This is a genomic window from Mycobacterium bulgaricum (genome assembly GCF_041287165.2).
GTDB lineage: Bacteria > Actinomycetota > Actinomycetes > Mycobacteriales > Mycobacteriaceae > Mycobacterium > Mycobacterium bulgaricum.
This window is the reverse complement of sequence record NZ_JBGGKV020000020.1, coordinates 1-47,773: the sequence shown is the minus strand read 5'-3', so window position 1 is coordinate 47,773 and position 47,773 is coordinate 1. Positions and strand designations below refer to the sequence as shown.

The 47,773-nt window shown below is 67.7% G+C and carries 51 protein-coding genes and 1 pseudogene; 19 read left to right on the top strand and 33 right to left on the bottom strand.

Going from position 1 to position 47,773, the window contains the following annotated elements:
- Positions 1–193: 193 nt before the first annotated feature.
- Entirely contained in the window at positions 194–886 is a 693-nt protein-coding gene (gene lexA / locus ACAG24_RS28290; protein ID WP_370476035.1) for a transcriptional repressor LexA, read from the top strand.
- A 22-nt stretch (positions 887–908) separates the two neighbouring features.
- Here the strand turns inward: lexA and ACAG24_RS28285 are convergent, their stop codons facing one another.
- Complete coding sequence (locus tag ACAG24_RS28285; protein ID WP_370476036.1) at positions 909–3,026, bottom strand: sunset domain-containing protein; 2,118 nt, start codon at positions 3,024–3,026, stop codon at positions 909–911.
- Positions 3,027–3,221: 195 nt separating this feature from the next.
- Complete coding sequence (locus ACAG24_RS28280) at positions 3,222–4,391, bottom strand: acyl-CoA dehydrogenase family protein (RefSeq protein ID WP_370476037.1); 1,170 nt, start codon at positions 4,389–4,391, stop codon at positions 3,222–3,224.
- A gap of 95 nt (positions 4,392–4,486) precedes the next feature.
- On the opposite strand from ACAG24_RS28280, the gene ACAG24_RS28275 reads away from it, so the two are divergent.
- Entirely contained in the window at positions 4,487–6,775 is a 2,289-nt protein-coding gene (locus ACAG24_RS28275; protein ID WP_370476038.1) for a molybdopterin-dependent oxidoreductase, read from the top strand.
- Here the strand turns inward: ACAG24_RS28275 and ACAG24_RS28270 are convergent.
- The 6 genes from ACAG24_RS28270 to ACAG24_RS28245 form a co-directional block, all read right to left on the bottom strand.
- Positions 6,748–8,082 carry a DEAD/DEAH box helicase gene (locus tag ACAG24_RS28270; RefSeq protein WP_370476039.1) on the bottom strand — a complete coding sequence of 445 codons (1,335 nt, stop codon included), beginning with the start codon at positions 8,080–8,082 and terminating at the stop codon, positions 6,748–6,750. The two genes, ACAG24_RS28275 and ACAG24_RS28270, sit on opposite strands and share 28 nt — an antisense overlap.
- A 220-nt stretch (positions 8,083–8,302) precedes the next feature.
- The gene (gene hflX / locus ACAG24_RS28265) at positions 8,303–9,715 is read right to left on the bottom strand and encodes a GTPase HflX (protein WP_370476040.1); all 1,413 of its coding nucleotides are present in this window, start codon (positions 9,713–9,715) and stop codon (positions 8,303–8,305) included.
- Positions 9,716–9,760: 45 nt separating this feature from the next.
- Entirely contained in the window at positions 9,761–10,633 is an 873-nt protein-coding gene (gene dapF / locus ACAG24_RS28260) for a diaminopimelate epimerase (RefSeq protein WP_370476041.1), read from the bottom strand.
- 4 nt (positions 10,634–10,637) lie between these two features.
- Complete coding sequence (gene miaA, locus ACAG24_RS28255) at positions 10,638–11,552, bottom strand: tRNA (adenosine(37)-N6)-dimethylallyltransferase MiaA (protein ID WP_370476079.1); 915 nt, start codon at positions 11,550–11,552, stop codon at positions 10,638–10,640.
- Positions 11,553–11,557: 5 nt separating this feature from the next.
- On the bottom strand, positions 11,558–12,244 hold the full coding sequence (locus ACAG24_RS28250; protein ID WP_370476042.1) for a class III extradiol ring-cleavage dioxygenase family protein: 687 nt from the start codon (positions 12,242–12,244) through the stop codon (positions 11,558–11,560).
- Positions 12,245–12,257: 13 nt separating this feature from the next.
- Complete coding sequence (locus tag ACAG24_RS28245; protein ID WP_370476043.1) at positions 12,258–13,139, bottom strand: DMT family transporter; 882 nt, start codon at positions 13,137–13,139, stop codon at positions 12,258–12,260.
- 199 nt (positions 13,140–13,338) lie between these two features.
- On the opposite strand from ACAG24_RS28245, the gene ACAG24_RS28240 reads away from it, so the two are divergent.
- Positions 13,339–14,724, top strand: a complete 1,386-nt coding sequence (locus tag ACAG24_RS28240) for a DUF349 domain-containing protein (protein ID WP_370476044.1) — start codon at positions 13,339–13,341, stop codon at positions 14,722–14,724.
- A gap of 4 nt (positions 14,725–14,728) precedes the next feature.
- On the opposite strand, the gene ACAG24_RS28235 is transcribed toward ACAG24_RS28240, so the two are convergent.
- Together ACAG24_RS28235 and miaB are read right to left on the bottom strand one after the other, a co-directional pair.
- Positions 14,729–15,328 (bottom strand): Rv2732c family membrane protein, encoded by a 600-nt coding sequence (locus ACAG24_RS28235; RefSeq protein WP_370476045.1) that lies wholly within the window; start codon positions 15,326–15,328, stop codon positions 14,729–14,731.
- Positions 15,316–16,911, bottom strand: a complete 1,596-nt coding sequence (miaB, locus tag ACAG24_RS28230) for a tRNA (N6-isopentenyl adenosine(37)-C2)-methylthiotransferase MiaB (protein ID WP_370476046.1) — start codon at positions 16,909–16,911, stop codon at positions 15,316–15,318. The genes ACAG24_RS28235 and miaB overlap by 13 nt, the downstream gene beginning before the upstream one ends.
- Before the next feature lie 145 nt (positions 16,912–17,056).
- Between miaB and ACAG24_RS28225 the strand changes: the two genes are divergently transcribed.
- The 6 genes from ACAG24_RS28225 to ACAG24_RS28200 are packed head-to-tail and all read left to right on the top strand — an operon-like array spanning position 17,057 to position 20,946.
- A complete protein-coding gene (locus ACAG24_RS28225; RefSeq protein ID WP_370476080.1) occupies positions 17,057–17,785 on the top strand; it encodes an amino acid ABC transporter ATP-binding protein in 729 nt (242 codons plus the stop codon).
- Positions 17,786–17,819: 34 nt separating this feature from the next.
- A complete protein-coding gene (locus tag ACAG24_RS28220) occupies positions 17,820–18,656 on the top strand; it encodes a glutamate ABC transporter substrate-binding protein (protein ID WP_370476047.1) in 837 nt (278 codons plus the stop codon).
- Between the two features lie 26 nt (positions 18,657–18,682).
- The gene (locus ACAG24_RS28215) at positions 18,683–19,363 is read left to right on the top strand and encodes an amino acid ABC transporter permease (protein ID WP_370476048.1); all 681 of its coding nucleotides are present in this window, start codon (positions 18,683–18,685) and stop codon (positions 19,361–19,363) included.
- A 2-nt stretch (positions 19,364–19,365) separates the two neighbouring features.
- Positions 19,366–20,244, top strand: coding sequence for an amino acid ABC transporter permease (locus tag ACAG24_RS28210; protein WP_370476049.1), 879 nt, complete (start codon positions 19,366–19,368; stop codon positions 20,242–20,244).
- Positions 20,245–20,254: 10 nt separating this feature from the next.
- Positions 20,255–20,680, top strand: a complete 426-nt coding sequence (locus ACAG24_RS28205; RefSeq protein WP_370476050.1) for a DUF1622 domain-containing protein — start codon at positions 20,255–20,257, stop codon at positions 20,678–20,680.
- A complete protein-coding gene (locus tag ACAG24_RS28200) occupies positions 20,677–20,946 on the top strand; it encodes a hypothetical protein (RefSeq protein WP_370476051.1) in 270 nt (89 codons plus the stop codon). Before ACAG24_RS28205 ends, ACAG24_RS28200 begins: the two co-directional genes overlap by 4 nt.
- On the opposite strand, the gene recX is transcribed toward ACAG24_RS28200, so the two are convergent.
- The 5 genes from recX to ACAG24_RS28175 all read right to left on the bottom strand — a co-directional run bounded on the left by recX (position 20,943) and on the right by ACAG24_RS28175 (position 24,542).
- Entirely contained in the window at positions 20,943–21,509 is a 567-nt protein-coding gene (recX, locus tag ACAG24_RS28195) for a recombination regulator RecX (protein ID WP_370476081.1), read from the bottom strand. The genes ACAG24_RS28200 and recX overlap by 4 nt on opposite strands.
- Complete coding sequence (gene recA, locus ACAG24_RS28190) at positions 21,478–22,530, bottom strand: recombinase RecA (RefSeq protein WP_024445946.1); 1,053 nt, start codon at positions 22,528–22,530, stop codon at positions 21,478–21,480. The genes recX and recA overlap by 32 nt, the downstream gene beginning before the upstream one ends.
- Before the next feature lie 148 nt (positions 22,531–22,678).
- Complete coding sequence (locus ACAG24_RS28185) at positions 22,679–23,158, bottom strand: OsmC family protein (protein WP_370476052.1); 480 nt, start codon at positions 23,156–23,158, stop codon at positions 22,679–22,681.
- A gap of 7 nt (positions 23,159–23,165) precedes the next feature.
- Entirely contained in the window at positions 23,166–23,360 is a 195-nt protein-coding gene (locus ACAG24_RS28180; protein WP_085176992.1) for a DUF3046 domain-containing protein, read from the bottom strand.
- Between the two features lie 9 nt (positions 23,361–23,369).
- Positions 23,370–24,542, bottom strand: a complete 1,173-nt coding sequence (locus tag ACAG24_RS28175; RefSeq protein ID WP_370476053.1) for a glycosyltransferase — start codon at positions 24,540–24,542, stop codon at positions 23,370–23,372.
- Positions 24,543–24,585: 43 nt separating this feature from the next.
- Here ACAG24_RS28175 and ACAG24_RS28170 point away from each other — a divergent pair, with 43 nt between their 5' ends.
- Positions 24,586–25,038 carry a limonene-1,2-epoxide hydrolase family protein gene (locus tag ACAG24_RS28170; RefSeq protein WP_370476054.1) on the top strand — a complete coding sequence of 151 codons (453 nt, stop codon included), beginning with the start codon at positions 24,586–24,588 and terminating at the stop codon, positions 25,036–25,038.
- Here ACAG24_RS28170 and pspM read toward each other — a convergent pair.
- From pspM to pgsA, 4 genes are all read right to left on the bottom strand, one after another.
- Positions 25,035–25,853, bottom strand: coding sequence for a phage shock envelope stress response protein PspM (gene pspM, locus ACAG24_RS28165; protein ID WP_370476055.1), 819 nt, complete (start codon positions 25,851–25,853; stop codon positions 25,035–25,037). The two genes, ACAG24_RS28170 and pspM, sit on opposite strands and share 4 nt — an antisense overlap.
- Before the next feature lie 16 nt (positions 25,854–25,869).
- Positions 25,870–26,691, bottom strand: coding sequence for a phage shock protein PspA (gene pspA / locus ACAG24_RS28160; RefSeq protein WP_370476056.1), 822 nt, complete (start codon positions 26,689–26,691; stop codon positions 25,870–25,872).
- A 125-nt stretch (positions 26,692–26,816) separates the two neighbouring features.
- Complete coding sequence (clgR, locus tag ACAG24_RS28155) at positions 26,817–27,137, bottom strand: transcriptional regulator ClgR (protein ID WP_370476057.1); 321 nt, start codon at positions 27,135–27,137, stop codon at positions 26,817–26,819.
- A 136-nt stretch (positions 27,138–27,273) separates the two neighbouring features.
- Entirely contained in the window at positions 27,274–27,870 is a 597-nt protein-coding gene (pgsA, locus tag ACAG24_RS28150) for a CDP-diacylglycerol--glycerol-3-phosphate 3-phosphatidyltransferase (RefSeq protein ID WP_370476058.1), read from the bottom strand.
- A 42-nt stretch (positions 27,871–27,912) separates the two neighbouring features.
- Here pgsA and ACAG24_RS28145 point away from each other — a divergent pair, with 42 nt between their 5' ends.
- Positions 27,913–28,434, top strand: coding sequence for an amino-acid N-acetyltransferase (locus ACAG24_RS28145; protein WP_370476059.1), 522 nt, complete (start codon positions 27,913–27,915; stop codon positions 28,432–28,434).
- Between the two features lie 12 nt (positions 28,435–28,446).
- Here ACAG24_RS28145 and ACAG24_RS28140 read toward each other — a convergent pair whose 3' ends face one another.
- Positions 28,447–30,981 carry a DNA translocase FtsK 4TM domain-containing protein gene (locus ACAG24_RS28140; protein ID WP_445206238.1) on the bottom strand — a complete coding sequence of 845 codons (2,535 nt, stop codon included), beginning with the start codon at positions 30,979–30,981 and terminating at the stop codon, positions 28,447–28,449.
- Positions 30,982–31,174: 193 nt separating this feature from the next.
- Between ACAG24_RS28140 and ACAG24_RS28135 the strand changes: the two genes are divergently transcribed.
- The 6 genes from ACAG24_RS28135 to ACAG24_RS28110 all read left to right on the top strand — a co-directional run bounded on the left by ACAG24_RS28135 (position 31,175) and on the right by ACAG24_RS28110 (position 34,566).
- A complete protein-coding gene (locus ACAG24_RS28135) occupies positions 31,175–31,489 on the top strand; it encodes a putative quinol monooxygenase (RefSeq protein ID WP_370476060.1) in 315 nt (104 codons plus the stop codon).
- A gap of 2 nt (positions 31,490–31,491) precedes the next feature.
- On the top strand, positions 31,492–32,310 hold the full coding sequence (locus ACAG24_RS28130; RefSeq protein ID WP_370476061.1) for a mycofactocin-coupled SDR family oxidoreductase: 819 nt from the start codon (positions 31,492–31,494) through the stop codon (positions 32,308–32,310).
- Entirely contained in the window at positions 32,307–33,179 is an 873-nt protein-coding gene (locus ACAG24_RS28125; protein WP_370476062.1) for an SAM-dependent methyltransferase, read from the top strand. Before ACAG24_RS28130 ends, ACAG24_RS28125 begins: the two co-directional genes overlap by 4 nt.
- Positions 33,180–33,319: 140 nt before the next feature.
- On the top strand, positions 33,320–33,622 hold the full coding sequence (locus tag ACAG24_RS28120; protein ID WP_370476063.1) for a sensor histidine kinase family protein: 303 nt from the start codon (positions 33,320–33,322) through the stop codon (positions 33,620–33,622).
- Positions 33,623–33,916 (top strand): sensor histidine kinase, encoded by a 294-nt coding sequence (locus ACAG24_RS28115; RefSeq protein WP_374150810.1) that lies wholly within the window; start codon positions 33,623–33,625, stop codon positions 33,914–33,916.
- The gene (locus ACAG24_RS28110) at positions 33,901–34,566 is read left to right on the top strand and encodes a response regulator transcription factor (protein WP_370476064.1); all 666 of its coding nucleotides are present in this window, start codon (positions 33,901–33,903) and stop codon (positions 34,564–34,566) included. Before ACAG24_RS28115 ends, ACAG24_RS28110 begins: the two co-directional genes overlap by 16 nt.
- Positions 34,567–34,962: 396 nt before the next feature.
- Here the strand turns inward: ACAG24_RS28110 and ACAG24_RS28105 are convergent, their stop codons facing one another.
- The 8 genes from ACAG24_RS28105 to ACAG24_RS28070 all read right to left on the bottom strand — a co-directional run bounded on the left by ACAG24_RS28105 (position 34,963) and on the right by ACAG24_RS28070 (position 43,088).
- Entirely contained in the window at positions 34,963–36,639 is a 1,677-nt protein-coding gene (locus ACAG24_RS28105; RefSeq protein ID WP_370476065.1) for a ribonuclease J, read from the bottom strand.
- A gap of 10 nt (positions 36,640–36,649) precedes the next feature.
- On the bottom strand, positions 36,650–37,558 hold the full coding sequence (gene dapA / locus ACAG24_RS28100) for a 4-hydroxy-tetrahydrodipicolinate synthase (protein ID WP_445206237.1): 909 nt from the start codon (positions 37,556–37,558) through the stop codon (positions 36,650–36,652).
- Between the two features lie 45 nt (positions 37,559–37,603).
- A complete protein-coding gene (gene thyX, locus ACAG24_RS28095) occupies positions 37,604–38,356 on the bottom strand; it encodes an FAD-dependent thymidylate synthase (protein WP_370476067.1) in 753 nt (250 codons plus the stop codon).
- A 65-nt stretch (positions 38,357–38,421) separates the two neighbouring features.
- Positions 38,422–39,540, bottom strand: a complete 1,119-nt coding sequence (locus ACAG24_RS28090) for a GGDEF domain-containing protein (RefSeq protein ID WP_370476068.1) — start codon at positions 39,538–39,540, stop codon at positions 38,422–38,424.
- Positions 39,541–39,637: 97 nt separating this feature from the next.
- A complete protein-coding gene (locus tag ACAG24_RS28085) occupies positions 39,638–40,534 on the bottom strand; it encodes a haloalkane dehalogenase (RefSeq protein WP_370476069.1) in 897 nt (298 codons plus the stop codon).
- 4 nt (positions 40,535–40,538) lie between these two features.
- Entirely contained in the window at positions 40,539–41,753 is a 1,215-nt protein-coding gene (locus tag ACAG24_RS28080; RefSeq protein ID WP_370476070.1) for a winged helix-turn-helix domain-containing protein, read from the bottom strand.
- A complete protein-coding gene (locus tag ACAG24_RS28075; RefSeq protein WP_370476071.1) occupies positions 41,750–42,232 on the bottom strand; it encodes a dihydrofolate reductase in 483 nt (160 codons plus the stop codon). Before ACAG24_RS28075 ends, ACAG24_RS28080 begins: the two co-directional genes overlap by 4 nt.
- A gap of 55 nt (positions 42,233–42,287) precedes the next feature.
- A complete protein-coding gene (locus tag ACAG24_RS28070; protein ID WP_370476072.1) occupies positions 42,288–43,088 on the bottom strand; it encodes a thymidylate synthase in 801 nt (266 codons plus the stop codon).
- Positions 43,089–43,130: 42 nt separating this feature from the next.
- Between ACAG24_RS28070 and ACAG24_RS28065 the strand changes: the two genes are divergently transcribed.
- Positions 43,131–43,868, top strand: a complete 738-nt coding sequence (locus ACAG24_RS28065; protein WP_370476073.1) for a dienelactone hydrolase family protein — start codon at positions 43,131–43,133, stop codon at positions 43,866–43,868.
- A 21-nt stretch (positions 43,869–43,889) separates the two neighbouring features.
- Here the strand turns inward: ACAG24_RS28065 and ACAG24_RS28060 are convergent.
- Positions 43,890–44,347 (bottom strand): annotated as a pseudogene (locus ACAG24_RS28060) (hypothetical protein).
- Positions 44,348–44,489: 142 nt separating this feature from the next.
- Here ACAG24_RS28060 and ACAG24_RS28055 point away from each other — a divergent pair.
- The gene (locus ACAG24_RS28055; RefSeq protein ID WP_370476074.1) at positions 44,490–45,035 is read left to right on the top strand and encodes an ester cyclase; all 546 of its coding nucleotides are present in this window, start codon (positions 44,490–44,492) and stop codon (positions 45,033–45,035) included.
- A 19-nt stretch (positions 45,036–45,054) separates the two neighbouring features.
- On the opposite strand, the gene ACAG24_RS28050 is transcribed toward ACAG24_RS28055, so the two are convergent.
- From ACAG24_RS28050 to dapB, 4 genes are all read right to left on the bottom strand, one after another.
- The gene (locus ACAG24_RS28050) at positions 45,055–45,819 is read right to left on the bottom strand and encodes an SDR family NAD(P)-dependent oxidoreductase (protein ID WP_370476075.1); all 765 of its coding nucleotides are present in this window, start codon (positions 45,817–45,819) and stop codon (positions 45,055–45,057) included.
- A gap of 82 nt (positions 45,820–45,901) precedes the next feature.
- A complete protein-coding gene (locus ACAG24_RS28045) occupies positions 45,902–46,357 on the bottom strand; it encodes a flavodoxin family protein (RefSeq protein ID WP_370476076.1) in 456 nt (151 codons plus the stop codon).
- Positions 46,354–46,821, bottom strand: coding sequence for a hypothetical protein (locus ACAG24_RS28040; RefSeq protein WP_370476077.1), 468 nt, complete (start codon positions 46,819–46,821; stop codon positions 46,354–46,356). The genes ACAG24_RS28045 and ACAG24_RS28040 overlap by 4 nt, the downstream gene beginning before the upstream one ends.
- On the bottom strand, positions 46,818–47,555 hold the full coding sequence (dapB, locus tag ACAG24_RS28035) for a 4-hydroxy-tetrahydrodipicolinate reductase (protein ID WP_370476078.1): 738 nt from the start codon (positions 47,553–47,555) through the stop codon (positions 46,818–46,820). The genes ACAG24_RS28040 and dapB overlap by 4 nt, the downstream gene beginning before the upstream one ends.
- Between the last annotated feature and the right edge of the window lie 218 nt (positions 47,556–47,773).

The following is a 47,773-nucleotide window of genomic DNA, read 5'->3' as shown; positions in this document are numbered from 1 at the left end:
TGGCCGCCAACTACCGCCACTGGCTCAACATCCAACACATCGGCGCTGCTTAACCCCTTGACAGAGATAGGAGCATCAAGTCCGACAGACCGCGTGATGTCGCACCGGCGGCTCACCTCAGCCCCGAGCGCCACCGCGACACGCGTCGAACACATGTTTGATTATTGGCTCGGGCACGGCTACATTCGGGCACATGAGCGACGACAGCAGTGACAGCAGCGCCGGCGCAGCCCGCGGCCGGGATTCCGGGCTGACCGAACGTCAGCGCACCATCCTTGAGGTCATCCGGGCGTCCGTGACCACGCGCGGATACCCCCCGAGCATCAGAGAGATCGGTGACGCGGTGGGGTTGACGTCCACCTCATCGGTCGCCCATCAGCTCCGCACCCTCGAACGCAAGGGCTACCTACGTCGCGATCCCAACCGCCCTCGGGCCGTGGATGTTCGCGGCGCCGAGGACAACGTGACGTCAATCGTGACGACCGAGGTCGCCGGGTCGGATTCACTGCCCGAGCCCACCTTCGTGCCCGTTCTGGGCCGGATCGCCGCCGGTGGCCCCATTCTCGCCGAGGAGGCGGTCGAGGACGTGTTCCCGCTGCCTCGCGAGCTCGTCGGCGAGGGCTCGCTGTTCCTCCTCAAGGTCGTCGGCGAGTCCATGGTCGACGCGGCGATCTGCGACGGCGACTGGGTGGTGGTCCGGCAGCAGAGCGTCGCGGACAACGGCGACATCGTCGCTGCGATGATCGACGGCGAAGCCACCGTGAAGACGTTCAAGCGCACCAAAGGTCAGGTCTGGCTGATGCCCCACAACCCGGCGTTCGATCCGATCCCGGGCAACGACGCCGCGGTCCTCGGCAAGGTCGTGACCGTCATCCGCAAGATCTGAGCGAATTCGGGCCGCGCGGGCCTCACTCCCCGCGCACGAAGCCGTTCGTCCGCGCGATTTCCTCACTGGCGAACCAGATTTCGACTGGCGCCTCGTGGTAATCGGCGCTGTCGGGCGCCCAATACAGACCGGACTTGGTGTCGGCCTTGATGGGGTAACCCGAAGGGATCTCGTGCGGATCGTCGAACGGCATGTGCAGGGCGGTCCCCAGCGGCATGGGCTCGTCGATGTCGATGCGGGCGTGACGCCCCGTGTCTGTCAGCGGATCCCGGACGGGCGCCGCCATAGGAGCAACGATCGGCTCCCGGTCGGCAGCGAAGTCCTCCGCGTCAAATTCCTCGGCGGCCGCTTCCAAGTCCGGGTCGTCGCCGTCGGTGGCGCCGTCGGTGGGGTCGTCGGTGAGAGCGTCTGGGTCGTCCGCGACCGCGTGGGACTCGTCGGCCTGCGAGGCCTCGGTGACGATGGGAAGTCGCGTCGGCGCGGTGTCGACGGCATCCGGATCGTCCTGTTCCGCATCGACCGGACCACTCTCGTCGGACTCGGTGCTCTGGGGCACCGGCGCACCCCAGAAGCTGAGCGGCTCCGGCCGGAATTCCTCCGTGGCGGGGGGCGGTGTCGGTGTGGCAGAAGCCAACGACCCCAGCCCCTCCCGCGCGTAGCGGTCGCCGAACAGAGCGTCCTCCCTGCCGTCGTCGGCGGGCTGATGCTCACCCCCGCCCACCATGGCGGGTTCGTAGTCGTGGCCACCGACCGGGCCCTGCAGCCCGAACGGATCGTCGTCGCCGTCCCTGCCACGGCTACGCATCACCGCGAACGCCACGAGCCCGAGGACGAGCAGAATCGGGACGAGTGCCAGCAGCCACCACCAGTTCCACTTCAGCCCGGAGTCCTCCGAGTTCTCCGACGCCTGGGTCGACGTCGGCGGCGCCTGCGGTGCATCGGCACCGGGCACGTCGAGGCCGACAAGGCGCGGGGCCAGACCGGCCGGCTCCGTCGTGAATTTCTGTGTCGCCGAATCCCAGGAGACGGAGCCGCCATTGAAGCGTTGGGTGATGACGTTGCCGTCCTGGCTCTGATCCGCCACCGGCGCGCCGAGATCGCCGGTCGCGCCGCCCAGTTTCTCCCATGCCGCATTCATCGCGCCGCGGACGATGAACGCGCCGTGATCGGGGGTCCAGAAGATGACCGGCTTGTCCTCGGCCGCGAATGCGCTCATCCGGCTCGACGGGGCCAGGCCGCCGTCCTGTTCGCCCGAGATCGGAAATCCGAGGTCGCCCTCCGGTCCTCCGACGCTCTCGTACTTGGCCAGCACCTGCCCGGTCACCACGTTGGCGCCCGTGTCGGGGCTGTAGAAGATGGTGCCGTTGACGAAGTCTTGGGCCATCCCGGCATCGCCGATCTCGTACGGCTCGCCTTCGGGGGCCCCGAGCGGTCCCAGCGCACCACCGGCGGCCCGCCGGGCGGCGTTGATCGACGCGATCGGGTCGTCCGGGATCGTCAGATCGCCGAGTTCGCCGGCAAGTTCGGGCGGCACCGTGGTGAACGTCTTGGCGCGCGAATCGTAGGACAGCTCACCGCCGGTGAACTTCTGCGTCACCACCGAGCCGCTGTAGGTCTCGTCGTCGGACGGAACTCCGAGGCGCCCCGAGGAACCGCCCAGCCGGTCCCATGCCGCGTTGATCGGACCGCGGACGATGCGGGCTCCGGTCGCCGGGGTCCAGAAGATGACCGGGTTGTCCGGCGCGCTGAACGTGGTGTTGCGGCTTTCCGGTGCACGGCCGGGGCCTTCGTCGATGGTGGGGAAACCCAGATCCCCTTCGGCAGGACCGCCCGCCGACTCGTATTTCTCCAGGATCGCGCCCTGCATGAAGTGGGCGCCGGTCTGCGGGGTGAAGAACATCTTCCCCGCGGCGAAGTTCTGCGCGAACCCCGCCCCGACCGGATACACGTCTCCCGTGCGGGGACCGAGCGGACCCGCGTCCCCACCGCTGGCGTCGAAGGCAGCGGTGATGGCGTTGTTGGCGTCGACCTCGGGCTGCGCCGCGGCGTGCGGGGCCACCAGGAGAGCCGTGGCGACTCCCAACAGCCCGATCGTGAGACGACCGACCACACGTAGGCGCAGCATCGGCTGCCGGCTCATTCTTCCTCCCCGCGGTCGGTGACAGGGTCCTCGTGGCCGTCGCAAGGGGGCTTGCAGCAGCCTGAGAAAGTTACCGCGTCCGTTCACTGTGCTTCAGTGGCCGTCGATAACCAAGTCACCTCGCCGAATTCGACGCAAGAATGTGCCTGCCGCAGACCTGCTCAGCCGCCCTGATGACGCCCTGGTGACGCCCGGTCAGACCCCGAGGCTGCGTCCGATGATCTCTTTCATGATCTCGGTGGTGCCGCCGTAGATGGTCTGCACGCGGGCGTCGAGGTAGGCCCTCGCGACGTCGTATTCCCTCATGTAGCCGTATCCGCCGTGCAGCTGCAGGCACCGGTCGATCAGGTGTACCTGCTTCTCGGTGGAGTACCACTTGGCCATCGCGGCCTGCTCGACGGTCAGCTTCTCCTCGAGGTGCAGCTTGATGAACTCGTCGACCATCATCCGCACCACGGTGGCCTCGGTCGACAGTTCGGCCAGCAGGAACCGGCTGTTCTGCTGGCTGCCGATCGGCTTGCCGAAAGCCTTGCGCTCCTTGGTGTACTGCAGTGTCACGTCCAGCACGGATTCCATCGCCGCGGCGGCCATGATCGCGATGCTGATGCGTTCCTGCGGCAGGTTCTGCATCAGATAGATGAAGCCCTGGCCCTCTTCGCCGAGCAGGTTCTCGGCGGGCACCTTCACATCCGTGAACGACAACTCCGCGGTGTCCTGAGCATCGAGACCGATCTTGTCGAGCTTGCGGCCGCGCTCGAAGCCCTCCATGCCGCGCTCGACGACGAGAAGCGAGAAGCCGAGTGCGCCCTTCTCGGGGTCGGTCTGCGCGACGACGATCACGAGGTCGGAGTGAATTCCGTTGGTGATGAACGTTTTGGCGCCGTTGAGGATGTAGTGATCGCCCTCCTTGACCGCTCGCGCCTTGATGCCCTGGAGGTCGCTGCCGGTGCCGGGCTCGGTCATCGCGATCGCGGAGATGAATTCGCCACTGCAGAACTTCGGCAGCCAGCGCTGCTTCTGCTCCTCGGTGGCGAGGCGGAGCAGATACGGGGCGACGACGTCGTTGTGCAGGCTGAACCCGAGGCCGCTGTAGCGCTTGGCGATGATCTCCTCGGTGATGATCGTGTTGTAGCGGAAGTCGTCCACACCGCCACCGCCATACTCCTCGGGCACGGCCATACCGAGGAAGCCCTGCTTGCCCGCCTCCTGCCACACGCCGCGGTCGACGAGCTTGTCCTTCTCCCACTGGTCGTGGTGCGGCGCGACGTGCCGGTCGAGGAACGTGCGGAAGGATTCGCGGAACATCTCGTGTTCCGGCTCGAACAGCGTGCGCTGGTAGGCGATGACTGGCTTGGCGTCGGCCATGGGAAACGTCCTCGTCGGTGGTACGGCAGTTACCGCCAACGTACCCCATCCAACCGGATGGTTGGTCGGGGCGTGCGGCGCTCTAGACTTGGCCGGTGCCGCCAGCTCAGACCAGCCTGACGCACTGGGGCGCCTTCTCCGCAGTCGTGGACGCGGGTGACATCGCGTCGGTCGCACCACTGGACGGGGACGCCGATCCCGCCGTGGCGTTGGGCAATCTGCCGGGTTCGGTCCGGCACATCTCCCGCGTGACGACGCCGGCCGTGCGCCGCGGCTGGCTCGAACACGGGCCGGGGCCGACCACTCGCCGCGGCGCCGACGAGTTCGTCGCCGTCTCATGGGACGAGCTCACCGAACTGCTGGCCCGCGAGCTGGGCAGGGTGGTCGACACCCACGGCAACGAGGCGATCTACGGCGGCTCGTACGGCTGGTCCAGCGCGGGACGGTTCCACCACGCCCAAAGCCAGGTACACCGATTCCTGAACTGCCTCGGCGGCTTCACCTACTCGCGGCACTCCTACAGCCTCGGAGCGACCGGGGTCATCATGCCGCGCGTGGTGGGCACGCACGACGACCTGTTCAAGCGGTCCACCCAGTGGGACGTCATCGTCGAAAACACCGATCTGATGGTGTGTTTCGGCGGACTCGCGCTGAAGAACACCGGCGTCAATCACGGCGGGACCACCGCACACCCGGCCCGGGCCGCCCTGAACCGCTTCCGCGGCAAAGGCGGCCGGATCGTGTCGTTCTCGCCACTGCGCGATGACGTCGACGGCCCATACGACTGGTTCGCCCCTGTGCCGGGTACCGACGTCGCGATCATGCTGGCTTTGGCACACGTGCTGGCCACCGAATCACTGGCCGATCGCGATTTCCTCGGCACCTATTGCACCGGATACGACCGGTTCGAGCGGTATCTGCTCGGAACCGACGACGGCACACCGAAATCCCCGCAGTGGGCGGCGGACATCTGCGGGCTCGACGCCGAGGACCTCACCTCACTCGCGCGACGGATGGCCTCGCAGCGCACGATCGTCACCGTCAGTTGGTCGCTGCAACGCACCCGCCACGGCGAGCAGGCTCCCTGGATGGGCCTGACGCTGGCGGCGATGCTGGGCCAGATCGGGCTGCCCGGAGGAGGTTTCGGTCACGGCTACGGATCGATGAACGAACCCGGCCTCGCGCCGCTGCGCTGCGGCCTGCCCCGGCTGCCGCAGGGGTTGAACCCGGTGCCGACGTTCATCCCCGTCGCCGCCGTGAGCGACATGCTGCTGCAACCGGGAGAACCCTTCGACTACAACGGACTTCGGCTCACCTACCCCGACATCCGGCTCGTCTACTGGGCCGGCGGCAACCCTTTCCACCATCACCAGAACCTTCCCCGCCTGCGGCGCGCGCTGGGCAGGCCCGACACCATCGTGGTCCACGACCCGTACTGGACGCCGATGGCCAAACACGCCGACATCGTCGTCCCGTCGACGACATTCGCCGAGCGCAACGACTACTCGGGGTCCCGCAACGACCCCGTGCTGATGGCGATGCCGCGGCTGGTCCGACCTCATGGTCAGTCACGCGACGACTACGACACGTTCTCCGCCCTGGCCGCCCGACTGGGCGTCGAGGAATCGTTCACCGAGGGGCGTTCGTCGTGGCAATGGCTGGAACATCTCTACGACAAGTGGTCGGCCACACTGCAGTTCGAGGTGCCGCCCTTCGATGAGTTCTGGAGGGCCGGCCGGCTGCGGCTGCCCACCGACGAAGGGCTGACGCTGCTCGCAGATTTCCGTGCCGACCCGTCGGCGCACCGCCTCGCGACACCGAGTGGCCTGATCGAGATCTTCTCGGCCGACATCGACGGCTTCGGGTACGACGACTGTGCAGGGCATCCGACGTGGTTCGAACCCGACGAATGGCTCGGTGGGCCGAGGGCGTCCGAATTTCCCCTGCACCTGCTGGCCAACCAGCCTGCGAGCAGGTTGCACGGCCAGCTCGACGGCGGTGCGGCGAGCCAGGCGTCGAAAGTGGCTGGGCGTGAACCGATCCGGATGAATCCGGCCGACGCGCAAGACCGCGGCGTGACCGCCGGCGACGTGGTACGGGTGTTCAACGACCGGGGCGCATGCCTGGCCGGCGTCGTCCTCGACGACGGGGTCCGCCCTCGGGTGGTGCAGCTGTCGACCGGAGCATGGTTCGACCCCGCGGATGCTGACGATCTGGATTCGATGTGCGTGCACGGGAATCCCAACGTGCTCACCGACGACGTCGGAACGTCATCGCTGGCGCGCGGGTGCACCGGCGCGCACGTCCTGGTTCAGATCGAGAAGTACACGGGCGCACTGCCTCCCGTGCGCGCGCATCAGCCTCCGGTGTTCGCGCCGCGCTGAGCGCCCTGGCGGGGCCTGCGCCGGCGCGGGCCGCGCGCGTTGCCCGACGGGCCGCCACGGCGCTGCTCGTTCCGGCCCCCGCGGTGATGGTCGGGCTTCTTGGCGGGAGGTGTCGCGGCGGCCTTGGGCGCGGGAGCGCGCAGCGGTGCGATCTCGCCCACGAGGGCGTGCACTTCCGCCGAGTCGGCGTGAACGTCGCTCGGACGCACGCTGATTCCGGCCTTGCGCAACAACTGCTGGGTGTCGCGGCGCTGTTCGGGCAGCACGACGGTGACGACATCGCCGTCGCTGCCCGCACGCGCGGTGCGGCCGGACCGGTGCAGGTACGCCTTGTGTTCCATGGGCGGGTCGACGTGCACCACGAGCTCGACGCTGTCGACGTGCACGCCGCGCGCCGCGATGTCGGTGGCCACCAGCACACGTGCCTCACCGCTGGCGAACGCGGCGAGATTGCGCTCACGCGCAGGCTGAGAAAGGTTGCCGTGCAGGTCCACCGACGGCACACCCGATTCGGTGAGCTGCTTGGCCAGCTTGCGCGCCTGATGCTTGGTGCGCATGAACAGGATCCGCCTGCCGGTGCCCGATGCCAGCCGGTGCACCAGAGCCTTCTTCTCGTTGACACCGCCGACATGGAACACGTGGTGGGTCATCTGCGCGGGCGCCTCGGCGGCTTCGTCGACCGAGTGCAGCACGGGATTGCGCAGGAAGCGCTGCACCAGCTTGTCGACGCCGTTGTCGAGCGTCGCGGAGAAGAGCAGGCGCTGCCCTCCCCCGGGCGTCGCCGCGAGGATGCGGGTGACGCCTGGCAGGAAGCCGAGGTCGGCCATGTGGTCGGCCTCGTCGAGCACGGTGACCGTGACGCTGTCGAGGCTGACGAGCTTCTGCCGCATCAGGTCCTCAAGACGTCCGGGGCAGGCGACGACGATGTCGACGCCGCCGCGCAGCGCGGTGACCTGGCGGCTCTGCGAGACGCCTCCGTAGATCGTCGTGACGCGCAGACCGGCCGCTGCCGCAAGGGGTTCCAGCGTCGCGGTGATCTGGGTTGCGAGCTCGCGGGTCGGCGCCAACACCAGGCCCGTCGGCCGGGATGCTTGCCGGCGTCCGCCCGTCAGCGCGGCCACCAGGGGCAGTGAGAACGCGAGAGTCTTTCCGCTACCGGTCTTTCCACGTCCCAGGACGTCACGTCCTGCGAGCGAGTCGGGCAGGGTCGCCGCCTGGATCGGGAACGGTTCGGCAATGCCGCGTTCGGTCAGCGCCCTCACCAGAGGTGCGGGCACGCCGAGATCGGCAAAAGTTGGGGTAGTCATCATCATCCTGTCGTGTCGGCCTTGTGGGGCAGCGTGTGCCCGGCAGCCGCGACGGGGACCGTCCAACGGAGTGTGCACACTGTGGCGTGTCGCCACGCAATAGGTCGGTGGTTGTCGGCATTGCCAGGGGCTGGCAGCGCGATGGCCAACGGTGGTCATCGGCAGCCGACGTTCGAGACGACTGTACCGGACTGCGGCTGCCGCACCGCATTCGCGCAGATCAGTACGTCGCGAACTCGGCCAGGGTACCTGCCAGGGTGAGGGGCACACGGGCCTTGACGCGTGTGCCGGACTCGATGTGCTCGATCGCATCGACACGTCCCTCGGCGTGCACGCGATTGACGAGATCGCCTCTGCTGTAAGGAATTGTGACGTCGACCACAGTGTCGCGCGGCGCAATCATCTCGGCCAGCCGCGCCTGCAATCGATCCAGCCCCTCGCCCGTGCGGGCGGACACGAACACCGCGCCCGGCAGAGCCTGTCGGAGCTGGGCCAGCACGAGGCCATCAGCGGCATCAATCTTGTTGACCACCAACAGTTCCGGTGGCGCCTGCGCATCGGTCTCGGCGACGACGTCGTTGACCACCGTGCGCACCGCGTTGATCTGTGCGAGCGGATTGACGTCGGAGCCGTCCACCACGTGCAGCAGCAGCTCGGCGCCGACGACCTCTTCCAGCGTCGAACGGAAGGCCTCGACGAGCTGGGTGGGCAGGTGCCGGACGAATCCGACCGTGTCGGTGAGCACGAATTCGCGTCCGTCGCTGAGCTCGCCGCGGCGGGTGGTTGGTTCCAGCGTTGCGAACAATGCGTTCTCGACGAGCACGCCCGCGCCGGTCAGCGCGTTGAGCAGGCTGGACTTGCCGGCGTTGGTGTAGCCGACGATCGCCACCGCAGGCACGTCGTTGGCGACTCGGCGGCTGCGCTGCGTGTCGCGAACCTGCTTCATGTCGCGAATCTCGCGGCGCAGCTTCGACATTCGCTCGCGGATGCGGCGCCGGTCGGTCTCGATCTTGGTCTCGCCGGGTCCGCGGGTACCCACGCCGCCACCGGCACCGCCGGCACGGCCACCGGCCTGCCGAGACATCGACTCACCCCAACCACGCAGCCGCGGCAGCATGTACTCCATCTGCGCCAGCGACACCTGCGCTTTGCCCTCCCGGCTGGTCGCGTGCTGGGCGAAGATGTCGAGGATCAGCGCGGTGCGGTCGATGACCTTGACCTTGACCACCTTTTCCAGCGCGTTGAGCTGCGCGGGGCTGAGCTCGCCGTCGCAGATGACGGTGTCCGCGCCGGTTGCGACGACGATCTCGCGTAGCTCGAGCGCTTTTCCGGAGCCGATGTAGGTGGAGGGATCCGGTTTGTCGCGACGCTGGATCAGCCCCTCGAGCACTTCGGAGCCCGCCGTCTCGGCCAGGGCGGCCAATTCGGCCAGGCTGGCGTCGGCGTCGGAAGCGGAGCCCTCGGTCCACACACCGACCAGCACCACGCGTTCGAGGCGCAGCTGGCGGTATTCGACTTCGGAAACGTCGGCCAGCTCGGTGGACAGCCCGGCGACGCGGCGGAGCGCACTGCGGTCTTCGAGCGCCAGCTCTCCGACACTGGGCGTCTGTTGGGGAAATTCGGGGTACGTCATAGGCGAATCAAGGTTCGCACGAATGTCACTTCTCATGCACCTCGTTTAACGCCCCTGCTCCGCCCACCATTCCTCGGCGAGCTCACCGTGGGCGAGCAGAACCGAGGGGCCACGCAGATAGCTGTTGGCCTCGGTGATCGTCACGACGACCTCGCCGCCGGGGATCCGCACGGTCAAAGCACCGGTCTGTGCACCCTGGTGCGCCAGCGCCGCCACGGCCGCCGCGACGGTGCCGGTCCCGCACGAACGGGTCTCCCCCACCCCGCGCTCGTGCACGCGCATCGACACCGCGCCGTCGGCGGGCGCGGTGAGCACTTCGATATTGACGCCGTGGGGAAACTGCGCGGTATCGAAGCGCACCGGCGCCGCCACGTCGAGAGCGGCGAGGTCGGCTGCGGTCAGCGCAGCGTCGACGCAGGCCAGATGCGGGTTTCCGACGTCGACGGCGAGCCCGGTGAACTCGCGGCCGGCGACGGTCGCGGTCCCGCTGCCCAGCTGGTTGGCCTTGCCCATCTCGACGGTGACGTCCGCGGTCGTCGCATCCACGGTGTGAAGGACCACCGGCCGCGGACCCGCCAACGACCCGACGACGAACTCCGCCCGGGGCTCCAGCCCGCTGGCTCGCAGGTAGTGCGCGAAGACCCGCACTCCGTTGCCACACATTTGAGCGATCGATCCGTCGGCGTTGCGGTAGTCCATGTACCAGTCGTCCTCGGCGACCCCCTCGGGAAGCCGCTCGAACACGCCGGCCGCACGGGCGGCTCCTGCGGTCGTCACACGGAGCACCCCGTCGGCGCCCAGCCCCTGCCTGCGATCGCACAGCGCCGTGATCGCGGCGGGCGTCAGCGCCAGGCCGGCATCCAGGTCGGGCAGCAGCACGAAGTCGTTCTGCGTGCCGTGGCCTTTCGCGAACTTCACCTGGTCAGGATATCCGCCAGAGGCGCAGGACCTCGTCGACGTTCCCGGCCGCGGCTCCGTCGAGCCAGGTGATGCGGTGGTCCCGGCGGAACCACGACCGCTGCCTGCGCACGTAGCGGCGGGTGCCGATGAAGGTCGGTTCGCGCGCGGCGCTGCCGTCGCCTCCCGCATCGAGGTCGGCGAGCACCTGCGCGTAACCCAGCGCCCTGGCCGCGGTGACACCGTCACGCAGGCCACGCCCCAGCAGCGTCCGGACCTCGTCGACCAGCCCGCGGGCGAACATCGTGTCCGTGCGCCGCTGTAGTCGGTCGTCGAGAACCGCTGTGTCCCAGTCCAATCCGATAATGGCGGTGTTCCATCTCGGCGCGCCGATGCGCGGCGCCGACGCCGCGAACGGCTTCCCGGTGAGCTCGACCACCTCGAGTGCGCGGACGATGCGCCTGCCGTCGGTGGGCAGGATCGACGCGGCCGCGGCGGCGTCGACGCCCGCGAGTTCGCGGTGCAGCGCGGCGACACCCACCTCGGCGAGGCGCTCCTCCCACCTGGCCCGCACCCGGGGGTCGGTCGCCGGGAACGACCACTGGTCGAGCAGCGACTGGATGTACAGCATCGACCCGCCGACGATGACCGGGAGCGCGCCCCGGGCGGCGATCGCCTCGACGTCGCGGGCCGCGGCCTCCTGGTAGCGGGCGACCGTCGCGGTGTCGGTCACGTCGAGGACGTCGAGTTGGTGGTGCGGCACGCCACGGCGTTCCTGCACCGGGAGTTTGGCGGTACCGATGTCCATGCCGCGGTAGAGCTGCATGGCGTCGGCGTTCACGACCTCGACGGCCATCTCCCCGTGCAGAGCGGCCGCCACCTCCAACGCGAGGTCGGACTTTCCGGTGCCCGTCGGGCCGACGATGGCCAGCGGTCGCACGGCGGTCACGGCGTCCAGACGCCGACGAAGTAGCCGACGCCGTAGGGGGCGCCGCGGTACAGCTCGTGCGCCGAGCGAGGTGCCGTCCGGACCAACCCGGACAACGCCTGGTAGGCGACGCGGCCGACGGCACCGTCGGACAGCGCGGCCAGCGCGGCGGCATCGCCGGCCGAGAGGGCGTCGTCGAGCGCGGCCTGCTCGGGCACCGAATCCGGGTCGTATCCGCCGGGGGCCGGTGGGGTCAGCGTGTTGGCGCCGTCGGCGATCACGAGCACGCCGATGTCCCCACCTGCGGAGTCGATCTGGCTGCGCAGTTGCCTGCCCAACTCGACCGCGGTGTCATCGTCGTGATCGGCCCGGAAGGCGTGCACCTCGACCTCGGCATCCGGGCCGGCGACGCCGCGCAGCCAGCCGGCGATCAGCGCGCACAGCGGCAGTGCCGTCGGCCCGCCGTCGGCGCCCGCGGACAGACCCACGCGGACGTCGACGCCGTATCCACCGAACGTGCCGACAGTTCCGGGACCGTAGACGCCGTCGGCGGGCGCGACCCCGATCGCGAGCCAGCGGCCGGGCAACTTCGCGGCGGCCGACAGCGCGGCGCGCCGCATGTCCTCGGTTTCGGCGGCGGCCGCCGAGGCGAGTTCCGGGACCATCACCGGCGCCGACGGGACGATCGCAATGGCGCTCAGCACGACAACCAACTAATCACACGGTCGCGGGATCCCGGCCGGCCGCTTCCCCGCGCGCCAGCGCCGCCGTCGCCACCACCATCACGGCGACCGCGGCGATCAGCGTGATCCAGCCCGCCTCTCCGGGCCGCAGCGTCTCGCCGAGCACCACGACACCCAGGGCACAGGCCACCATCGGCTCGGCGACCGTCATCGTCGGCAGCGACGCCGTCAGCGAGCCGGCCCGGAACGACGCCTGCTGCGTCGACGTGCCGAGGATTCCGACCAGGGCCCACGCATACAGCTCGGGGGTGCGCACCAGCTCGACGAGGCCGACCATGCTGGTGACATCGAGGCGATGTACGACGGCCTTGGTGAGCACGGCGAACAGCCCCCACAGTGCGCCGGAGACCACCGCCATGAGCACCGCACTGGTCGACCCGGGCCAGATCCGCGCGCCGATCAGGCACAGCGCCAGGAGGGGTCCCAGCACGGCGGCCACCCCGAGCCACGTCTCCAGCGACGCGCGCGAGTGACCCTCCGTCGGGTTTCCGATCGTCACGATCACGGCGACGGCGCCGGCCAGCAGTGCCGCCCACAGCCACTCCCAGCGCGTCACCCGCCGGTGCGTGAGCCTGGCGTTGATCGGCAGGGCGAACAGCAACGAGGTCACCAGCAGCGCCTGCACCAGAAGAACGGACCCCAGGCCGAGCGCCGCGGCCTGGCACACGAACCCGGCAGCGGCCACCCCGCTGCCCAGCCACCACCTGCCGTCCTTGAGCAGACGCAGGAAAAGCTCCAGGTGACCCACCGATTCGTCGGTCACCTCGTGCGCCGACCGCTGATGGATGACGTCGCCGACGGCGATGAAGAAGGCGGCGGTCAGGGCGAGCAGCGCGGCGAGATCGGCTTTCGCCATGACCACCTCCGTCGAGTTCCTTCCAGGCTTTCGGAGTGAGCCTAGGCATCGGCCATGCCCAAGGCGTGGGCGCAGCGCCGGTCAACCTGTTTCAATAGCTTCGAACCGTTGGACGACTGTGTGCGACGGACAGCTACAGGCGCCGCGCTGCGCGGCACGTGCGTGGGGTCACCTGCGCTGAGGACACGAGGTAACGGACATGACGATCACCGAGCCGGGCGGATCCCAGGAAGCCGACCAGCAGAGCCCCGAGGCCGCGCCCGCACCCAGCCCGACGCCGTCCGCCGCTGCCCCGAAACCCAAACCCGGTCCCGTGCCCCGTCCCGGCCCGCGCCCGGCCACACCGGCATCGACCCCCGTGGTCAGCTCCGTGCCCGCCAGCGACCCGCACCGGTTCGGACGCGTCGACCCCGACGGCACCGTCTGGCTGATCACCGCCTCCGGCGAGCGCACCATCGGGTCGTGGCAGGCCGGTGACGCCGAGGCCGCCTACGCCCACTTCGGCCGCCGCTTCGACGATCTGCAGACCGAGGTCGTGCTGCTCGAGACCAGGCTGGCCTCGGGTTCCGGCGATGCCCGCAAGATCCGGTCGGCGGCGTCGACGCTGGCCCAGACGCTGCCCGAGGCTCATGTGCTGGGCGACGTCGACTCGCTGGCCGCGCGCCTGGCCGCGATCGTCGAGCACGCCGACACCGCCACGCAGGAGGAGAAGGCCAGGCGCGAGGAGCTGCGCGCCGCGCAGACCGCCCGCAAGGAGGCCCTGGCCGCCGAGGCCGAGGACCTCGCCGCCAACGCGACGCAGTGGAAGGCTGCGGGTGACCGCATGCGCGCGATCCTCGACGAGTGGAAGACGATCACGGGCCTCGACCGCAAGGTCGACGACGCGCTGTGGAAGCGCTATTCGGCGGCCCGCGAGACGTTCAATCGCCGCCGCGGTTCACACTTCGCCGAGCTCGACCGCGAACGCGCGGGCGCCAAACAGGCCAAGGAAGCGCTGTGCGTACGGGCCGAGGAGCTGTCCGACTCCACCGAGTGGGGTCCCACCTCCGGCACGTTCAGGGACCTGCTGGCCGAGTGGAAGGCCGCGGGCCGCGCGTCCAAGGACGTCGACGATGCCCTGTGGCAGCGCTTCAAGGCCGCACAGGACAAGTTCTTCTCGGCCCGGAACGCCGCGACCGCGGAGCGCGACGCCGAGTTCCGCGGCAACGCCGCCGCCAAGGAGGCCCTGCTGGCCGAGGCGGAGCGGATCGACACCTCCGATCTCGACGCGGCGAAGAGGGCGCTGCGCGTCATCGGCGAGAAGTGGGACGCCATCGGCAAGGTGCCGCGAGAGCGTTCCGCCGACCTTGAGCGTCGTCTGCGCGCGGTGGAGAAGAAGATTCGCGACGCCCCCACCGGCGGCGTCGACCCGGAGGCCCAGGCCCGCGCCGACCAGTTCCGGGAGCGCGCCGAACAGTTCGAACGTCAGGCGGAGAAGGCGGCCGCCGCGGGCAAGACCAAAGACGCTGAGAAGGCGCGGGCCAGCGCCGAGCAGTGGCGCCAATGGGCCGACGCGGCGGCGGACGCGCTGACCAAGAAGCGCTGAGCGGTTACGACGCCGGCTTGTCGGGGTCGTCGTCGGTGAACGTCTCCAGCAGGCCCTTGCCCTGACCCGCCGCGCTCTGGTTGCGTCGATGCTGTTCTGCCGCCAGGTGCAGCGCGGTGCGGGCGGCGACCACCCGCGCCCAGTTGTAGGCGAGCAGGATGACCGCGAACCAGGCCACGACCAGGCCGATCCCGGGGCCCGGGTACGGATCCGGCGCGGTCTGCCGGGTCCACAGGGCGAGCACGCCGAGGAACGACGCCACCGTCGACCCGGCGAGCGCCACCCACGCCACCGCCCAGCGGCGGGTCAGCAGCGCCAGCATCGAGAAGCCCACCCCGAACACGACGGAGATGATCGCGAACACGCGGTGCGGAAGGGTGACGCCGTTCTCGGATGCGGCCTGGGTGCCGGTGAGGACGTCGAGGCCCCTCGCGCCGCCGGTGTGAGACAGAAACAACGTCGCCAACAGAACGAACACCAGAATGGCGATCACCAAAGCTCTTGGCCCCGGGTCGATTTCACGCGCGACCCGGCGTTCGGCGGCCTCGATGTCGCCCTTGAAGTCGTCGAAGCCGTTTCCGGGCTGCGCGGTCACAGGGAACACCCCGCCGTCACGGCGATGGGAGCGGGGACGCCGATTCCCGGCATACCGAGCCCGACCCTGACACCGTCTTCGCGCGAGCGCTCATCCCCAGTCCTGGGCTTCCGCCCGGCGGCGTGGGCATCGCCGGCGCGGGTGCGCCGGTGCCCGGTGAGCGCGGCGTCGGCGATGAGGTGATGAGGCGCGGCACCGGTGACGGTGGTGACGACGACGTCGCCCGGTCTGATGTCGACCCGCAGGTCGCCGGGTGCGAAATGCACCAGCCTGCCGTCGCGGGCGCGGCCCGACATCCTGGCGGTGGTCACGTCCTTGCGTCCCTCTCCGGTGGCGACCAGCAATTCGACGCTGCGGCCGATCTGAGCCCTGTTCTCTTCCAGCGAGATTCGCTCCTGCAGGTCGATGAGACGCTGATAGCGTTCGGACACAACGTCTTTGGGAATCTGGTCGGCCAGCTCGGCGGCGGGGGTGCCCGGCCGCTTCGAGTACTGGAACGTGAATGCGCTGGCGAAGCGGGACGCCTCGACGACGTCGAGGGTGGCCTGGAAGTCTTCTTCGGTCTCACCGGGGAATCCGACGATCAGGTCGGTGGTGATCGCCGCATGCGGGATCGCGGCGCGGACGCGCTCGATGATGCCCAGATAGCGGTCGGCACGGTAGGAGCGTCGCATCGCGCGCAGGATGCGATCGGATCCGGACTGCAGCGGCATGTGCAGGGTGGGGCACACGTTGGGCGTCTCGGCCATCGCCTCGATCACGTCGTCGGTGAACTCGGCGGGATGCGGTGAGGTGAACCGCACCCGCTCCAGCCCTTCGATGTGGCCGCAGGCGCGCAGCAACGAGGCGAACGCGCCGCGATCGCGCGGCTGTTCCGACCACATCGTCGGGTCCTCGCGCAAGCGCTCGTCCGTCGCGAACGACACTCCGTAGGCGTTGACGTTCTGGCCCAGCAGCGTGATCTCCAGAACACCCTGGTCGACCAGAGATTGCACCTCGGCCAGGATATCCCCGGGTCGTCGGTCCACCTCCTTGCCGCGCAGCGACGGGACGATGCAGAAGGTGCAGGTGTTGTTGCAGCCGACGGAGATCGAAACCCATGCGGCGTAAGACGATTCGCGGCTGGCCGGCAGTGCGGAGGGGAATTCTTGCAGCGCTTCGGCGATTTCGACCTGCGCGACGCGATTGTGGCGGGCGCGGTCGAGCAGCGCGGGCAGCGACCCGATGTTGTGGGTGCCGAAGACGACATCGACCCACGGCGCCTTGCGCAGCACCGAGTCGCGGTCCTTCTGGGCCAGGCAGCCGCCGACGGCGATCTGCATCTGCGGGTCGGCCTGCTTGCGCGGCGCGAGATGACTGAGGTTGCCGTACAGCTTGTTGTCGGCGTTCTCCCGCACCGCGCACGTGTTGAACACCACGATGTCGGCATCGGCGCCTTCGCGGGCGCGTTGGTAGCCGGCCTCTTCGAGAAGGCCGGACAGCCGCTCGGAGTCGTGCACGTTCATCTGGCAGCCGTAGGTACGGACCTCGAACGTGCGCACGTCACGTTCGGCCACGAGCCCGAACGTCTGCTGCGTCACCGTGGAAGTCACCGCCCCATCCTACGGAGGAGGAGGTGTCGGCCCGAAATCGCGCCGACGACGGGGACACAGGGATCGTGGAGTTCCAGGCAAGCTCGGCGATCCCTGGGTAAGGTCAGCACGCATGGAGAGCCCCGGGGAGTCCCCTGCTGTGCCGATGATCTCGGTCAAGGGGGTCAACAAGCACTTCGGCGCCCTCCACGTCCTCAAGGACATCAATCTCGAAGTCGGCAAGGGCCAGGTCGTCGTCGTGCTTGGCCCCTCGGGTTCCGGCAAGTCGACGCTGTGCCGCACGATCAACCGGCTGGAGACCATCGACTCGGGCACCATCGCGATCGACGGTGAGGTCCTGCCCGCGGAGGGACGCAAGCTGGCCGAGCTGCGTTCCGATGTCGGCATGGTGTTCCAGTCCTTCAACCTGTTCGCGCACAAGACAATTCTCGAGAACGTGACGCTGGCGCCGATGAAGGTGCGCAAGGCGTCCAAGGAGAAGGCACGCGAGAACGCGATGCGACTGCTCGAGCGCGTCGGGGTGGCCAACCAGGCCGAGAAGTACCCCGCCCAGCTCTCGGGCGGTCAGCAACAGCGTGTCGCCATCGCGCGGTCGCTGGCGATGGACCCCAAGGTCATGCTGTTCGACGAGCCGACCAGCGCGCTCGATCCCGAGATGATCAACGAGGTGCTCGCGGTCATGTCGGGACTGGCGACCGACGGTATGACGATGCTCGTGGTCACCCATGAGATGGGGTTCGCGCGGCGGGCGGCCAACCGCGTGGTGTTCATGTCGGACGGCGCGATCGTCGAGGACGCCGAACCCCTGCAGTTCTTCGAGAATCCCCAGACCGACCGCGCCAAAGACTTCCTCGGCAAGATCCTCCACCACTGACCCCTACCCGAGCCCCGGCGAAAGGAAATCCCGCATGTCCCCGAAGTTCCTCTCCAAGCGCGTCATCGGTGCGCTCGCCCTGGCAGCTACGCTGCCCTTCGCCGCGACCGCCTGCGGCGGCGGTGACAGCGGAGGCGGCGGTGGCGGCGGCGGTGACACCATCGTCATCGGCACCAAATTCGACCAGCCCGGCCTCGGGATGAAGAATCCCGACGGCACGATGAGCGGCTTCGACGTCGACGTCGCCACCTATGTCGCGGGCGAACTCGGGTACGCCCCCGACAAGATCGAATGGAAGGAAGCGCCGTCGGCGCAGCGCGAGAACCTGATCCAGAACGGCCAGGTCGAATTCATCGCGGCGACGTACTCCATCACCGACGCCCGTAAGGAGAAGGTGGCCTTCGCCGGGCCCTACCTGATCACGGGGCAGAGCCTGCTGGTGCGCGCGGACAACTCCGACATCACCGGGGCCGCCTCGCTGGAGAACAACAAGATCCTTTGCTCGGTGTCCGGGTCGACGCCGGCGCAGAAGATCAAGGACGAATACCAGGGCGTGCAGTTGCAGCAGTACGACACGTACTCCGCATGCATCGACGCGCTGAAGAACGGCGCGGTCGATGCGGTGACGACCGACGAGGTCATCCTCGCCGGTTACGCGGCGCAGACCCCCGGCACGTTCAAGATCGTCGGGGACACGTTCTCCGAGGAGCGCTACGGCATCGGCCTGACGAAGGACGACGGTGAGCTGCGCACCAAGATCAACGACGCGTTGAAGAAGATGGAAGAAAGCGGCGCCTGGAAGGAAGCGTTCGACAAGAACCTCGGCCCTGCCGGCATCACCGCGCCCGCGCCGCCGCCGCTCGACAACTGAGCGCCCGCTAGGTACCGGAGCCGCACGTGGAGGTTTTCACCGAGTATCGCGCGGAGATTTTCGCCGCGTTCTGGACGACGATCCAGCTCACGGTCCTCTCGGCGGTCGGTGCTCTCGTCCTCGGCACGGTGCTGGCCGCGATGCGGCTGGCACCGGTGCCGATGCTCAACTGGCTGGGCACCGCGTACGTCAACGTCGTGCGCAACACCCCGTTGACGCTGATCATCCTGTTCTGCTCGTTCGGCTTGGCTCAGACACTGGGGCTGACTCTCGCCACCCGGCAGTCCCCGACGTTCATCGCTGACAGCGGTTTCCGGTTGGCGGTGTTGGGCCTGACGGTCTACACGGCCTCCTTCGTATGTGAGACGGTGCGATCAGGGGTGAACACCATCCCGCTGGGCCAAGCCGAGGCAGCTCGGTCACTCGGCCTGACGTTCGGGCAGAACCTGCGGATCGTGTTGTTGCCGCAGGCTTTCCGCGCTGTGATCATTCCACTCGGTTCGGTGCTGATCGCGCTGACCAAGAACACGACCATCGCCTCGGCGATCGGCGTTGCCGAGGCGGCGCTGCTGATGAAAGAGATGATCGAGAACACCGCGGCGGTGCTGGTGGTCGGTGGCATCTTCGCGCTGGGCTTCGTGATCCTGACCCTGCCGCTGGGACTGTTGTTCGGGTGGCTGGGCAAGCGATTGGCGGTGGCGCGCTAGAGATGGCTGGTTCCTCCGTCCTCTTCGACGCACCCGGCCCCCGGGCGCGGGTGCGCAACCGCGTCGTCACCGCAGTCACGATCGTGGCGGTACTGGCAATCGGCTGGGTGGTGTACTCGCGCCTGAACGAGCGCGGTCAGCTCACCGCCGAGAAGTGGGAGCCGTTCCTGACTCCCGACCTGTGGCGCACCTACGTCCTTCCAGGCATCGAGGGCACGCTGACCGCCGCCGCGGTGTCGATCGTGCTCGCGCTGGCGCTCGGGTTCGTCATGGGCGTCGGCCGGTTGTCGACCCATGCCGGAATCCGTTGGGTCGCATCGGTGTTCGTCGAGTTCTTTCGCGCGGTGCCGGTGCTGATCATGATGATCTTCGCGTACTTCCTCTTCGCGTTCTACGAGGTGTTTCCGTCTGAATACCTCGCCCTTGCCGGTGTGATCACCGGCCTCACGCTGTACAACGGCGCCGTGATCGCCGAGATCGTGCGCGCCGGCGTCCATGCGCTGCCGCGCGGGCAGGCCGAAGCGGCGTCGGCGCTCGGCCTGACCTGGGGCCAGACGATACGCTCGATTCTGCTCCCCCAAGCCATCACCTCGATGCTGCCGGTGCTGATCTCCCAGCTCGTTGTCGTGCTGAAGGACACCGCGCTGGGATACCAGATCACCTTCGTCGAGATGGTGCGTCAGGGCACGGTGATCGGTTCGGCCTATGGCAACTACATTCCGGCCCTGATCGTGATCGCGGCGCTGATGATCGCCCTCAACTTCACGCTGTCCTGGCTGGCCACCCGGCTGGAGAGACGGTTGCGGCGCTCCAGCAAGGGACCCACCCCGATGGAGGCCGAGCCGCTCGACCTGCAGGGTGAACGCAGCCGCGGGGTCTGACCCGATTCCGATGACCGCGAGCCTGCACGCTTTCCAGATCCTGCCCGAGTCGACGCTGCGCGACATGGTCGACCTGATGGTCCGCCTCATCGAGGCCTGTGGTGCCGTCGTCATCATGATCGGGGCGGTCGTCGCCATCGCGAAGTTCGTTGTCGCGCTGGGACGGCGCGACATCAACCGGTTCTCCTCCGTACGCCTGACGTTGGCCCGCTTTCTGGTGCTGGGGTTGGAGTTTCAGCTCGCCGCCGACGTGTTGCGCACCGCGATCTCGCCGTCCTTCGAGGAGATCGGCAAGCTGGCTGCCATCGCGGCGATCCGCACCGTCCTGAACTATTTCCTCAATCGCGAGATCGCCCAGGAGCAGGCGGAGATCGAAAAACTCAGGAATCCGCCTCAGCACGAGCGGCCTGCCGATCCCCCGCGTACGCCCCCGTGAGCGTCCTTCTCGGCGCGGCAGGCTTCTTCGCATTCGCCGGAATCCTGGTGGGGATCGCGACACTGGTGGTGTTCCGGCGGCCGTTGCTCGCGCTGCGGGTGACGCTGGAGTTGCTGACCGCGGCCGGGCTGTTGCGGTTGAGCGTCGATTCCTCGTGGGCGGCTATCGCGGTGACGGCAGTGCTGATCCTGGTGCGCCAAGCAGTCACCCGCAGTTTGGTCGCCGACCTGACGGCGCCGCCGTGGCGGACGCACCGGATCGTCTAGACCCGGCGACGTTCCCGCTCGTTGGCCAGTTCCGCGGTGACGACGTCCACGGCCATCGACTGGTGATAGCCCCGCCGGGCGAGCATTCCGACCAGCCTGCGCGTCACCTTGTTCTCGGCGTCCCGGTCGTCGGGATCACCAAGCTTTTCCCGGCGTAACTTGTCGCGAACCAACTGCTCGGCGCGGGTGCGTTCAGCACCGGCGTCGATGTCGGCCAGCGCGGAGTCGATCACCTCGTTGTCGACGCCCTTGTTGCGTAATTCGGCGGCCAACGCGCGCTTGCCTTTTCCCGCATTCTGACGCCTGGACCGGACCCACTGTTCGGCGAAGTCCTCGTCGTCGACGAGACCGACCTGCGTCAGCCGGTCGAGCACCGCGGCACTGACATCGTCGGGGTAGCCCCGCTTGGCCAGCTGCGCCTCCAACTCGGCCCTCGTTCGCGCCCTCGCGGTGAGCAGGCGCAGGCACAGGGCCCGCGCCTGCTCGGCGCGCTTGTCGGAATCCTCGGCGTGACCCGCGGCCCCGGCGGAATCAGAAGTCGACGGGAGCGGGAAGAGCGCCATCGGCTGCGTCATCGGTCAACTGGGCCCCGATACCGAGCTTCTCTTTGATCTTCTTCTCGATCTCGTTGGCCACATCGACGTTCTCCAGCAAGAAGTTTCGCGCATTCTCCTTGCCCTGGCCCAGCTGCTCACCGTCATAGGTGAACCAGGATCCCGACTTGCGGATGAAGCCGTGCTCGACACCCATGTCGATGAGCGAGCCCTCCCTGCTGATGCCCTTGCCGTAGAGGATGTCGAACTCGGCCTGCTTGAACGGCGGCGACACCTTGTTCTTGACGACCTTGACCCTGGTGCGGTTGCCGACCGCGTCGGTGCCGTCCTTGAGGGTCTCGATGCGGCGGACGTCCATGCGGACCGACGCGTAGAACTTCAGCGCCTTACCGCCCGTGGTGGTCTCGGGAGAGCCGAACATCACGCCGATCTTCTCGCGGAGCTGGTTGATGAAGATGGCCGTGGTGCCCGAGTTGTTCAGCGCGCCGGTCATCTTCCGCAGCGCCTGGCTCATCAGGCGGGCCTGCAGGCCGACGTGGCTGTCGCCCATCTCGCCCTCGATCTCGGCGCGCGGCACCAGAGCCGCGACAGAGTCGATGACCAGGATGTCCAGCGCGCCGGACCGAATCAGCATGTCGGCGATCTCGAGCGCCTGCTCACCGGTGTCGGGCTGGGAGACCAGCAGCGCGTCGGTGTCCACGCCGAGCTTCTTGGCGTAGTCGGGGTCCAGCGCGTGCTCGGCGTCGATGAAGGCGGCGATGCCGCCCGCGGCCTGGGCATTGGCGACGGCGTGCAGGGCGACGGTGGTCTTACCGGAGGATTCCGGACCGTAGATCTCGATGACGCGGCCGCGGGGCAGCCCGCCGATGCCGAGTGCGACATCGAGGGCGATCGAACCGGTCGGGATGACCGAGATCGGTGGGCGCACATCCTCGCCCAGCCGCATGACCGAGCCCTTGCCGAAGTTCTTGTCGATCTGTGCCAGCGCGAGTTCGAGGGCCTTCTCGCGATCGGGGGCTTGCGGTGCCATGGTGATACCTCTCCGGTAGTCGTTGTTGACCGGTTCTCGGTCGGTTGGCCGTGACGTTAAGCGAGGCCACCGACAAGTCCTGCGGTCGAACTTCCACCACACTAGCGAACAGGTGTTCGAAGGCAAGCAGACACGCCGATGGGCGCGCTTACGACGCCGAAGTCGCTGTCAGGATCGTGGCGCGGTGATGGATGGGCGTGTTGACCGAACGGGCGATGAAGCAGTAGTCGCCGACCTGATGGTGCAGGCGCTCCGCGAGTTCCTGGTCGGCGCCGGGTGCGACGGTCACCACGGGATGCAGCGTGACACTCTCGAATTGCCCTGCGCCGCCGGGTTCTTCGATCATCACCGCAGTAGGCCGATCGTGATATTCGGTGACCGTGATGCCCGCGGCCGCCGCCAGGGCCAGATACCAGAGCATGTGACACTGGGCGATCGACGCGACGTAGAGCTGTTCGGGATTCCAGCGGGTGGGATCACCCCGGAACGCCGGATCCGACGAACCCTCGACCGGCTGGTGCCCGTCGGCTTCGACCACGTGATTCCGCGAATACGACCACGCGTTCTGCGTGCCGATCCCCTGATTGCCCGTCCAGGTCAGGGAGATCTCGTAGGTGTGGCGGTTCACCGGCCCCTCACCACTGATCGCGGGGCACGTCGAAATCCGCGCACAGGGCCCGCCACACGTCGCGCGGCTCGACGCCGTCCTCGATCGCCTGCGCGGCCGTGCGGCCACCGATGCTGGTCAGCACATGGTCCATCAGCATCGATGAGGCGCGCACCGCGCCGAACTGCCCCTCGACCAGTTCCTGGAATTCCGTGAGCCGCACGAACCCAACCTACGCCGAGGCGCCGAGCGCGTCATGGCACACCCGTACCGGATCCGCGACATCGGCGACGCTGGCGCCCGCCCGCGCCGCGGCCTCCCGATGGCGCGCCGAACCGAGCACGTCGCGCACGGCCGCGGCCAACGCGTCAGCCGTCAGCGGCCGGACCAGCTGCCCACTGCCCTGTCGCACAAGCCGATTGGCGATCTCCCACTGATCACCCCCGCCGGGCACGACCACCATCGGAACGCCGGCGAGCAACGACTTGGCGACCGTGCCGTGCCCGCCGCCACAGATGAGCAGGTCGGCGCGTGACAGCAGGTCGTCCTGGCGCCCCAGCCCGACGACCGCCCACGGTGGAATTTCGGTCTCGGCGTCGTCCAGCTGGGACACCGCCACGCGCGCGCCCTCGGGGAGCACCTCCCCCGGCACGAGCGTCGACAGCGCAAGTTCGACGAGACCACCCGCACCCGTCGTCGCGGTCGACGGCGCGACGGCCACGACGGGTCCCTCTCCATCGGGCAGCTCGAGCACCTCGCTGGTGGGCTCGAAGTGCAGGGGTCCGACCAGGACGGCTTCCTCGGGCCAGTCGGGGCGCGGCACCTCGAGGGCGGGCAGCGTGGCGATCAGGCGGCGCACCGGGCCGGGATCCTCGGCCGGCAGCCCTATGCCCCGGCGGGCCTCGGCACGCTGGCGCAGCCCTTCACGCCAGGATCGCGCGCTCAATGACCGCAGCACCGCGTCGCGCATCCGGCCGCGGAACCCTACGCCGGGCGCCAGCCCGCTGCCCACCGGTGGCAGACCTTTCGAGGGCCGGTACAGCGGGTGGGTGTTCAGCTCCACCCAGGGGAGGCCGAGCAGATCGGCGGCCAACCCTCCGCACGCGGTGATCGAATCGGACACCACCAGGTCGGGTCGCAGTTCGGCGATCCGGTCCCGGTTCAGCACAGCCATCCGTGCGGCCCGCTGATGAATCTTGGCTCCGGCGTCGGCATCGTCGTCGAACGCGGTCGGATCCAGACCGTCCAGTTCGATCGCGTCGATGCCCTCCGCACGGGCCACATCGAGCCACTTGGTGCCGGTCAGCAGGGTCGGCGTATCCCCCGCGGCCAGGAATCTCAGGCAGAGCGCGATCGCCGGAAAGGAGTGTCCCGGGTCGGGTCCGGCGACCACGGCAACGCGCATGCGGGCTACCCTGCCACAGCCCGGGTGGCTAGGCTCGGGCGATATGACTGACGAGGCACTCCCCACCGCCACCCCAGCGATCGCCGACAAGGCCGACGTCGTCCAGAGGTTCCTCTACGCCCTCGAGGACAACGATTTCGACACCTTCGAGGAACTCGCCGCGCCGGATCTGGTCTGGCAGAACGTCGGATTGCCGTCGATCCGCGGGCGGGCCAGGATTCTGACGATGCTGCGTCGCGCCGAAGGCAAGGGCGGATTCGCGGTGAAGTTCCACCGCGTGGCTGCCGAGGGCGGCACGGTGCTCACCGAGCGCACCGACGCGATCATCCTCGGCCCTCTGCGTCTGCAGTTCTGGGTGTGCGGGCGGTTCGACTTCGACGCGGCCGGACAGATCACGCTGTGGCGCGATTACTTCGACCTGTTCGATGTCATGGTCAAGGCGCCGCTGCGCGCGCTGCCGGGCATCCTCGTGCCGGCACTTCGCCCGAAGTTCTAGGCGCCGCGCAGCCGGCCCAGCTCGTCGAACGCCTGGGCCCAGCCCATCAGCCGGTCGGTGGCCATCCCGAGCTGGTCGCGGTAACGCCGCTGCGACATCGGTGAGCTCGACAGCGACCCGGAGTTCGCGGCGGACACCAATTGTGCTGCGGCGGACACCATTTCGTTGTACTGGTGGGCGCCACGGTCGAGTTGCGTGGCGAACGCGGTGATCGTGGGCGTCAGGTGGCCCCGCGACTGCGGTGAGGACTTGACCGCCTTCTCCATCGACACCACCTCGGCGGCGGTGGCGGACATGGTCGCGGCGGTCTGCTCCGCCGCCACACGCAGCTCGAGAAGGTCACCGGGCGGCAGCATCTGCCCGCGCTCGAGGATGCGGAGCAGCGAGATGAACCCGCGCTCGGACGCCGCCAGCGAGGCCATCGGCTGGCGCGCCGCCGAACCCCACGGCGGAAGGCGCCGCAGGCCGTGCGTCCGCTGCGGGGGCAGCGGTTCCCCGCGCAGCCAGCGGTACCGCAGGAAGGCCAGTGTGGCCAGGAACGCGGCGCCGACCGCGATCGGTGACGGGATGAACAGCGCCCACACCGGGGTGCTCCACGAGGCCAGCAGCGCCGTGACACCCACCCAGAACACCGCGGACACGGTGAAGAACCAGCCGAGTCGCAGCGCCCAGCGCCGTTTGCGCAGCAGCTTGGCGCGCGGGTCGGCCGCGGCATTGAGCTTCTCGGCTACCATGTCCGACCATTCCGCAGCGGTGTCGATGCCGCGCTGCGCCATCGAGCGCCAGGCTTCCGGTCGTCCGGTCCGAGAACTCACCACTTACTCCCGTAAGTTATTGCGACAGCGGGTTTTCCGGTGTCGGATTAGCGTTGGCCGCCGGGGTTGCCGGTGCCTGATTGGGCGCGGCGGCGGTTCCGCCGGTGGGCAGCTGCTCGCCGCGCATCGACGCCCGGATCTGCTCCAGGCGCGAATGGCCGGCCATCTGAACGCTGGCCTGCTGAACTTCGAGCATGCGTCCCTGTACCGAGTTCTGCGCCAGCTCGGCGGAGCCGATCGCATTGGCGTAGCGGCGTTCGATCTTGTCGCGCACCTCGTCGAGGCTCGGCGTATTGCCCGGCGCGGCAAGCTCACTCATCGACCGCAGCGAGGCACTGACCTGCTCCTGCATCTTGGCCTGCTCCAGCTGCGACAGCAGCTTCGTGCGCTCGGCGATCTTCTGCTGCAGCATCATCGCGTTCTGCTCGACGGCCTTCTTGGCCTGCCCCGCGGCCTGCAGCGCCTGATCGTGCAGACCCTTGAGGTCTTCGACGCTCTGTTCGGCGGTGACGAGCTGCGCGGCGAACGCCTCGGCGGCGTTGTTGTACTCGGTGGCCTTCTGGGAGTCACCGGCGGCGACCGCCTGGTCGGCCAGCGTCAGAGCCTGCCGGACGTTGACCTGGAGCTTCTCGATGTCGGCGAGCTGGCGGTTGAGCCGCATCTCCAGCTGACGCTGGTTGCCGATCACCTGTGCGGCCTGCTGGGTCAGTCCCTGATGCTGACGCTGGGCTTCCTCGATCGCCTGCTGGATCTGCACCTTCGGGTCGGCGTACTCGTCGACCTTGGAGCTGAACAGCGCCATGAGGTACTTCCACGCCTTGGTGAACGGATTGGCCATGACTTCATTCCGCCTTCGTGTCTGTCGAACCATGTCCTGATCTGGCCCGGTGGCTTACCGGCAAGTGCTTGGATCCCAACCTATCGGTTCCGCGCAGATCACCACACCCCTGCGCGGCGAACCGGTCAGGCCACCGCCATGGAGACGACCTGCGGGATGACGACCTTGGTCGCAACGTCGATGGTCGACGTCCCCGCGGCGGCGCGGGACTCCTCGACGGCGAGGTCGTCACCGGCTGCGGAGAGCACCCGCGACAGTGGGACGTCCAACGCGGTGCAGATGGCGCTCAGCAGCTCGCTGGAGGCCTCTTTGCGGCCGCGTTCGACCTCGGACAGATAGCCCAGGCTCACCCTGGCCGAATCGGACACCTCGCGCAGAGTGCGCCCCTGCTCGACCCGGGCACGACGCAGCACGTCGCCGATCACCTCGCGCAGCAATGCCGTCATCGCGCATCCTCCTTGTCTCGACTATCCAGACCAACGCTCGACGTCGGCGAGTTGGTTCCCGAAGTTCCCGCAAACCTCGGGAGACGTTCTCCGTCTGCTTGCGGATCGTGAGGTCTGCGACAGGGAACGGGCCTCGTCATCGACCAGCGGATCGTCCACGCGAATCTCTGAACGCCGAGACGAAGTAGTCGACCCCGGTGATCACCGTCAGCACCACGGCGGCGAGCATGATCACCCACGCCCCGGTCAGCCACGCGCCGGACAGCGGCAGGATGAACAATCCGATGGCGACGGCCTGCACCAGGGTCTTGAGCTTCCCGCCGCGGCTGGCCGGGATGACGCCGCGGCGCAGCACCGCCAGGCGCAGCAGGGTCACTCCGAGTTCGCGGACGAGGATGACGACGGTCACCCACCACGGGAGGTCGCCCAGCATCGAGAGTCCGATGAGCGCCGCGCCGATCAGCGCCTTGTCGGCGATCGGGTCGGCCAGCGTGCCGAACTCGGTCACCATCCCGTAACTGCGGGCCAGCGCGCCGTCGAGATGGTCGGTGATCACGGCGACGGCGAAGACGGCGAAAGCGGTGACGCGCCAATATGTTTCGTGACCGTCGCCGACGAACAGGGCGACGAGGAAGACCGGCACCAGCACGAAGCGGATGCCGGTGAGCACATTTGCGAGGTTGGCGACGCGGGCGCGCGGAACCACTGGGTCTACATGTGGTTGGCCCGGCACCGCCACAGAATACTGGTTGCCGGTGTCGATACTCTTCGGAGCATGAGCGCAGATCCTGGCACGCCTGCCGGCGAGGTCGTGGTGCGCCGGGCAACGACATCCGACGTGGCGGCGATCAAGGAACTCGTCGACATCTATGCGGGCAAGATCCTGCTGGAGAAGAACCTGGTGACGCTGTACGAGTCCGTGCAGGAGTTCTGGGTGGCCGACGTCGACGGTGAACTGATCGGTTGCGGCGCCCTGCACGTACTGTGGGCCGACCTCGGCGAGGTGCGTACGGTCGCCGTCCACCCCAAGGTCCGTGGTCGGGGTGTGGGTCACGCGATCGTGGAACGGCTGTTGGCGGTGGCCGCCGAACTGCATCTGCGCCGGATCTTCGTCCTCACCTTCGAAACGGATTTCTTCGCCAGGCACGGCTTCACGGAGATCGAGGGCACACCGGTGACCTCGGAGGTCTACGAAGAGATGTGCAGGTCCTACGACACGGGTGTGGCAGAGTTCCTCGACCTGTCCTACGTCAAGCCGAACATCCTCGGCAACACGCGGATGTTGTTGAGCCTGTGACTCGGCGCCGGACTAGAAGTCCGGCTCGTCGTCGGCGTCGGCCCCTGAGGCGTCGCTGCCGCCGCGGATCAACATCAACGTGCCCGCGAGCTCGTCGGGTTTGACGAGCACCTCGCGCGCCTTGGAGCCTTCCGACGGGCCGACGATGCCGCGGTTCTCCATGAGGTCCATCAGGCGGCCGGCCTTGGCGAAACCGACGCGCAATTTCCGCTGCAGCATCGACGTCGACCCGAACTGACTGGACACCACGAGTTCGACGGCCTGCAGGAACACGTCCATGTCGTCGCCGATGTCGGGGTCGACATCCTTGCGCTCGCCGGCCTTGACCGCGGTGACGCCTTCGACGAACTCGGGCTCGGCCTGATCCTTGGTGGCCGAGACGACGGCGTGGATCTCCTCGTCGGTGATGAAGGCGCCCTGCAGACGCAGTGGCTTGTTCGCGCCCATCGGCAGGAACAGCCCGTCGCCCATGCCGATCAGCTTCTCGGCACCGGGCTGGTCCAGGATGACGCGGCTGTCGGTCAGCGACGACGTGGCGAACGCCAACCGCGACGGCACGTTCGTCTTGATGAGACCGGTCACGACGTCGACCGACGGTCGCTGGGTCGCCAGGACGAGGTGAATGCCTGCAGCGCGGGCCTTCTGGGTGATCCGCACGATTGCCTCTTCGACGTCGCGGGGCGCGGTCATCATCAGGTCGGCGAGCTCGTCGACGATCGCGAGGATGTACGGGTACGGCTTGTATTCGCGGTTGCTGCCCAGCGGCGCGGTGATCTCACCGGAGCGCACCTTCTCGTTGAACACGTCGATGTGGCGCACCCGCGAGGCCTGCATGTCCTGGTAGCGCTGCTCCATCTCCTCCACCAGCCACGCCAGCGCGGCCGCGGCCTTCTTCGGCTCGGTGATGATCGGCGTGATCAGGTGCGGAATGCCTTCGTAGGGCGTTAGTTCCACCATCTTCGGGTCGATCAGGATCATCCTGACCTCGTCGGGGGTGGCGCGGGCGAGCAGCGAGACCAGCATCGAGTTGACGAAGCTGGACTTGCCGGAGCCGGTGGAACCGGCCACCAAAAGGTGCGGCATCTTCGCGAGGTTGGCCGAGATCATCTCGCCCTCGATGTCCTTGCCGAGACCGATCACCAGCGGGTGGTGGTCGGAACGGACCACCGGGTCGGTGAGCACGTCGGCCAGGCGCACCATCTCGCGGTCGGTGTTGGGCACCTCGATGCCGACGGCGGACTTGCCGGGGATCGGGGCGAGCATGCGCACGCTCTCGGTCGCCACCGCGTAGGCGATGTTGCGGTGCAGCGCGGTGATCTTCTCGACCTTGACGCCGGGGCCGAGTTCGACCTCGTAGCGCGTCACGGTCGGTCCGCGTGTGCACCCGGTCACCGCGGCGTCCACCTTGAACTGCTGCAGCACCGACGTGATCGCGTCGGTCATCGCCTGGTTGGCCGAGGTCAGCCGCTTCGGCGGATCACCGGCGACGAGAAGGTCGAGTGACGGCAGGGTGTACGGCCCGTCCACGACACGGTCCATGACCAGTTTCGGTTCCTTGCGCGGCTTCTTGCGCGGCTTCGTGACCGCCGCAGGCGCCGCCGGCGCGTCGTCGTCGAGCGGGTAGTTGTCCATCGGCGTGCCCACGGGCCCGGCGGGACGGGTCAGCGGCACGGTGGGTTGGGCGGCCGACGGCCAGGCCTCCGCTTCGTCGAGGGGTGCGTCGTAGTAGCCGTCGGAGAAGTCCTCGGAGGCATCCCCACCGTCATGGTCGTCGTCGTCGTAGTCGTCGTAGTCGTCCTCGTCGTAGTCGTCTTCGTAGTCGCGGTTCCAGCGCGTCGTGAACATGTCGCGAACGGTGGCGGGCACCTCGCGGATCGTCGTGCCCGTCACCAGCAGCACGCCGAAGAGCACACCGATGAACAGCAGCGGTGCCGCGATCCATGAGGTCAGCCCGTCCGACAGCGGGCCGCCGAGGACGAACCCGACGAATCCGCCTGCGTGCTGACGACCCACCGGATCGGCCGGGGACCCCGACCACAGGTGCCACAGGCCAAGCGCAGGTAACGCGATCATCGCGAAGCCGAGGATGAGCCGGGGGCGCGCCTCGGGGTCGGGCTCGGTGCGCATCAGCGTGATGCCGATGACCGCGAGCGCGAGGGGCAACAGCACGACGGCCGCCCCGATGAGGACGCGCACGACGGTGTCGATCCATTCACCGACGGGGCGTGCCGCGTCGAACCAGGAGCTCGCGGCGACGACGACGGCGAGGCCGAGAAGGGCGAGAGCAAGGCCGTCGCGACGGTGGCCGGGCTCGAGGTCGCGCGCCCGGCCCACCGACCGCGCCGTACTTCCTGCGCCCTTGGCGACCATCAGCCAGCCGGCGCGGACTCCGCGGCCGACAGCCGTTCCCGCCGAGGCGACGGCCGAGTTCTTCCGAGCGGGCTTGCGGCGCGGCGCAGACGGGCGCGCTGGCCGTCCTCCGCCGCGCGAAGGGGCCTTTGACCTGGTCTGACGTCCAGCCGATCGGGCCGCGGTCTTACTCGCCATGGGGACAAGCCTAGTCGCAAACGCCTCAGATGCACCATGCGCCACACTGGTCACAGATCGGTGTCACCCCGGCCTCGGGCCGGTAGCGGCCTCGCAGGGGTATCGCCTGCCGGCGACAGGCACGGCAGGAGACAGTACGGTGACATCTGTTCAGTCCAGCTCAGTGCTGATTCCACTCAACGAGGAGTTTCGAATGCCGATCGTCGTCGTCGCCACCATGAAGGCCAAGCCCGAGTCCGTCGATACGGTCCGGAATGCCTGCACACAGGCCATCGAAGCAGTCCACGACGAGCCCGGCTGCCAGCTCTACTCACTGCACGAGTCCGACGGCACCTTCGTGTTCGTCGAGCAGTGGGCCGACGCCGACGCACTGCAGGCACACAGCGCCGCACCCGCGGTGGCCACACTCTTCGGCACCGTCGGCGATCACCTCGACGGCGCCCCCGACATCAAGGTGCTGCAGCCCGTCGTCGCCGGCGACCCGGCCAAGGGTCAGCTGCGCGCATAATCATGGGCGAACTCACCGGCAAAGTCGCTTTCATCACCGGCGCCGCGCGCGGTCAGGGCCGCGCGCACGCCGTGAAACTCGCCTCCGAGGGCGCCGACATCATCGCGCTGGACCTTTGCGCCCAGATCGAATCGGTCCCCTACCCGCTGGCCACCCCCGAGGACATGGCCGCGACGGTCAAGCTCGTCGAGGACACTGGTGCGCGCATTGCGACCTACGAGGCCGACGTCCGCGACCGCGATGCCGTCAAGGCTGCCGTACGGGACGGCACCGAGAAACTCGGCAACCGCCTCGACATCGTCGTCGCCAATGCAGGCATAGCACCGATGGCCGCCGACAACGCGTGGCAGGACGTCATCGACGTGAACCTGACGGGCGTCTACAACACGATCGATGTGGCGATGAAGCCGATGGTGAAGTTCGGCAACGGCGGCGCGATCGTGCTCACCAGCTCGGTCGCGGGGTTGGTCGGCCTCGGCGCGCCGGTGGCGGGTTCGGTGGGCTACGCGGCGGCCAAGCACGGCATGGTCGGCATCATGCGGGTGTACGCGAATTTCCTTGCCCAGTACAGCATCCGGGTCAATTCTGTGCATCCGGCAGGAGTGAACACCCCGATGATCGACAACGAGTTCACCCGGTCGTGGCTGAACGGGATGGCACAGCAGAGCGAGGGCGGCCCGGATATGGGCAACGCGATGCCGGTGCAGGCCTTGGAGCCCGAGGACATCGCCAACGCGGTGTTCTGGTTGGTGTCCGATTCCGCCCGGTACGTCACCGGGATCACGCTGCCGGTCGACGCGGGGTATATCAATAAGCGATGACCCCTCGAAACGCCGCCGCCCAGACCGCTTTCGGGCCCATGGCGCTGGCGGCCATCGAGCACAACGAGCCCCCTGCGCGCCGCCTGGTCGATGACGATCTCGCAGAGTCGTTCCTGCCCAACAGGTTTCGCCTCCTGGTCCGGGCTACCCGCTCCGAAGCGCTCCGGCGGGCGGTGGTATCGGCCATCGACCGCTCAGGCCCCGGCCTGTGGGCCAGCATCGCGTGCCGCAAGCGTTACATCGACGAACGCCTCTCGGATCCGCTGAACGACACCGACACGGTGGTGATCTTGGGTGCGGGCCTCGACACCCGCGCCTGCCGCATCGCCCGCCACAGCGACATGCCGGTGTTCGAGGTCGATCAGCAGGTCAACTCCGAACTCAAAGCGGCGGTGCTGCAGCGGGCACTGGGATCGGTTCCGCCGTCGGTGCACCTCGTTCCCGTCGACTTCGAGCACGACCCGCTGATCCCGACGTTGGAGGAGCATGGGTACCGCCGCGACCGGCCCACGTTCTTCATCTGGGAGGGCGTCACCCAGTATCTGACCCCGGAGGCGGTGAGAGCGACCCTTGCCCAACTCCGCGACGCCGCGCCGGGCAGCAGGCTGGTGTTCACCTACATCCGCCAGGACTTCATCGACGGCACCAACCTCTACGGCGCCGAATCGGTGTACCGGAAGTTCCGCAAGCGCCGCCAGGTCTGGAAATCCGGGCTCGTGCCCGAAGAGGTCGCAGAGCTGCTCGCCGAGTACGGCTGGCGTCTGCTCGAGCAGGCCGGGCCGAGTTACTTCCGCGACACCTACATCCGCCCCACCGGCCGCGACGTCGCCGCGTCGGCCGTCGAATGGACGGTGATGGCCGACCGGTGAGGAGATGAGAGCCTTCTCATTCGGCTCTCATGTCGTTGACACCGGCCGCCGCCAGGCTGCTCCCATGCGTTTCGTCTTCAGCGGTGCCACGACGCTGGCGGTGCTGCCCAGCTCCGTTCACAGCCCCCGCACCGACGGCGATGACGGTGATGACGCGCGGCGGTCCCGACGGTGACGCGATCACCGACCTGGTGGCGACATTGAACGGGCTGCTCGACCGCGTCGAGTCGGGAGTGGAGCAACCGACGTTCCTCCATCCCGCACCCGTCGACGTCGACGCGCTGACGGGCGAGGTCTACGAAAAGGTCCGCAAACTCGCTGACCGCGATTTCGTGCTGCAGTGCTCCGCCATCGGAACGGCCGTGCTGGATCCGCAACGCATCACGCAGGCACTCGACGCACTGGCCGACAATGCATGCTGTTTTACCAGGCCAGGAGGGTAGATCAGCGTAGGATCGGAGCTGTCGGGCGGCTGGCTGAAGTTCTGGGTATCCGATTCCGGACCGGGCGTGAGCCCCGAGAACCGGGCCGGGATCTTCGATCGGTTCGCCCGCGGTGAGCAAATGGGAGCGCATTTCGAGGGCGCGGGTCTGGGGCTGTCGATCGTGCGCGCCATCGCTGTTGCACACGGGGGGAACGTGATGCTCGATTCGGTGCTGGGACGGGGCTCGACCTGCTCGGTGTTGATCCCGGTTGTCTCGCCGGGCCCGGAAGTTCAGCCGTGGCCGCCATTCTGATCGCCGAGGACGAGCCGCGGATCTCGGCATTCGTCCGGAAAGGTCTGTCCGCCAACGGATTCTCGGTGACCGTGGTCTCCGACGGGCCGTCTGCCTACGCCTATGCACGCAGCGGCGACTTCGACCTGATGGTGCTCGACATCGGATTGCCCGGAATGGACGGGTTCACCGTGCTGCGTCGCCTCCGCGCCGAGGGCAGCGCACTCCCCGTCGTGGTTCTGACCGCCCGCACCAGCGTCGCGGACACGGTGGCCACGCTCGAGGGCGGAGCCGACGACTACATCCCGAAGCCGTTCCGCTTCGAGGAACTGTTGGCTCGTGTGCGCCTCCGGCTGGCCCCGGAGCGCGTCGCGGAGATGACCTCGTTGTCCTATGGCGGGCTCCGGTTGGACCTGCGCACCCGCAAGGCCCACGTCGGTGACTATTCGGTGGACCTTTCCGCGCGCGAGTGCGCGCTGGCGGAGACTTTTCTGCGGCATCCAGGTCAGGTGTTGTCGCGCGAACAGCTGCTGAGTCAGGTGTGGGGTTACGACTACGAGCCGGGGTCCAATGTGGTCGACGTCTATGTCCGCTATCTGCGGCGCAAGCTGGGCGCCAATCGTTTCGTCACCCTGCGCGGCATGGGGTACCGACTCGAGGCGATCCGTTAGTTGTTCCCACAGCAAATAGACCATCAGCGCAAATTCAGTACTTGTCCGACGCATTGAAACAGTTGTTAACAGTTAATTGAAACGGTCGGTAGCGGAATTGTTCGGGAGTCGGATTTCGTGTGCTGAGACCAAATTTTCAGCGTATTTAGCTGCATAAATGCCCGATCATGACCGATTCATTGGTTTCGCTGCACATGGGTAGACGATAATTTACGCAAAGTCATATTAGGGAATCAAGATCTTTTATACGCGCGTATTGCCAGCGGGATTCCGCTGTGCATAATAGCTGTGGAGCAACGCGAAGCAGTCCCGCTCTCCGGCCGCCGCGCCACGGTTTACGAGGGGTAACCATGACAGCGCGGCGCGCCGACTACGTCAGGTGACGGCGGCAGCCGATCAGATCTCGATAACGGTGGGAACGATCATCGGCTGCCGGCGGTAGGTCTCCCCCACCCACTTGCCGACAGTGCGCCGCACGCCCTGGGCGATCCGCGTCGGATCGGTGACGTTCTGAGAGGCCAGGTGCTCCAGCTCCTGCTCCACCTTGCGGGCCACGGGTTCGAGCGCCTTGGGGTCTTCGGAGAAGCCCCGCGAATGCAGGTGCGCAGGAGCGGCAGGTTGGCCGGTGCCGCGCCGAACCACCACCGTGACCGCGACGAACCCCGAGGACAGGATCAGGCGCTCACCCAGCGTGGCGTCGCCCACGTCGCCGGTGATCAGCCCGTCGACGAACATCTTGCCGACCGGCACCGCACCGGCGATGCTGACGCGCCCGGCCACCAGATCGACGCTGACCCCGTTTTCGGCGAGGACGATGTTCTCCTCCGGCACACCGGTTCTCGCCGCGAGCGCCGCGTTCGCCCGCAGCATGCGCCACGTCCCGTGCACGGGCATGACGTTGCGCGGTCGCACCCCGTTGTAGAGGAACAGCAGCTCGCCCGCGTAGGCGTGCCCCGAAACATGAACGCGCACTTGTTGATTGGTGACGACACGGGCACCGATCTTGGCCAGTGAATCGATGACCCCGTAGACCGCCTCTTCGTTTCCCGGAATCAAAGAGGACGACAGGATAATCAGGTCGCCTGCGGTCAGCGTGATGCTGCGATGCTCACCGCGCGACATTCGGGACAGCGCCGCCATCGGCTCGCCCTGCGTGCCGGTGGTGATGAGCACGACCTGGTCGGCGGGCATCATCTCGGCGGCGGCGATGTCGAGCACATCCTCGTCGGCGACCTTCAGATAGCCCAGTTCGCGCGCGATGCCCATGTTGCGCACCATGGAGCGCCCGACGAATGAGACCCGCCGACCCAGCGCGACAGCGGCACCGATGATCGACTGCACGCGGTCGACGTTCGACGCGAAGCAGGCCACGATGACCCGGCCCTCGGCGCCGCGCATCAACCGGTGCAGCGACGGGCCGACCTCGCTCTCCGATGGGCCCACACCGGGGATCTCGGAGTTCGTCGAATCGCAGAGGAAGAGGTCGACGCCCGCGTCTCCGAGTCGCGACATCCCCGGTAGGTCGGTCGGCCTGCCGTCGGGGGGCAGTTGATCGAGCTTGATGTCACCGGTGTGCAGCACCGTGCCCGCACCGGTATGGATGCCGATTGCCAGGCAGCCGGGAATCGAGTGGTTGACGGCGAAGTACTGACACTCGAAGACGCCGTGGGTGGTCTTCTGCCCCTCGGTGACCTCCACGAACTTAGGACTGAGCCGATGCTCGCGGCACTTCTCGGCGACGAGGGCGAGCGTGAATTTCGAGCCGACGATCGGAAGATCGGCACGCTGTTTGAGCAGGAACGGAATCGCGCCGATGTGGTCTTCGTGCGCATGGGTGACGACGAGTGCCTCGACGTCGTCGAGGCGCCCCTCGACGTGGCGAAGATCCGGCAGGATCAAGTCGACACCGGGTTCGTCATGGGTGGGGAACAACACGCCGCAGTCCACGATGAGCAGTCGGCCCAAATGCTCGAAAACGGTCATGTTGCGGCCGATTTCGCCAATGCCGCCGAGTGCGGTGACCCGCAGGCCGCCCGGGGCCAACGGTCCCGGTGGAGTATGCGCCAAATCCACTAGCCGACCACTACCTCAGCACCGCGGCGGCACGCATGTCGGCCGCGAGCGCCTCGATCTGTTCGTCGGTTGCGGGGATCTGCGGCAGTCGGGGGTTGCCCACCTCGAATCCCTGCAGCCGCAGCCCTTCCTTCGAGAGCGTGACACCGCCGAGGCGGGACTGCGCGGCACTCAACGGCCCGAGGGCCACGTTGATCTTCCGGGCGGTGGCTACGTCGCCGGACGCGAACGCCGCCAACATGTCTCGCAACGGACCGGCCGCGAGGTGGCCCCACACGCTGATGAAACCTACGGCGCCCATCGCGAGCCACGGCAGGTTCAGTGCGTCATCGCCCGAGTAGTAGGCCAGGCCGGTCTCGGCGATGATCTGGCCGCCGCCGTGCAGATCGCCCTTGGCGTCCTTGATCGCGACGATGTTGGGGTGCTCGGCGAGCGCGCGAATCGTGTCCCATTCGATCGGCACCACCGAGCGCGGCGGAATGTCGTAGAGGATCACGGGCAGATCGGTCGCGTCGGCCACAGTGGTGAAGTGCGCGGCAAGGCCTGCCTGCGGGGGCCGTGAGTAGTACGGGGTGACGACGAGCAGGCCGTGGGCACCCTCGGCGGCGCTGGCTCTGGCCAGGTGCACGCTGTGCGCGGTGTCGTAGGTGCCTGCGCCGGCGATGATGCGTGCGCGGTCCCCGACCGCGTCCAAGACCGCCCGTAACAGCTGGATCTTCTCGTCGTCGGTGGTGGTGGGCGACTCGCCGGTGGTCCCCGACACCACCAGGCCGTCACAGCCTGCGTCGACGAGACGGACGGCCAGCCGGGCCGCGGTTTCGATGTCGAGCGAACCGTCGGGCTTGAACGGAGTCGCCATAGCGGTCAACAGGGTGCCCAACCGGGCCGGCGCGTCGAATCCGCTGGTACTCACGGGCACCAAGATTACCCGGTCGCCCTTGCGCCCAACGAATGGCTTTCCGGATCACACCTCGGTTGCCAGCGGGCTCGTCGCCACCTCGGTACCGTCGGCCAGCGCGACGATCTCGAAGTCGGAGAACACCTGGGGTGCGACAGCGATCAACTGGCGCAGGCACTCGATCGCCAGCCGCCGGATCTCGACGTCGGCGTGTTCGCTGGCGCGCATCGCGATGAAGTGACGCCAGGCCCGGTAGTTGCCCGTCACGACGATGCGCGTCTCGGTGGCGTTGGGCAGGACTGCGCGCGCGGCCTGGCGGGCCTGTTTCCGCCGCAGCGTCGCATTGCCCGAGCCGGCCAGTTTGTCCTCCAGCCGGGCGAGCAGTTCGGTGTAGGCGGCGCGGCCGGCGTCGGCGGCTTCGGTGAAGATCTGCAGCAACTCGGGGTCGTCCTCGATGCCGGGCGGCGCGACCACCTGCGAATCCTGTTCGGGCACATAACGTTGCGACAGCTGCGAGTACGAGAAATGGCGATGCCGGACGAGTTCGTGCGTGCAGGACCGGGACACCCCGGTGATGTAGAAGGACACCGAGGCGTGTTCCAGCACCGAGAAGTGACCGACGTCGATGATGTGCTGCAGATACGCGGCATTCGTCGCGGTGCGCGGATTGGGTTTCGACCAGCTCTGGTAACAGGCGCGCCCGGCGAACTCCACCAGGGCGGCACCTCCGTCAGCATCGGTGCTCCACGGCACGTCCGGGGGCGCCGCGAACTCCGTCTTGGCGATCAGCTGCACGCGCAGCGGCGCAATCTCGGCCACCGGCTGAGACTAACGTGCCTGCACAGCGAGCCGGCGGCGGCGACGCTCGGTCGAACGCTGCGACGTCACCGTGAATCGCCGTCGAGGTAGCGGTGTTCGACGCGGTCGCCGCCGGAGCGCTTCGCCCGATACATTGCGGCGTCGGCGACGCGGATGAGCTTCTCCAGGAACTCCGGGTGCTGGACCTCGACGCCCGCCGGGATCGTCGCGCTGCACACCCCCACGCTGCCGGTGATCCCGAAAGGCAGCGCCGCGATGCCCGCGCGGATCCGTTCGGCGGTGGACACGTGTCGGGACGCGGCGCCGAGGTCGGCGACCACGAACTCCTCACCCCCGAGCCGGCCGAGCACCGCGCCGGACCCGCTGTACTGCGCGAGCACCGCCGCGACCTCCACCAGTGCGGCATCGCCGACCGCGTGGCCCTGACTGTCGTTGAGACGCTTGAACTTGTCGAGGTCCACCATCGTCACGTTGACGGCGATGTTCACTTCCTGCTTGGCGACCACGTGTTCGTGCACGGTGTTGTAGAACGAGCGGCGGTTGAGCAGGCCGGTGAGCGGGTCCCGGTCCGAGTTACGCAGATCGGTGTGGAGTGAGTGCACGAGCGTGTGAATGCCGAACGGCACCCCGACGTTGAGGCCGAGCACGAGCAACAGTGAGCTCGCCACCATCCACACGTCGCCGGTCTCGACGAACCACCTCGTGGCCGCGACGGCCGCGACGACGACTGCGAGCAGGAAGTTGGCCAGCACGTGCGCCATCGCGTGGAAGTACGCGATGAACCCGCCGATGGCCGCGAACACCGTGCACCCCATCAGGCCGCCGTACGGGTCCGGGACGACCAGGCATCCCACGGCGATGCACCCGCTGCAGACGGCGGTGTAGGCCAGCGACTGTCCGCGGGTGGGCCAGCGAACCAACCACACCAGGGCGGCGGCGAAAGCGGCCAACGAGGTGGCGACCGCGATCCCCGTGACCACCGGACCGCGCGGTCCGGCAGGACTGGCAACCATCATGACGGGGACGGTGCCGATCAGAACCGTGAAGACAAAGGTGGCCGCTCGCCACAGCTTCTGCAGGTCACGATCGCGCAGGTACGAGCTGAACCAGTCGAACTGGTCCGCCTGCTGCCACCACCAACCAACCACGCCACATTCCCGCAATCCGATGACGCGGTATGTCACAGCGTCAAGAATGCAGTCTGCCTCGAGACGGCCACCACGTCACATCGGGGTCACATCGGGGTCGCCTCGGGGTCCCGCACGGCTCGCCCGGTCCCCCTCACCCGGGGTCGGCGTGGACGAAGTCGACGACCACCGCCGCGAGTTCGGGGCCCTTGTCCTCCTGCAGGAAGTGTCCGCCGCCAGCGATCGTCACCTCGGGTTGACCCTGCGCGCCCGGGATCAACGTGCGCAGCGGCGCGTCAGCGCCCCGGGTGATCGGGTCGGAGTCGGAAAAGGCGCACAGAAACGGCTTGTCGAACTGCCGCAGCCCCTCCCAGGCCGCCCTGTTCGCCGGCGCCGCGGGATCGTCGGGGCTGGTCGGTACCAAGATCGGAAATTGCCGCGCGCCGGCTTTGTACGAGTCGTCGGGAAACGGTGCGTCGTAGGCGGCGATGACGTCGGCGGGCAGCGTGGAGACGCATCCCCCGTTGACGATGTTGCCGACGGGGAAGTCCGGGGTCTCTTGGCTGAACCGCTGCCACGCCAGGAACGCCTCGCCGGGGTGCTGATCCCCCGTCGGAAGGGTGGTGTTCGCGGCGACCACGCGCGCAAAGCGGTCCGGGTGTTCGCCGACGAGTCGCAGGCCGATGAGACCTCCCCAGTCCTGGCACACCAGCGTGACACCGGTCAGTCCGATCGCCTCGATCGCCGCCCACGTCCAGTCCACGTGCGCCTGATACGTGTAGTCCTCGCGCCGGGTCGGCTTGTCGCTGCGCCCGAAGCCGACGAGGTCGATGGCGACGGCCCGGAGCCCGGCGTCGACGAACACCGGGATCATCGAGCGGTACAGGTAGCTCCAGGACGGCTCACCATGCAGAAGCAGCACCACCGGTGCGTCGGCGGGCCCCTCGTCGAGGTAGTGCATGCGCAGCCCGTCGACGTCGACGTAGTGAGGGGAAAACGGGAAATCGGGCAGGTCGGCGAACCGCTCGTCGGGAGTACGCAGAACGTCCATGCGTTCAGCTAACCAAGGCGTCGCACAGCTGCGGGACCAAATCGCCGCGCTCGCCCACCACGACGTCCGACAGCCCCAGCCACGAGGCCATGTGCTGGAGCTGGACGGCCAGCTCGCCGGCGATGTGCGGGCGGTCGCGACCCTCCTCCGTGAACGCTCCGACCACGTGCAGCGCGCCCGCGACACGGTCGGCTTTGAGATCGACGCGGCCGACGAGGTCGCCATCGAGGAGAAATGGCCAGACGTAGTAACCGAATTGGCGCTTGGGCTGCGGTGTGTAGATCTCGATGCGGTAGTGGAAGCCGCCGAACAGCCGCTCGACGCGCGGCCGGAAGAAGATTAGCGGGTCGAAGGGGCACAGCAGCGCGGTGCCGCGGTCGCGGCGGGGCACGATCTGGCCCGCGCGCAGGTAGGCAGGCGCCGGCCAGCCGTCCACCTCGACCTGTTCGATCTCCCCCGCCGCGATCAGATCGGCGATGGCCGGTTTGACCTGCCGCGCCCCCAGCCGGAAGTAGTCGCGCAGGTCCGCCTCGGTGCCGATACCGAGTGCGGTGGCGGCGCGCAGCGTGAGCTCGCGAACGGCGTCCGCCTCGTCGACCCGGCGCTCGACCACGTCGGCGGGCAGCACCCGTTCGGTGAGGTCGTAATGCCTGGCGAATCCGACCCGCGTCGCTGTGGTCAGCACGCCCGCCGACCACAGCGCCTCGGCAACCCACTTGGTGTCGCTGCGATCCCACCAGGGGCCCTTGCGTCCTCGCGGTTCCGACTCCAGGTGGGCCTCGATCTGTCCTGCTGTCAGAGGGCCGTGCGCGGCGACCGTGGCGACGATGTCTTCGGCGAGCTTGGCGTTCTTCTTGACGATCTCGACGCCCCACCGGCCGTGTTCGTACTCCCGCATCCGCCAGCGCAGCAGAGGCCAGTCGTCGACAGCCATCAGCGCGGCCTCGTGCGCCCAGTACTCGACGAGCAACCGGGGCGATTTCTTCGAGTGGCTCCACGCGGCACGGTCGACGATGTCGCGGTCATAGGGGCCGAGACGGCTGAAGACGGGGGCGTAGTGGGCGCGCACCGCCACCGACACCGAATCCAGCTGCAATACCTGCAGCCGGGCGATCAGGCGCTTGAGGTGCGCACGCGTGACGACGCCGGACGGCTTCGCCTCGTGGAAACCCTGCGCCGCGACCGCGACCCGCCGCGCCTGCGCAGCGGTGAGCCTCACTTTTTTAGGTAGCTGTAGAACTTGTACCGCAGCCCCGAGGAGCTGTCGCGCCAGTCCCCCTCGGTGCCCACCCACGCTTCGTCGAGAAGCGGCGCGAGTGCGTCCTCGTCCTGCCGGTGCAGATCAAGGTCGATCTCGGTGACCTCACACCGTGTCGCCAGCGGTAATGCGAGTCCGTAGACCTGCGAGCCGCCGATCACCCACGCGTCGTCCAGCGGCGCGTCCTCGAGGGACGTCACCACTTCTGCTCCGTCTGCCATGTAGTCAGCCTGCCGGGTGAGTACGACATTTCTGCGTCCTGGAAGCGGGCGGAACTTCGCCGGCAGCGATTCCCACGTCTGCCTGCCCATGATCACGGTGTGGCCCATCGTGAGTTCCTTGAACCGGGCCATGTCCTCCGGCACGTGCCACGGGATGCCGTTGTCACGGCCGATCACGCCCGAGCTGGACTGCGCCCAGATCAGATTGAGGTCCGTCATGATGCGGACCTGCAAGCAGTCCTCATCATCGTCGATTCGGACCTGCAAGCAGTCCTCATACCGCCACCGGGGCTTTTATGGCCGGGTGCGGCTCGTAGTTCTTGATGACAACGTCCTCGTAGGTGTAGTCGAAGAGCGAATCTCGCTGCCCCAGAACAAGTTCCGGGTAGGGCCGAGCCTCACGGGACAGCTGCTCGGTCACCTGGTCGACGTGGTTGTCGTAGATGTGGCAGTCACCGCCGGTCCAGATGAACTCCCCCACTCCCAGGCCCGCCTGGGCGGCCATCATGTGGGTCAGCAGCGCGTAGCTGGCGATGTTGAACGGAACGCCGAGAAACAGGTCGGCACTGCGCTGATACAGCTGGCAGCTCAGGCGGCCCTCGGCGACGTAGAACTGGAAGAAGGCGTGACATGGCGGCAGCGCCATCTGCGGGATCTCGCCGACGTTCCAGGCGGAGACGATGTTGCGCCGCGAGTCCGGGTCACGCTTGAGCAGTTCCAGCGCCGCGCTGATCTGATCGATGTGTTCGCCGGACGGCGTCGGCCACGAGCGCCACTGCACGCCGTACACGGGGCCGAGATCACCTGTCGGAGAAGCCCATTCGTCCCAGATCGTAACGCCGCGCTCTTGTAGCCATCGCACGTTGGAGTCGCCGCGCAGGAACCACAGCAATTCGTAGACGATCGATTTGGTGTGCACCTTCTTAGTGGTGATGAGCGGGAAACCGGCGTTCAGGTCGTACCGCAACTGGTGGCCGAACACGCTGCGGGTGCCGGTGCCGGTGCGATCCGATTTGGGGATCCCGCTGTCGAGCACAAGACGCAGAAGATCCTCATAGGGGGTGACGATCGGCACGCGCTTAGCTTACGTCCAGCGGCGCGGAGTAGAACGGATCCCATGCCGAGGATCACCGACACCGTGACGACCGCCGACGGTTCCTGCACCGTCAGCCTGCACACCCCCGACGGTAAGGGCCCGTGGCCGGGTGTGGTCATGTACCCCGATGCGGGCGGGGCACGTCCGACGTTCGACGAGATGGCCGGCAGGCTCGCCTCCTACGGCTATGCGGTGCTGGTACCCGACGTGTACTACCGCGAAGGCGAGTGGCAGCCCTTCTCGATGGCGACGGTGTTCTCCGACGACACCGAGCGCAAACGACTCTTCGGGATGATGTCGAAGGTGACGCCCGAGATCATGGCCTCGGACGCGGTCACGTTCTTCGACTATCTGGCCGCACGACCCGAGGTCAGTGGTGAATCGTTCGGGACGACCGGCTACTGCATGGGCGGGCGCACCTCGCTGGTGGTCGCCGGCCGGGTTCCGCAGCGCGTCGCGGCCGCGATGTCCTTCCATGGCGGCGGACTGGCCTCCGACGATCCCGGCAGCCCGCACCTGCTGGCCGACAGGATCGAGGCAGCCGTATACGTCGGGGCGGCCCGCAACGACAAGTCGTTCACCGCCGAGAACGGCGAGACGCTGGACAAGGCGCTCACCGCGGCCGGCGTCGAGCACGCCATCGAGTGGTACCCGGTCGAGCACGGCTTCGCAGTGCCCGACAACGCGCCCTACGACGAAGCGGCGGCAACCAGGCACTGGGATGCCATGGAGTCATTCTTCGGCGCGCACCTTCGCTGAAAGACGTTGCGCAAGAATGTTTTAGGACGTGGTGTTGCGGCGCGAATGCATGACGGCGGCCACGCCGCGGACGACCCCGCGTGCGGCGTAGACACCCGCCAGGATGCTCAGCACGATCAGCACGATGAACATCAGGGTCCAGTTCGCGCGGTGGTGGTCGACGTTCCACCAGATGATGGTGAACAGGATCGCGCAGATGAAGACCACGATGTCTCGCCAGTTGCCCTGATACGACGCCGCCAGTTCGCGCATCTCACGGTTCTTGTCGACGGCCGCGATCAGCGAGTCGATCCGCAGATCGATCACGCGCTGCAGCTCCGCGCGGCGTTCGACCTGCTCTTCGGGAATGCGGTCCAGCAGGTCCATGTCTTTGGAATGCCCCGTACGTCGGGTGCCTTCAGGTTTCCGGCGGCGATCCCGAGCAGCGCGCCACCCGCGATCGGCGCTCCGGCGAGGGCGAGTTCGGCGATACCGGGCATCACGGCTCCTTATCAGCTGGTTCGTCATCGTCTTACCACCGCGGTGACGGAATTTCGGCTCCGCGTTCGGGGCTCGTAATCTACGCTCTGGTTAACGACGTCAGGCTCTAATAGCTGGCCTGGCATCGTGGGGGGATTAGCCGTGACCAGATCATCGAGGATGGACGTACCTCTGCGCGAGCTGCGCGGAGTGACGGTGCTTGCGCACCTCAATGCCGAGAATCGCCACGACATACCGGCCACACTTGCCACGTTCCGGCCGGGGTCCGAACGCACCGAGATGCCCGGCGACGATGTGGCCGACGGGCGTGCCGCCGTCGCCGATTCCTACCGCGAGCTCTTCACCGCGTTTCCCGACATGCATTTCGACATCGCGCCTGACTCGTTCGGCCATCAGGGCGATCGGGTGATCTTCGAGACGGTCGTGCGCGGAACGCACCGCGGACCGTTCCGCGGGCTGCCGGCGACGGGACGCCGTCTGAACCTGCCGATCGTCACCGTGTTCGAGTTCGACGGCGCCGATCTGATCTGCGAGCGCGTGTATTTCGACCGGCTGACGCTGTTCATCCAGCTCGGCATCGGGCGTGAACCCAACTCCGTCCCGGGCAAGATGTCGACGCTTCTCAGGCATCCGGTGACCGGCCTGCGGGCGGCCATGCGGGCGCGCCGTCGTCACTCCGTCAGCTGAGGGACCGCCTTCCGGGACGCTACTGCGCCAGAAAGCCTCCGTCGACGGGTAGCACGGCGCCGGTGATGAATGAGGCCTCGTCGGAGGCGAGGAAGGCGATCGCGCTGGCCACCTCGGCAGGTTCACCCAGCCGACCCATCGGATGCATGCGCTGCACAGCGTCGAGGTACTCCGCGCCGCCGGGCTCTTCCGGAAGACGGTTGACCCGTTCCGTCTTGATCGTCCCCGGGGCCACGGCATTCACCCTGATGCCCCTGTCGGCCCACTCGACGGCGAGATGCTTTGTCAGGCCGGTAGCGACGAATTTCGCGGGCCCGTAGGCCGCCTGCCGCTTCTGCCCGGCCAGCCCTGAGATCGACGAGAGGCAGACGATGGCGCCACCGCCGCTTTTCACCATCGCTTCGATGGCGAACTTGCACGTGAGGAACATTCCGCGCCCGTCGATGGCCATCACCTGGTCCCAATCGGCAGCCGTCATCTCCGTGGCGTCGCCGAGCGGGATGATTCCGGCGTTCGCGACGAGCACGTCGAGCCGTCCGAATGATTCGGCCGCAGCGGCGATCATGCGGCGGGCATCCTCCTCGACCGAGACGTCGCCGACGACTGTCTCGACTTCCGCACCGGCGCCGCGCAATTCATCGGCCAGCGCCAGCAACGGGTCGCGCTGAACGTCGGTGGCGATGACGCGTGCGCCCTCGGCCGCGAAGCGCTCGGCAGTCGCCCGACCGATACCGAACGCGGCACCCGTGACCACAGCAGACTTTCCCGAGAGGCGTCCAACCATCCGCGTCACAGCTCCTCCGAAGTAAGCGTCGCCCTGATAGTTCCTCAAAGCGACGCGGGGAACCGCGGAATCGGCCAAGCGGTCAAACCATCAGGCCGGCGGCGACCGTCGCTCCGAGATTCCAGCACGCCTCGAGGTCGTCTTTGGTCGGCTTCCCCGACACCACCACCGTCTCGGCAGCCTGCTCCCAGCCCAGGCCTCCGGTGATTCCCGCAAGGGCGCGCTGCGCGCCTTCGGTCCCTTCGTTGCCGTGAAGGTAAACGCCGAACGGCCTGCCCCGGGTCGCATCGAGCAGCTGGTAGTACGCGCAGTCGAACGCGTGTTTCATTGCGCCGCTGACGTATCCGAGGTTGGCGGGTGTGCCCAGCAGGTATCCGTCGGCCGCCAGCATCTCCGCCGGCGAGACGGTCAACGCCGGCCGCCGTAGCACGTCGACCCCTTCGATGTCGGGATCGGTCGCACCGGCGACGACCGCCTCGAACATCTCGTGACAGTGCGGCGAAGGAGTGTGGTGGACGATCAGCAACGTCGTGCTCATCGCACCGATTCCTCCATCTGCACAGCCTTTTTCATGGTCTCCCTCGCTCTGGAGCGGTCGCCTGCGTAGTCGTAGGCGCGTGCCAGCCGATACCAGCGCAACCAGTTACCGGGGTCGTCCTCCAGTTCCGCGCGGACCGTCTGGAAAAGTGCGTCCGCGGCATCGCGTTCGATGCGGCCGGAAGCCCGTCTCGGCAGGTCGGCGACGTCGAGCTCCATGCCTTGTTCTCGGGCCTTGCGCGCCAGGCGCTGGTGCGCGAGCCCCGCGCGCAGAGTCGCGAGCAGAACCCAGACACCGATTCCGGGAAGAATGAGGATCGCCATGCCCAGCCCGATCGGGGCGACCTCGCCGGAACCGATGAGGATGAACGCCGCGCGTCCCAGCAGCACGAAATAGACGATGAGCGCGACGCACATGAAGCCGATGAGCAGCTGGATGCGAAGTGCGCGCCCCCCGTCGCTCATGCCAGGTCGAGGAGGGGTTCGATACCGATCGTCAGACCCGGGAAGCCGCGGATCTTGCGCACCGCGAGAAGGACGCCGGGGACGAAAGAGGTGCGATCGATGCTGTCGTGGCGGATCGTCAGCGTCTCACCGAGGGTGCCGAACAGCACCTCCTGATGTGCGACGAGACCTGCAAGGCGCACCGAGTGCACCGGGATACCGTCGACGTCGGCTCCCCTCGCCCCGTCCAGTCCGGTACTGGTCGCATCGGGGTTGGGCGGCATACCTTTTCGCGCCTCGGCGATGAGCCGCGCCGTGCGCGCCGCCGTTCCCGACGGGGCGTCGGCCTTGTGCGGATGATGCAGCTCGATCACCTCGACGGACTCGAAGTACTTGGCGGCCTGCTGCGCGAAGTGCATCGACAGCACGGCGCCGATCGCGAAGTTCGGGGCGATGAGCACCGACACGTCGGGCTTCGCGTCAAGCCATTCTCTGACCTGCTCGAGCCGCTCGTCGGTGAAGCCGGTGGTTCCGACGACCGCATGAATCCCGTTGTCGATCAGAAATTTCAAGTTGTCCATGACGACGCTGGGGTGGGTGAAGTCGATGACGGCCTCGGTGTCGCTGTCCACCAGCGCGGACAGCGGATCGCCGGCGTCGACTCCGGTGGTGAACGTCAGGTCGTCGGCGTCCTCGACGCCCGCGACCATGGTCGCGCCCACCTTGCCCTTGGCGCCTAAGACTCCGACCCGCATAGGGCTCACCCTATCGGGCCTCGTGGTGGCCCTTGATTGCCGACCTCTGAAATTTCTTCTGTCGCTTGGGTTTCTCTGGTCACATGACGGTCGTATGTGTCGGTGGTTCGAACTAGTGTTCGATGTGTGGAGGTGGTGTCGGAGGCGTTGGCGGGGATGGGCGAGCAGATCGCCATCCTGTCGAAGGCCTGTGACGAGTTGTCCCATCGTGAGTTGAT

Excerpts from the sequence above, each read along its gene's own strand:
- ACAG24_RS28240 (WP_370476044.1), top strand. The coding sequence starts at position 13,339 with ATGACGATCACCGAGCCGGGCGGATCCCAGGAAGCCGACCAGCAGAGC.
- ACAG24_RS28040 (WP_370476077.1), bottom strand. The coding sequence starts at position 46,821 with ATGAGCGACGGGGGGCGCGCACTTCGCATCCAGCTGCTCATCGGCTTC.
- ACAG24_RS28175 (WP_370476053.1), bottom strand. The coding sequence starts at position 24,542 with ATGCGCGTTGCCGTGGTCGCCGGACCCGACCCGGGACACTCCTTTCCG.
- lexA (WP_370476035.1), top strand. The coding sequence starts at position 194 with ATGAGCGACGACAGCAGTGACAGCAGCGCCGGCGCAGCCCGCGGCCGG.
- ACAG24_RS28225 (WP_370476080.1), top strand. The coding sequence starts at position 17,057 with ATGATCTCGGTCAAGGGGGTCAACAAGCACTTCGGCGCCCTCCACGTC.
- hflX (WP_370476040.1), bottom strand. The coding sequence starts at position 9,715 with ATGACGTACCCCGAATTTCCCCAACAGACGCCCAGTGTCGGAGAGCTG.
- ACAG24_RS28170 (WP_370476054.1), top strand. The coding sequence starts at position 24,586 with ATGACTGACGAGGCACTCCCCACCGCCACCCCAGCGATCGCCGACAAG.
- ACAG24_RS28220 (WP_370476047.1), top strand. The coding sequence starts at position 17,820 with ATGTCCCCGAAGTTCCTCTCCAAGCGCGTCATCGGTGCGCTCGCCCTG.
- pspA (WP_370476056.1), bottom strand. The coding sequence starts at position 26,691 with ATGGCCAATCCGTTCACCAAGGCGTGGAAGTACCTCATGGCGCTGTTC.
- ACAG24_RS28130 (WP_370476061.1), top strand. The coding sequence starts at position 31,492 with ATGGGCGAACTCACCGGCAAAGTCGCTTTCATCACCGGCGCCGCGCGC.
- ACAG24_RS28075 (WP_370476071.1), bottom strand. The coding sequence starts at position 42,232 with ATGACGGACCTCAATCTGATCTGGGCGCAGTCCAGCTCGGGCGTGATC.
- ACAG24_RS28125 (WP_370476062.1), top strand. The coding sequence starts at position 32,307 with ATGACCCCTCGAAACGCCGCCGCCCAGACCGCTTTCGGGCCCATGGCG.
- ACAG24_RS28050 (WP_370476075.1), bottom strand. The coding sequence starts at position 45,819 with ATGGTTGGACGCCTCTCGGGAAAGTCTGCTGTGGTCACGGGTGCCGCG.
- dapB (WP_370476078.1), bottom strand. The coding sequence starts at position 47,555 with ATGCGGGTCGGAGTCTTAGGCGCCAAGGGCAAGGTGGGCGCGACCATG.
- ACAG24_RS28210 (WP_370476049.1), top strand. The coding sequence starts at position 19,366 with ATGGCTGGTTCCTCCGTCCTCTTCGACGCACCCGGCCCCCGGGCGCGG.
- ACAG24_RS28065 (WP_370476073.1), top strand. The coding sequence starts at position 43,131 with ATGCCGAGGATCACCGACACCGTGACGACCGCCGACGGTTCCTGCACC.
- ACAG24_RS28145 (WP_370476059.1), top strand. The coding sequence starts at position 27,913 with ATGAGCGCAGATCCTGGCACGCCTGCCGGCGAGGTCGTGGTGCGCCGG.
- ACAG24_RS28140 (WP_445206238.1), bottom strand. The coding sequence starts at position 30,981 with ATGGCGAGTAAGACCGCGGCCCGATCGGCTGGACGTCAGACCAGGTCA.
- ACAG24_RS28270 (WP_370476039.1), bottom strand. The coding sequence starts at position 8,082 with ATGACTACCCCAACTTTTGCCGATCTCGGCGTGCCCGCACCTCTGGTG.
- ACAG24_RS28245 (WP_370476043.1), bottom strand. The coding sequence starts at position 13,139 with ATGGCGAAAGCCGATCTCGCCGCGCTGCTCGCCCTGACCGCCGCCTTC.
- recX (WP_370476081.1), bottom strand. The coding sequence starts at position 21,509 with ATGGCGCTCTTCCCGCTCCCGTCGACTTCTGATTCCGCCGGGGCCGCG.
- ACAG24_RS28280 (WP_370476037.1), bottom strand. The coding sequence starts at position 4,391 with ATGGCCGACGCCAAGCCAGTCATCGCCTACCAGCGCACGCTGTTCGAG.
- ACAG24_RS28120 (WP_370476063.1), top strand. The coding sequence starts at position 33,320 with ATGACGGTGATGACGCGCGGCGGTCCCGACGGTGACGCGATCACCGAC.
- ACAG24_RS28135 (WP_370476060.1), top strand. The coding sequence starts at position 31,175 with ATGCCGATCGTCGTCGTCGCCACCATGAAGGCCAAGCCCGAGTCCGTC.
- ACAG24_RS28045 (WP_370476076.1), bottom strand. The coding sequence starts at position 46,357 with ATGAGCACGACGTTGCTGATCGTCCACCACACTCCTTCGCCGCACTGT.
- ACAG24_RS28285 (WP_370476036.1), bottom strand. The coding sequence starts at position 3,026 with ATGAGCCGGCAGCCGATGCTGCGCCTACGTGTGGTCGGTCGTCTCACG.
- ACAG24_RS28085 (WP_370476069.1), bottom strand. The coding sequence starts at position 40,534 with ATGGACGTTCTGCGTACTCCCGACGAGCGGTTCGCCGACCTGCCCGAT.
- ACAG24_RS28205 (WP_370476050.1), top strand. The coding sequence starts at position 20,255 with ATGACCGCGAGCCTGCACGCTTTCCAGATCCTGCCCGAGTCGACGCTG.
- recA (WP_024445946.1), bottom strand. The coding sequence starts at position 22,530 with ATGGCACCGCAAGCCCCCGATCGCGAGAAGGCCCTCGAACTCGCGCTG.
- clgR (WP_370476057.1), bottom strand. The coding sequence starts at position 27,137 with ATGACGGCATTGCTGCGCGAGGTGATCGGCGACGTGCTGCGTCGTGCC.